This window comes from Paenibacillus sp. NPDC056933 (genome assembly GCF_042674385.1).
In the GTDB taxonomy this organism is placed as follows: Bacteria; Bacillota; Bacilli; order Paenibacillales; family Paenibacillaceae; genus Paenibacillus.
In genome coordinates this window covers 57,672-115,342 of sequence record NZ_JBHUQN010000004.1, presented here as the reverse complement: position 1 = coordinate 115,342, position 57,671 = coordinate 57,672, and the positions used below count along the sequence as shown (strand labels likewise).

The 57,671-nt window shown below is 47.4% G+C and carries 52 protein-coding genes (2 of these 52 cut by a window edge); 21 read left to right on the top strand and 31 right to left on the bottom strand.

What is annotated here, in order from left to right:
* Positions 1-46 carry the 3' portion of a DUF5317 domain-containing protein gene (locus ACFTRD_RS24630; protein WP_062322478.1) on the top strand. The gene continues 545 nt to the left of window position 1, outside the view, so the window shows 46 of its 591 coding nt (coding positions 546-591); its start codon lies beyond the left edge, outside the window; the stop codon is at positions 44-46.
* Between the two features lie 296 nt (positions 47-342).
* Positions 343-2,175, top strand: a complete 1,833-nt coding sequence (locus ACFTRD_RS24625; protein WP_192262624.1) for a bifunctional diguanylate cyclase/phosphohydrolase — start codon at positions 343-345, stop codon at positions 2,173-2,175.
* 133 nt (positions 2,176-2,308) lie between these two features.
* Here ACFTRD_RS24625 and ACFTRD_RS24620 read toward each other — a convergent pair whose 3' ends face one another.
* On the bottom strand, positions 2,309-2,476 hold the full coding sequence (locus ACFTRD_RS24620) for a hypothetical protein (RefSeq protein ID WP_192262622.1): 168 nt from the start codon (positions 2,474-2,476) through the stop codon (positions 2,309-2,311).
* Positions 2,477-2,777: 301 nt separating this feature from the next.
* Between ACFTRD_RS24620 and ACFTRD_RS24615 the strand changes: the two genes are divergently transcribed.
* The 4 genes from ACFTRD_RS24615 to ACFTRD_RS24600 all read left to right on the top strand — a co-directional run bounded on the left by ACFTRD_RS24615 (position 2,778) and on the right by ACFTRD_RS24600 (position 7,188).
* Positions 2,778-3,608, top strand: coding sequence for a sensor histidine kinase (locus ACFTRD_RS24615; RefSeq protein WP_379384635.1), 831 nt, complete (start codon positions 2,778-2,780; stop codon positions 3,606-3,608).
* Position 3,609: 1 nt separating this feature from the next.
* Positions 3,610-4,266 carry a response regulator gene (locus ACFTRD_RS24610; protein WP_379384633.1) on the top strand — a complete coding sequence of 219 codons (657 nt, stop codon included), beginning with the start codon at positions 3,610-3,612 and terminating at the stop codon, positions 4,264-4,266.
* A 160-nt stretch (positions 4,267-4,426) separates the two neighbouring features.
* Complete coding sequence (locus tag ACFTRD_RS24605; RefSeq protein WP_379384631.1) at positions 4,427-6,142, top strand: copper resistance CopC/CopD family protein; 1,716 nt, start codon at positions 4,427-4,429, stop codon at positions 6,140-6,142.
* Positions 6,143-6,417: 275 nt separating this feature from the next.
* Positions 6,418-7,188 carry a YcnI family copper-binding membrane protein gene (locus ACFTRD_RS24600; protein WP_379384629.1) on the top strand — a complete coding sequence of 257 codons (771 nt, stop codon included), beginning with the start codon at positions 6,418-6,420 and terminating at the stop codon, positions 7,186-7,188.
* Between the two features lie 173 nt (positions 7,189-7,361).
* Here ACFTRD_RS24600 and ACFTRD_RS24595 read toward each other — a convergent pair whose 3' ends face one another.
* From ACFTRD_RS24595 to ACFTRD_RS24560, 8 genes are all read right to left on the bottom strand, one after another.
* Positions 7,362-7,634, bottom strand: a complete 273-nt coding sequence (locus ACFTRD_RS24595) for a hypothetical protein (RefSeq protein WP_379384627.1) — start codon at positions 7,632-7,634, stop codon at positions 7,362-7,364.
* A 55-nt stretch (positions 7,635-7,689) separates the two neighbouring features.
* Positions 7,690-8,940, bottom strand: a complete 1,251-nt coding sequence (locus tag ACFTRD_RS24590; RefSeq protein WP_379385234.1) for a Tle-like phospholipase domain-containing protein — start codon at positions 8,938-8,940, stop codon at positions 7,690-7,692.
* A gap of 82 nt (positions 8,941-9,022) precedes the next feature.
* Positions 9,023-9,304: a hypothetical protein gene (locus ACFTRD_RS24585; protein WP_379384625.1), complete on the bottom strand. Its 282-nt coding sequence runs from the start codon at positions 9,302-9,304 to the stop codon at positions 9,023-9,025.
* A gap of 460 nt (positions 9,305-9,764) precedes the next feature.
* Positions 9,765-11,981, bottom strand: a complete 2,217-nt coding sequence (locus tag ACFTRD_RS24580) for a peptidase domain-containing ABC transporter (RefSeq protein WP_379384623.1) — start codon at positions 11,979-11,981, stop codon at positions 9,765-9,767.
* On the bottom strand, positions 11,974-15,384 hold the full coding sequence (locus ACFTRD_RS24575; protein WP_379384621.1) for a type 2 lanthipeptide synthetase LanM family protein: 3,411 nt from the start codon (positions 15,382-15,384) through the stop codon (positions 11,974-11,976). Before ACFTRD_RS24575 ends, ACFTRD_RS24580 begins: the two co-directional genes overlap by 8 nt.
* Before the next feature lie 103 nt (positions 15,385-15,487).
* A complete protein-coding gene (locus tag ACFTRD_RS24570) occupies positions 15,488-15,670 on the bottom strand; it encodes a type A2 lanthipeptide (protein WP_192262605.1) in 183 nt (60 codons plus the stop codon).
* 288 nt (positions 15,671-15,958) lie between these two features.
* Complete coding sequence (locus ACFTRD_RS24565) at positions 15,959-17,344, bottom strand: sensor histidine kinase (protein WP_379384618.1); 1,386 nt, start codon at positions 17,342-17,344, stop codon at positions 15,959-15,961.
* Positions 17,344-18,057, bottom strand: a complete 714-nt coding sequence (locus ACFTRD_RS24560; protein ID WP_192262601.1) for a response regulator transcription factor — start codon at positions 18,055-18,057, stop codon at positions 17,344-17,346. The genes ACFTRD_RS24565 and ACFTRD_RS24560 overlap by 1 nt, the downstream gene beginning before the upstream one ends.
* Before the next feature lie 157 nt (positions 18,058-18,214).
* Here ACFTRD_RS24560 and ACFTRD_RS24555 point away from each other — a divergent pair, with 157 nt between their 5' ends.
* From ACFTRD_RS24555 to ACFTRD_RS24540, 4 genes are read left to right on the top strand one after another with little or no spacing between them, the layout of a single operon-like run.
* Complete coding sequence (locus ACFTRD_RS24555; RefSeq protein WP_379384616.1) at positions 18,215-19,132, top strand: ABC transporter ATP-binding protein; 918 nt, start codon at positions 18,215-18,217, stop codon at positions 19,130-19,132.
* The gene (locus tag ACFTRD_RS24550; RefSeq protein ID WP_379384614.1) at positions 19,132-19,881 is read left to right on the top strand and encodes an ABC transporter permease; all 750 of its coding nucleotides are present in this window, start codon (positions 19,132-19,134) and stop codon (positions 19,879-19,881) included. The genes ACFTRD_RS24555 and ACFTRD_RS24550 overlap by 1 nt, the downstream gene beginning before the upstream one ends.
* Before the next feature lie 12 nt (positions 19,882-19,893).
* On the top strand, positions 19,894-20,625 hold the full coding sequence (locus ACFTRD_RS24545) for an ABC transporter permease (protein ID WP_379384612.1): 732 nt from the start codon (positions 19,894-19,896) through the stop codon (positions 20,623-20,625).
* A 28-nt stretch (positions 20,626-20,653) separates the two neighbouring features.
* Positions 20,654-21,007, top strand: coding sequence for a YxeA family protein (locus ACFTRD_RS24540; protein WP_192262593.1), 354 nt, complete (start codon positions 20,654-20,656; stop codon positions 21,005-21,007).
* A 96-nt stretch (positions 21,008-21,103) separates the two neighbouring features.
* On the opposite strand, the gene ACFTRD_RS24535 is transcribed toward ACFTRD_RS24540, so the two are convergent.
* Positions 21,104-22,360, bottom strand: a complete 1,257-nt coding sequence (locus ACFTRD_RS24535; RefSeq protein WP_379384610.1) for a DUF445 domain-containing protein — start codon at positions 22,358-22,360, stop codon at positions 21,104-21,106.
* A gap of 336 nt (positions 22,361-22,696) precedes the next feature.
* Here ACFTRD_RS24535 and ACFTRD_RS24530 point away from each other — a divergent pair, with 336 nt between their 5' ends.
* Complete coding sequence (locus tag ACFTRD_RS24530; protein WP_192262590.1) at positions 22,697-23,524, top strand: aldo/keto reductase; 828 nt, start codon at positions 22,697-22,699, stop codon at positions 23,522-23,524.
* A 90-nt stretch (positions 23,525-23,614) separates the two neighbouring features.
* Here ACFTRD_RS24530 and ACFTRD_RS24525 read toward each other — a convergent pair whose 3' ends face one another.
* Positions 23,615-24,073: a cupin domain-containing protein gene (locus ACFTRD_RS24525; RefSeq protein WP_192262589.1), complete on the bottom strand. Its 459-nt coding sequence runs from the start codon at positions 24,071-24,073 to the stop codon at positions 23,615-23,617.
* A 259-nt stretch (positions 24,074-24,332) separates the two neighbouring features.
* On the opposite strand from ACFTRD_RS24525, the gene ACFTRD_RS24520 reads away from it, so the two are divergent.
* On the top strand, positions 24,333-25,193 hold the full coding sequence (locus ACFTRD_RS24520; protein ID WP_379384607.1) for an AraC family transcriptional regulator: 861 nt from the start codon (positions 24,333-24,335) through the stop codon (positions 25,191-25,193).
* Between the two features lie 173 nt (positions 25,194-25,366).
* Here ACFTRD_RS24520 and ACFTRD_RS24515 read toward each other — a convergent pair whose 3' ends face one another.
* Entirely contained in the window at positions 25,367-26,980 is a 1,614-nt protein-coding gene (locus ACFTRD_RS24515; protein ID WP_379384605.1) for a glycoside hydrolase family 28 protein, read from the bottom strand.
* Positions 26,981-27,447: 467 nt separating this feature from the next.
* Here ACFTRD_RS24515 and ACFTRD_RS24510 point away from each other — a divergent pair, with 467 nt between their 5' ends.
* The 4 genes from ACFTRD_RS24510 (at position 27,448) to ACFTRD_RS24495 (ending at position 30,678) form a co-directional block, all read left to right on the top strand.
* A complete protein-coding gene (locus ACFTRD_RS24510) occupies positions 27,448-28,176 on the top strand; it encodes an amino acid ABC transporter ATP-binding protein (protein WP_082704083.1) in 729 nt (242 codons plus the stop codon).
* 63 nt (positions 28,177-28,239) lie between these two features.
* Complete coding sequence (locus ACFTRD_RS24505) at positions 28,240-29,073, top strand: transporter substrate-binding domain-containing protein (RefSeq protein WP_379384602.1); 834 nt, start codon at positions 28,240-28,242, stop codon at positions 29,071-29,073.
* Between the two features lie 103 nt (positions 29,074-29,176).
* Positions 29,177-29,899, top strand: a complete 723-nt coding sequence (locus ACFTRD_RS24500) for an amino acid ABC transporter permease (protein WP_192262582.1) — start codon at positions 29,177-29,179, stop codon at positions 29,897-29,899.
* Positions 29,900-30,027: 128 nt separating this feature from the next.
* Complete coding sequence (locus tag ACFTRD_RS24495) at positions 30,028-30,678, top strand: amino acid ABC transporter permease (RefSeq protein WP_379384600.1); 651 nt, start codon at positions 30,028-30,030, stop codon at positions 30,676-30,678.
* Between the two features lie 433 nt (positions 30,679-31,111).
* Here the strand turns inward: ACFTRD_RS24495 and ACFTRD_RS24490 are convergent, their stop codons facing one another.
* From ACFTRD_RS24490 to ACFTRD_RS24435, 12 genes are all read right to left on the bottom strand, one after another.
* The gene (locus ACFTRD_RS24490) at positions 31,112-32,473 is read right to left on the bottom strand and encodes an FAD-dependent oxidoreductase (RefSeq protein ID WP_379384598.1); all 1,362 of its coding nucleotides are present in this window, start codon (positions 32,471-32,473) and stop codon (positions 31,112-31,114) included.
* A 30-nt stretch (positions 32,474-32,503) separates the two neighbouring features.
* Entirely contained in the window at positions 32,504-33,358 is an 855-nt protein-coding gene (locus ACFTRD_RS24485) for a carbohydrate ABC transporter permease (protein WP_379384596.1), read from the bottom strand.
* The gene (locus tag ACFTRD_RS24480; protein ID WP_379384594.1) at positions 33,342-34,256 is read right to left on the bottom strand and encodes a carbohydrate ABC transporter permease; all 915 of its coding nucleotides are present in this window, start codon (positions 34,254-34,256) and stop codon (positions 33,342-33,344) included. Before ACFTRD_RS24480 ends, ACFTRD_RS24485 begins: the two co-directional genes overlap by 17 nt.
* A 257-nt stretch (positions 34,257-34,513) precedes the next feature.
* Positions 34,514-35,227 (bottom strand): hypothetical protein, encoded by a 714-nt coding sequence (locus ACFTRD_RS24475; protein ID WP_379384592.1) that lies wholly within the window; start codon positions 35,225-35,227, stop codon positions 34,514-34,516.
* 27 nt (positions 35,228-35,254) lie between these two features.
* Positions 35,255-36,550, bottom strand: coding sequence for an ABC transporter substrate-binding protein (locus tag ACFTRD_RS24470; protein ID WP_379384590.1), 1,296 nt, complete (start codon positions 36,548-36,550; stop codon positions 35,255-35,257).
* A 104-nt stretch (positions 36,551-36,654) separates the two neighbouring features.
* Entirely contained in the window at positions 36,655-37,422 is a 768-nt protein-coding gene (locus ACFTRD_RS24465; protein WP_379384588.1) for a response regulator transcription factor, read from the bottom strand.
* 5 nt (positions 37,423-37,427) lie between these two features.
* Complete coding sequence (locus ACFTRD_RS24460; protein WP_379384586.1) at positions 37,428-39,251, bottom strand: cache domain-containing sensor histidine kinase; 1,824 nt, start codon at positions 39,249-39,251, stop codon at positions 37,428-37,430.
* A 270-nt stretch (positions 39,252-39,521) separates the two neighbouring features.
* The gene (locus ACFTRD_RS24455; protein ID WP_379384584.1) at positions 39,522-39,710 is read right to left on the bottom strand and encodes a Spo0E family sporulation regulatory protein-aspartic acid phosphatase; all 189 of its coding nucleotides are present in this window, start codon (positions 39,708-39,710) and stop codon (positions 39,522-39,524) included.
* A 246-nt stretch (positions 39,711-39,956) separates the two neighbouring features.
* Positions 39,957-40,466: a hypothetical protein gene (locus tag ACFTRD_RS24450; protein ID WP_379384582.1), complete on the bottom strand. Its 510-nt coding sequence runs from the start codon at positions 40,464-40,466 to the stop codon at positions 39,957-39,959.
* Positions 40,467-40,603: 137 nt separating this feature from the next.
* Positions 40,604-40,735 carry an aspartyl-phosphate phosphatase Spo0E family protein gene (locus ACFTRD_RS24445; RefSeq protein WP_379385232.1) on the bottom strand — a complete coding sequence of 44 codons (132 nt, stop codon included), beginning with the start codon at positions 40,733-40,735 and terminating at the stop codon, positions 40,604-40,606.
* 159 nt (positions 40,736-40,894) lie between these two features.
* Entirely contained in the window at positions 40,895-42,280 is a 1,386-nt protein-coding gene (locus ACFTRD_RS24440; RefSeq protein ID WP_379384580.1) for a helix-turn-helix domain-containing protein, read from the bottom strand.
* A 252-nt stretch (positions 42,281-42,532) separates the two neighbouring features.
* Positions 42,533-43,918 (bottom strand): helix-turn-helix domain-containing protein, encoded by a 1,386-nt coding sequence (locus ACFTRD_RS24435; RefSeq protein WP_379384578.1) that lies wholly within the window; start codon positions 43,916-43,918, stop codon positions 42,533-42,535.
* Between the two features lie 270 nt (positions 43,919-44,188).
* Between ACFTRD_RS24435 and ACFTRD_RS24430 the strand changes: the two genes are divergently transcribed.
* Positions 44,189-45,313: an LLM class flavin-dependent oxidoreductase gene (locus ACFTRD_RS24430; RefSeq protein WP_379384576.1), complete on the top strand. Its 1,125-nt coding sequence runs from the start codon at positions 44,189-44,191 to the stop codon at positions 45,311-45,313.
* A 102-nt stretch (positions 45,314-45,415) separates the two neighbouring features.
* Here ACFTRD_RS24430 and ACFTRD_RS24425 read toward each other — a convergent pair whose 3' ends face one another.
* Complete coding sequence (locus tag ACFTRD_RS24425) at positions 45,416-45,991, bottom strand: TetR/AcrR family transcriptional regulator (RefSeq protein WP_379385230.1); 576 nt, start codon at positions 45,989-45,991, stop codon at positions 45,416-45,418.
* A 306-nt stretch (positions 45,992-46,297) separates the two neighbouring features.
* Here ACFTRD_RS24425 and ACFTRD_RS24420 point away from each other — a divergent pair, with 306 nt between their 5' ends.
* A complete protein-coding gene (locus tag ACFTRD_RS24420) occupies positions 46,298-47,503 on the top strand; it encodes an MFS transporter (RefSeq protein WP_379384574.1) in 1,206 nt (401 codons plus the stop codon).
* A gap of 73 nt (positions 47,504-47,576) precedes the next feature.
* Here ACFTRD_RS24420 and ACFTRD_RS24415 read toward each other — a convergent pair whose 3' ends face one another.
* Both ACFTRD_RS24415 and ACFTRD_RS24410 read right to left on the bottom strand, forming a co-directional pair.
* On the bottom strand, positions 47,577-47,987 hold the full coding sequence (locus tag ACFTRD_RS24415; protein WP_379384572.1) for a DUF2000 family protein: 411 nt from the start codon (positions 47,985-47,987) through the stop codon (positions 47,577-47,579).
* Positions 47,984-48,547: a type 2 periplasmic-binding domain-containing protein gene (locus ACFTRD_RS24410; protein WP_379384570.1), complete on the bottom strand. Its 564-nt coding sequence runs from the start codon at positions 48,545-48,547 to the stop codon at positions 47,984-47,986. The genes ACFTRD_RS24415 and ACFTRD_RS24410 overlap by 4 nt, the downstream gene beginning before the upstream one ends.
* Before the next feature lie 206 nt (positions 48,548-48,753).
* Between ACFTRD_RS24410 and ACFTRD_RS24405 the strand changes: the two genes are divergently transcribed.
* Both ACFTRD_RS24405 and ACFTRD_RS24400 read left to right on the top strand, forming a co-directional pair.
* Complete coding sequence (locus tag ACFTRD_RS24405; protein ID WP_379384569.1) at positions 48,754-49,995, top strand: ATP-grasp domain-containing protein; 1,242 nt, start codon at positions 48,754-48,756, stop codon at positions 49,993-49,995.
* 66 nt (positions 49,996-50,061) lie between these two features.
* Entirely contained in the window at positions 50,062-51,348 is a 1,287-nt protein-coding gene (locus ACFTRD_RS24400) for an MFS transporter (RefSeq protein WP_379384567.1), read from the top strand.
* 218 nt (positions 51,349-51,566) lie between these two features.
* Here ACFTRD_RS24400 and ACFTRD_RS24395 read toward each other — a convergent pair whose 3' ends face one another.
* On the bottom strand, positions 51,567-52,610 hold the full coding sequence (locus ACFTRD_RS24395; RefSeq protein WP_379384565.1) for an oxidoreductase: 1,044 nt from the start codon (positions 52,608-52,610) through the stop codon (positions 51,567-51,569).
* Positions 52,611-52,830: 220 nt separating this feature from the next.
* On the opposite strand from ACFTRD_RS24395, the gene ACFTRD_RS24390 reads away from it, so the two are divergent.
* On the top strand, positions 52,831-53,694 hold the full coding sequence (locus ACFTRD_RS24390; RefSeq protein ID WP_379384563.1) for a LysR family transcriptional regulator: 864 nt from the start codon (positions 52,831-52,833) through the stop codon (positions 53,692-53,694).
* Between the two features lie 405 nt (positions 53,695-54,099).
* Here the strand turns inward: ACFTRD_RS24390 and ACFTRD_RS24385 are convergent, their stop codons facing one another.
* From ACFTRD_RS24385 to ACFTRD_RS24375, 3 genes are all read right to left on the bottom strand, one after another.
* On the bottom strand, positions 54,100-55,206 hold the full coding sequence (locus tag ACFTRD_RS24385; protein WP_379384561.1) for a Glu/Leu/Phe/Val family dehydrogenase: 1,107 nt from the start codon (positions 55,204-55,206) through the stop codon (positions 54,100-54,102).
* A 201-nt stretch (positions 55,207-55,407) separates the two neighbouring features.
* On the bottom strand, positions 55,408-56,037 hold the full coding sequence (cdaS, locus tag ACFTRD_RS24380; RefSeq protein ID WP_379384559.1) for a sporulation-specific diadenylate cyclase CdaS: 630 nt from the start codon (positions 56,035-56,037) through the stop codon (positions 55,408-55,410).
* A gap of 143 nt (positions 56,038-56,180) precedes the next feature.
* Positions 56,181-57,671, bottom strand: partial view of a DUF6359 domain-containing protein gene (locus ACFTRD_RS24375; RefSeq protein WP_379385228.1) — the 3' portion only. It continues 15 nt past the right edge of the window; 1,491 of the gene's 1,506 nt are visible here — the last part of the coding sequence; its start codon lies beyond the right edge, outside the window; its stop codon occupies positions 56,181-56,183.

Sequence of the window (57,671 nt, the reverse complement as noted above, 5' to 3'; positions counted from 1 at the left end):
TCGAAGCAGCAAGGCTGTACAAGCCACTGAAACCCATCAGGCCTGAAGTGAGTAGGACAGACTCCAAGGAAGGGAGGTCTATTCCATGAAAAAATTCGAAGGCATTAAGTATTCTCGCATTGTCATCAACGCGATCATCGTAGCTTCTGTCGTTGTTGCATTGACTTCTGGTTACAAACTGGGAGGCTAGTACATAAACTCGCCATCCAAGACAAACAGGCTGCCAGCGGCCTGTTTTTTCTTTCTGGATTTTTGGGAGGTAACTTGTTATGGTATACATCAATATAGGACAAATCGATATATACACATCAAGAGCAGACTAAACCAAGCAGGAGAATTTTTATGAACTTTATTCGTAACCTGATCCATAAAGCAGATCGTAGCAGCATGTATGTTGTCTTGCTCAGCTGCGCAGGCATCGGAATTTTTTTGTATTTGAACAAGTGGTCTTATTTCCGCCTATCCACTGACGAATGGGTAATGGTCTACACGATGCTCGGGGCTGCGCTGATTTTGGATTATTTCACATTTCAGATTCCGCCCAAGGGAAATCAGCAATCCATGGACTCATCCGTATACCTCGCCTGTATCTTCATGTTCGGCGGTGCGTTCAGTCTGTCTGTTCTGCTGCCTGTTTCCCTCATTCTGTTAATCAAGGATCGCAAGCTGGCCTGGTGGAAACACATCGTCAACTTCAGCATTTACAGCCTCATGATTGCCGGAGCTGCTTCGGTGTTCACATGGACTGGCGGTATACCGGGAGCACTCGACGGATACAACCTGTTGCCTTATTTTGCTGCACTCGCCGCGTATTTCATTATTAATACGATTACCCTCGGTATGTTCTTTCACTTCTCAACGAAGGATGCATTACAGCAGATGAAGCGTGTGTTCGTCACCGAGTCGCTGCTTGTCTATTTATGTACACTGATTTTGGCGCTTGTTCTGACCATTCTTGTCGTGCATAATGGCGTGCTTGGCCTGCTCCTCTATTTGAGTCTCAGCATCCTGCTATCCCACGCGTTCAAACAGCTGTTCGTCATGTATCAGAGTATCGAGGAAAAGGCGAATACCGATCAACGCACAGGTCTGTTCAACCACAGTCATTTCGAAAACATGCTGGAGAGTGAGCTCGCTATCGCTCGTTCCCAGGGAACCCCGCTTTCACTGGGGCTCATCGATATTGATGATTTCAAAAAGTATAATGACCGCTTCGGTCACCTGCAGGGTGACAGTCTGCTCGCCCTTCTTGGGGATTTTCTCAATCGGAAAACCGATGGCTCGAACGTCACCGCTTTTCGTTATGGCGGAGAAGAATTTACCCTACTCATGCCGGGAATGGATCTGGACCAAGCCTATGCGTTCATGAACAAGCTGCGCAAGCAGCTGAACGATACACCTTTTGAAGGAGTTGAAGTCTTTCCGCACGGTTGTCTTTCGTTCTCCGCAGGTGTGGCGCGTTACGAGGTCGATATGTATAACAAGTCCCAACTCGTGGATCAGGCAGATAAGGCGCTGTATTATGCCAAGAAACAGGGGAAAAACAATGTTCATCGCCACGGCAGCAATGACGGTATGGAGCATGAGATCGATCTGGTTCAGGATGTACGGGATATCGAGCAGCAGCTCAACCTGTTTCGATATAAGGATATGGATACATTCAAGCATTCCAAACGTGTATATAAATATGCGCTTGATTTAAGTGAGTTGCTGGAGCTCGACAATGTGGAAAAGCGTAATTTCGTGCTGGGTGCTCTGATTCATGATATCGGAAAGCTCGAGATTCCGTGGTCCATCCTCAATAAGAAAGAGAAGCTTACTGCGGAAGAGTGGGAAACGATTAAGGGCCATGTCACTTGGGGCAAAAAAATGGCCATGACCAACGAACGCTTCGCCGATCTGATTCCCTATATTGAATTGCATCATGAACGTTATGACGGGGCTGGCTACCCTTATGGTCTAAAGGGCTGTGAGATTCCCCGATTGTGCCGTATGCTCACGGTAATTGACTCCTTTGACGCGATGACGACGGAGCGACCGTATCAGGAAACGAAAAATATGGGTGAAGCGATCAAGGAACTCCAGATGTGTTCCGGTTCACAGTTCGATCCCGAGCTTGCCGAGCTGTTCATCCGGTATATTCAGAAACGGACCGTACAGCAGCAAATGGTGTAGCCGTCATGCCCCCTGATAACACTTGGTAAAGCCAAAAGCGCTACCCCCGGTCTGATCGGGGATAGCGCCATTTTCATGTTCATCATGGAATGAATCGTACACCAGACTGTATCATTCTCGTGCAGATTCTACGTTATCGATTGGTATTCAGTTCATGTGAGGTCTGATGCAGCTCTTTGATCATCTGCTGCAAAAACATGTTGTCTTGGCGACTGATTCCGTGCTGATTGTCTTGAACAAGCATCTGATGAATGTTCTTTTTGAGCAATTCACTGCGGCGTTCCAATACTTCTTGACTCATGTTGTTGCGTCACTCCTTAACATGTTTTGTAATGAATTCACGTTCTTTATTAAGTATAGAGGACCTTCTCCATTAGGGAAAATGGATACAGCTTCGCTCATCTGTGCTCACCAAGCCTCATCCTGCGTGACATAATTTCACCCCCTGTTGTTCTTAGATATCCTTCTAAATACTCCCTTATCCACCTCAGGTTCCTCCGAGAAAGACAGACTAGGGCCTGGGGCAAGCATGCGTTATAATGGTGCCATCCCTTGAAACGGATACATAAAAGTGGATCTTATATCAAAGGAGTTCTGTATTCATGTCATACAAACAGATTAAATGGATGATTCTGCTAGTCCCCACATTCACGGTTGGTCTCTGGGAATACATCCGTCACCAATTCCTGATGCCCTACCTTTCCATGGATGTGGGAAACTGGCTTACTCCCATTATCCTTTATCTCATAAGCGTCACCTTGCTGAGCCGTCTATTCAATATGCTGGAAAGTGCCCGGGCTGCTCTGGAACAGGAGCGAGCATCCAAAGCGGCGCTCGAAGCGCGGGACCAACTGGCCCGTGAGCTTCACGACGGCATCTCCCAGTCTCTTTTTCTTCTGTCGGTAAAAACAGATAAGGCCGAGCGCAGTTTGGCCGGCAGCGGTCATGAGAATGATATCCATGAAATACGCAAAACCGTACATGAGGTTAACGCCTATGTACGGCAGGCCATCGCCCAACTCCGCTACGTCCCTGGACAAGCCGCAGTAACGGAAGAAGCATCCTTGCTGTCACAGGTGGAACTGCTTATAGAAGAGACGGTTCCTTCGGCGCGTCTGGAATGGAATCTGGACAGCACCTTCTTCTCAGCTAAGGAACAGGTGGAACTGCTCGCTTGTGTTCGGGAAGCACTGCTCAATGTGCGCAAACATGCCCGGGCTACAGATATTCAGGTGATTGCAGACGGTACTCCTTTTGCCTGGTCGGTACGAATCCGGGATAACGGTGTTGGTGTGAGTGGAGATCCACTTCACCTCAAGGATCGGTACGGCCTGCGAATAACAAAGGAGCGTGCTGTTCAGATGGGTTGGTCATTCGCCCTCGATTCAAGGCCTGGTTACACACAAATGACCATTGGAAAGGGGCTTGCTTAATATGAAACTTGTACGAGTATTGGTCGTCGACGATCACGCGCATGCGCGTGAAGCGATCTGCAGTATTTTATCCGAGGACAGCCTGTTTGAAGTCATTGGTACCGCTTCGAGTGGACTGGAGGCCTTGGAGCTTACCGGGCAATGGATGCCCGATCTTATTCTGATGGACGTGCAGATGCCGGATATGGATGGGCTGGAAGCCACCCGTCAGATCAAACTGCGCTTTCCGTATGTTATCATCGTTATGGTTACGGTATCGGATGATGTTACATACCTGTTCGAAGCACTAAAGCAAGGGGCTCAAGGATATCTGCTCAAAAACCTGGCTCCCTCCACCTGGCTTGAATACCTTCGCGCTATCGTCAGCGATGATGCACCCTTGAGCAAAGAACTCGCCTACCGTATTCTGCAGGAGTTTCCTGCGCCGCGCAGCGAAGATGTACCGGACAACCCTCTAACCGCGCGTGAACTGGAAATCCTGCAATGGGTTTCTGCCGGATACACAAATCGCGAGATTGCGGACCAGCTTGGCATTTCGGACCAAACCGTGAAGAATCACCTGAAAAATATTTTGCAGAAACTCCAGCTCGAAAATCGCGTGCAATTGACCCGCTATGCACTGGAAAGCGGACTGGCGGGTCGAAAGCTTCGTAAATAGGAGAGCATTCATGCTTTTGCCACAATTCTATGGATCATTTCGTTTTTTTATAGCCCAATGTAGTCATACGCCATGATTTTGGACAAAGTTATAATGGTATAGATTGTGCGTGATTAACAAAGAATGACTTACAATTCTAGACCTAAGGGTGATGATTTTTTTGATTTTGGGAAGGCTTACTGTCAAATTAGGCAAACGGCACTGGGCACTGATGGCTGCCCTGATGGTATTGTTTTGCCTTGTTATGCCGCAATGGGCATCTGCCCATGCTTATATCGTACAGGCTTCACCAGGTGAAGATGAACTGGTTGCGACTGCACCTGCACGCCTGACCCTGGAGTTCAACGAATCTTTGCAAACAGCCTTTTTTGATATAAAAATCACTGGACCGGACGGGACACAGGCCGATGACGGGAATGTGCATGTCGATGCAGATCGTCCTCATATTCTGGAGACCGGTCTTCGTACCGGACTTGGAAACGGAACCTACGCCGTGAATTGGAAGGCCGTATCCGCCGATGGTCACCCCATTCAAGGCGCTTATGTGTTTCATATTGGCGCACCTTCCGGCTCCCCTGCTGGTCTTGCGGATTTAACTTCAGGTTCAGGTCAGGTTGGCGGGCCGTTAAAATGGATTCTATCGCTGACAGATTGGATTCAGTATCTTGGATTGTCTGTGATTTTGGGCACACTTGCCTTTCTGCTGTTCCGGATTGCACCTGCGTCCATGGCGAGAGAACCTCTGGAGGTACCTAGAAGCTACAGGTTGTTATGGATCAGTTATGGCGCCACTTCAGTTGCCGCTCTGATCAGCCTGCCTCTGAACACGTTATATGAATCAGGTGTATCCATCGGGGAATTCAGCTGGGCACTGATGGGCAGCGCACTCAAACTGACGTCATTTGGCCAGATCTGGATGGTGCAGATGCTCGTCGTCATGCTGCTGGCGGTTACCATTCTCTCGGGATACGACCGTGACCGCTCGCTGCGTATCCGTATCTGGTCGTCATACGGTTCACTGGTACTCGTTCTCGGGTGGTTATTCACCCATGCCATGACAGGACATCCGGCTGCGGCAGAACACCGCGCGCTCGCGATCGCAATGGACTTTGTGCATCTGATCGGAGCAGCATTCTGGATTGGAGCACTTACTGCCATGGCCGTGTGTCTGCCTCCGCTTGCGGATAAACTGCCCTCTACTGTGCGAGGAGAAGTCTATTGGACGGCCATACGGCGCTTTACAGCCTGGGGCATTGGTGCTGTTGCTGCTCTCGTCGCTACGGGGATATACAGCAGCTTGATCATTTTGCCAGCCCCTGTACTTACGTCACTGTTCACAACGGCATATGGTCTCGTGCTTATTGCCAAAGTTATCTTGCTTGTTGTCATGCTTGTACTGGCCTCGCGCCATGCCAGAATTGCACGGGCAGGCAGTAGCAACCGACTCGCAGGCAGTCTCAAGACTGAACTGATTGCGGGTGCTGTTGTTCTTGCGCTGGCTGCTGTGCTGACACACCTGTCTCCCGGACAACCGGCAGTTGCAGGACCTTATAACGAAACGCAGACCACGGATGATGGCACGACCATTACACTCCAGGTAAGTCCAAACGTTACCGGAGAGAACCAGTTCAAGGTTGACGTGAAGAAAACTGATGGCAGTACAGTTAACGACCTGGAACAGATCACACTGTCACTGACTCATCTGGATATGGATATGGGCATTTACGAGATCACGATTCCGAAAAATGATACTGGCGTATACGAGGCAAAAGAATACATCTCCATGCCAGGACGCTGGAACATCAAGGTGCATCTGCTAACCCGATCCCTGGATTCGCTGGATACCGAATTTGAGATCGACACCGCTAATCCGTAGTTATAACCGATTCAGATTTGAAACGCGACTCGATCTAAAATCAGTGTCTCCACAAGCTGCAATTGTAGTGAAGGGAACGAAATCGATTCTGGAAAAGCAAAGCGTTCGCCTTTATTCCCGGATTTTCACTTATAAAGTGAATCAAAAAAATCTGGGAATAACAGCGATTGAAAGAACGATTCGTAACCGGAACGGTGACTTTGCAGAACAATAGGCACTTATTTTAGAAAATGGGCCGAAACATAAATGATAAGAATTGAGAGGGGTACATTATTTTGAAGAAAACATCATGGACTTCCAAACTGACATCAAGCCTCACTGCAGGCGCTGCTGCACTAATGCTGTTCGCCGGATTCGCCAGTGCGCACGTCACCGTCAACCCAACTGTGGCACAAACGGGAGCATGGCAGACGTATAGCATCAAAATTCCATCCGAAAAAGAGCTGCCTACCACCAAAGTTACACTGAAAGTACCAAAAGGCGTTGCATTCAAGCAATACCAACCGCTGGCTGGCTGGAAAATCTCTACGGAGAAAAATGATTCCAATGAAGTAACATCCATTACATGGGAAGTGGACGGGGATAACGAAGGGATTTTGGCTGGTCAATTCCAGCAGTTCAACTTCGTGGCACAGAATCCGGATGCCGAAACGGAAGTAGCCTGGGATGCGTTCCAGTATTATAGCGATGGCAGTATCGTGGAATGGACAGGCGGACCAAGCGACAGCAACCCGCACAGTATTACGGCAATTAGCCAAGATCCTGCGGCTACAGGTAATGCCACGGCAGGCGGAGGCCACGATAGTGCTGGCACAGCTGGCAATGCGGGTCATGATGATAAAACAGCAGCAGGTAACGACACAAAGACAAACGACGATACCACTCTGGGAGACGCCTTGAACGACACGGCTACGGGTGAGCCAAACAATACGAATTCCGACCCAGGCACATTGAAGCTGCAACAGGCAACACTGATCGTGTCCATTCTGGCATTGATCATGTCCTTCCTGGGGATTGCTCTGGCAACACGCCGCAAAAGACGTTAAGAGATACCCTGTAGTTTAATATGTAGATAGATAAAGAAAGGAGCCTTTGGCAAACGGGGTCTATCCCGATGTGCCGTGGCTCCTTTTTGTTATCTATATGCATACGCTAACCTTGATTTCAAACTCATGCTTACGCTCACTGGTTAAGAGCAGCGTCCTTTACGGCTCTTTCCTTATCGTCCCTCATCCGTCTGGATCATTACTTCAATATATTGCAGTAAACTCTTCTTCTGCTGTTCAATCGACTGAATCCTTCCCGAAAGACCCGCGAAGAACGATTCGATCTGCTCTCTTGTATAGTCAGCGGATTGTCCTTTCCAATCATTAAGCCGGCCATATAACGCCCGGGCTTCCTGCTCATCGGCTTGCAGACGGGCAAGCAACTGTGTCAGTTCTTTTTCCGCAATCCGGAGATCGTTTAATTCCACCAGCAATTGTCCGCTCACTCGTGTTCCCTCCTTATGTACGTGTGATGTGGCAATCTGCCACCACACCTGAGTCTTAATTAAAATGGACCGGACTCTCATCTGCCTGTCTAAAGGCATCCGCTTTCGCATCGATGAAGTCCAGGAACTGGCTGGTGTGTTTCAAGTGCCATGTGCTTAATTCGTTAATAGATGCATCCAAGTGAGTGACGATAGGCTCAAGTCTGCGACTACGGCTGGAATGCAGGTATTGGGCCATCCGACTCCTTACCGTATTCAACTCTGCATTGCACTGTTGTGCATTTTGCTTCCACCGGGCAGCGACACTTTTCAGTTCTTCCGGCGTTACCTGAATAAGTCCAGACGCTCCTGCTGCGGCGGCCATGCTTCTTGCAAGGCTGCCCGCTTGCCCACCCAGGTTCCGCATAAATGATGCGAGATCAGACAAGACATTCGATGGCTGACGTGGTGAATAACTGATTTTCTCGCCTGTAACCGGATCGTATAGATCGTTGGAAACATAGCCGTTCTCGAACTTGTACTGTTTCAGACTGTGGTACTCTTCACCACCAAAGGTGTTACTGATTTTATCCCACATGCTCATGTCGTCATTCATATCCTTGTAGTTGGAATTGATATAATACATGGAACCGACGTGACGATCATATCCACCAAAAAACCCGCTGGTTACAAAATCTCCGGGATGTCCGTAGTTGATGATTTGGCTATCAAACCCACCCTCTTCAGCCTTTCGTTTCGCCTCTGGCGTGAGACTGGAAATCACAGATGGCGCACTGAACGTCACCGCGGTAAGTCCCGTGTATGCGGCTGCATATTGGGCATTCCCCCCTCCAAGCGAATGTCCTGTCAGCGAGAAATCCAAATCCTTGTATTTTTTCTGCATGTCTTTGGCATAGTCTTCCGCTTCATACATTTGGTTGGGGCCCAGTCCAAATGTCTTATCCAGCTTTTTATCCAGATCTCCTACAACATTCTCGACTTTAGTAATCCCGGTCACATCTCTTACCTTCTGAATTCCATTAGCTAACCAATCTGGCGTAAGGTCAGTACTTTGTTCGATCTTTCTGCCAAGCTCAGGCAAGCCGATTTGAGCGTCCGCATAATAGTCAGGGGCGCTGCGATCCAACGATGCACTTCCCTCCGTGCCCCGATAAGCGATAACCGCCTGTTTGGTCTCAGGATTATAGAAGGTCACTGCATCAAAACCGGATTTTTTGTTTCCATGAGTATCCTCAAGAACCTGCCATCCGGGAAGGTCCTCAAACTCAACACCTGATTTCAGGTTCTCATAAGCTAATTCTGACATCTTGTTGTATGTTTCATCATCAATTTTTGGTGATTCGCTCACAACCGCTGCACCTCCAAGAAAATCAATCCTGAATTATGATTTATTTGTTAAACGGATCATATCCCTTAGCTATAATAGCTTCCTTTATTGCTGGACTCATGCCAAAGTTTTTGACTTTTTTATCCTCATAATCGTACGAAATCGTAAATTCCTGCTCTTCATGATCTACCACATGTCCTTCCATGGCAATAGAGTCAAGCGCCATCTCAGGTAACAACTCTTTATTCGTGATGACTACATCCAATTCATATTTATTCTTCAGATATTTTACAGCCTCCGCTTCCGCTTCTTTAAAATAGGCCTGTTTTTCACTTTCCTTCATGTTCTGACACCCTCCCAAAATGAAAGTGGATAGTATGGTCAAAAAAAGTATATATGCGAATTGTCGCTTCAACCTCATATCAATCACCTTTTCTTTTTCGATTCATTAGTAACCCTAATCGAACTTCTCGTCCCACTTCCCCCAAACGCCCAACGCTCCCACTGATGTCATCATGATCTAGCTTATGCGACCTGGCTTCCTCAGTTGTCCACTTTTTCTTCTGTTATCTGCATCATAGTATAAAACTACCATGAACACATCAGCTGTTGGCATCGTTTTTATGTAACTTTGTTCCTAAATGATTCCATTAGTCCATTCCGGTGTACATTACCCACTTTCCTGAATTTTGCATCACTTTAACTTCTCAATTTTTCCACATATAACAAAAAGCTTTCTCTTCGACACGTCATGTGCAGAAAAGAAAGCCGATATTATTCCGTTAACAGGGTTATTTCAAACTCTATCCATATTGTCTGGCCCCGGTTTCAGCCAACTGTTCACATACAAGACTATTGTACCGTTCACACCGTTCAATCAATACATCATGTGTTCCAGCATCAACGAGTTCGCCCTGATCAAGTACATATATGGTGTCCGCGCTTCGGATGGTACTCAGCCTGTGGGCAATGATAATCTGGGTACATTTCAACATATTCAGATTATAAGCAATGGTCGCTTCTGTAACGGTATCCAGCGCACTGGTTGCCTCATCCAACAGAAGAATTTTAGGTCTGCTCACCAATGCTCGCGCGAGAGCTACCCGCTGCTTCTGCCCTCCGGACAGATTCGAACCTGCCTCAGAGATCAGCGTGTTGTACTTCATCGGCATCTTCTCAATATCGGCGTGAATATCCGCCAGCTTCGCTGCGATCATTACATCCTCCGTCGTCGACTCCTCTGCATGCAGCCTGATGTTGTCATACACCGTGTTGTTAAAGACAAAGTTATCCTGAAGCACAATACTGATCTGACTGCGAATATCCCGCTGCTCAAGTTCTTCTATATTTAACCCATCGAAATAGATATTTCCCTGTGTGGGAGTATACAGCCCTACCAGCAATTTCGCCAAGGTACTCTTTCCTGAACCAGATTTACCAACCAGTGCAACCCTTTGACCTGCTTTAATCGTAATATTGATGTTTTTCAGCACATCTTCACCGTAGTCTGTATACCTGAAGCTGACCTGATCGATCGTAATATCCCCATTCAGCTTCACATCTTGAAGGGGTGTCGTTGATTTCTTCTTGAATTTATTACTCTCTTCGGCTTGAATGACATCATAGATTCGATCCAACAGTGCATCTGCCATCACGAACTCGTTCAGCATCAAGGCAAGCGAGTTCAGCGGCCCCAGAAAAAGCGCAGCCAGGGACTGGAATGATACGAGCATGCCAAGGGTCATATTTCCCTGCATAATCTGGTATAGTCCTACAAGCAAAATAAGCATCGGTGTCATAAAATTCATCGTGTTAGTCACGGTATTCACTCTTGTCTGAAAAACCGCCTTCTCCTTGACCGTTGCGAGTTGATGCTTGAACAGCGCTCTCCATTTCTCCCAGGTACGCTCTTCAATTCCGAGTGATTTGATGGTTGAGATGCCTTCCAACACCTCCGTCATGAACGATCCAGCCAGACTCTGGGCGACAATCTGGGTTTGGGTAAGCTTCTTGAATCTGCTCCGAGTGTATACAAAAATAAGAATTTGCATTAATCCTACACCAAGCAGTGTGAACGCGATCAGACGTGATTGGATCACAATATACGTGAATGTAACAACAATCAAAAATAGATTGATCAGCGTAGAAATCATCTTCTGAGACAAAATTTCCCGGATGGTCGTGTTGCTATTAATCCGCAGCATCAGATCTCCACGGGATCGAATCTCAAAATATTGATAAGGCAGTCTGAGCATATGGGAGACAAAACTTGTCGTTAGCTGAGAATCCAGTACTTCCTGAAGCCTTACGATACACATATCCTTCGTATAACTGAAGCCGATCTGGAACAGGGTTAACAGCACAATGCTGGTGATCAGGACAGGAAATAACGAGTATCCTTCACCGCTTGTAGCTGCATCGATTGAAACTTGCATCAGGAACGGAAAGGCCACCGAAACCAGTTGCAGTCCCAGAGCGAGCAGAACAGTCCACACAAAATACTTTTTATTACTGCGAATCAAATCCTTGAAGTACGCCACTTTGCTAATCTTCTTCTCGGACAAGGGCACAAAATCCTCATCCGGATATACGAGCAAGAAAACACCTGAATATTTCTCAGCAAATTCCTGCCTACTGATTACCAGCCTTCCCAAAGCCGGATCAACAATGATGAAGTGCCCACCCGCCTTAACCCGCTCAACCACAACAAAATGTCTGTCCTCCCAGAAACAAATGACCGGCAGGAAATCATTGTTAAGCGATTCTACAGGAGCTTTTTTGGCTATCCCTTTCAAATGATAAGTCTGGGCAACTTCTTTCATTTTGAGCATGGAACTGCCATCCCGACCGTTCCCCAGCATCGCAAAACGTTCCTTCAAATCGGTGAAATCCGCTTCATAGCCATGATACGCAAGTAACATATGCAGGCAGCTGGGACCACAATCATATTGATTCATTTGTAGTTTGACAGGGACTTTGCGTTGTCTCTTCCCGCGACGGAATACAGGCCGTTCAGGCATAGTTACGCCCCAAATGAGATGGCTGTCCGGCAGTGTTCATCTGCTGCTGGGCGGATGCCGTTTCCATAACGTATGTCTGTGCTATATCCCTCATTTCCTTGCGTTCCGGCCCCTCCATCATCAGTACTGAAGGCAGTTTACGGTTATACAGTCGCAGCAATTGATACCCAATGCCGGCAAGTCCGAGCATCAGTCCTGGAATTTGCTGACGACCAGGAATCCCGCATCTCCAATGACCGTTATCACTTCTCACCTGTGCCATAATATAGTTTGCCATCTGAACCGAATACTCCTCCAATGCTTCATCCTGCAAATAATCGGCTGCAAGCAGCATCAGCTCCAAATTGCCCATATCCCCATGGCAGAGCGAATAGCTAACTTCTGTAAAACCGTCTTCCATCGTTTTAGCTATCGCTCTGCGGATGTCTGTTTCTAACATATCGATAGCTCCCAAGGAGTTCAATTGCTGCGCTATCCCTATGCGGGCGATTCCCAGACCGGGTGCACCGTTACACCAGTACATGACATAATGTTCTTCCGGCATGTTGCCATCGGTGAATCGCAGATCTTTCCAATTGTTTACTTCCGGGCTGTAGAGGGATTCCTCATACTTCAGTCCTTCCATACAGGTTTCAAGATAGGCTTTGTTGCCTGTAGCACTGTACAGTCGAGCCAGACTTAGACAGATGCCTGCGTTCCCATGCGCAATGCCGCTAAGTGGTGTTTTATTGATCGCTGATGTCACCCAAGCTATGCCATGATCCATCGGTTGTGCAAGATTCAGTAAGCGGTCTCCGCATCGTACAGCCACGTCCAGCGCTTGTTGCGACTGAAAACTTGTATACATGTCCACACATGCCATCAATGTGCCCGCGCAACCTGAGATCACATCCAGTTGCTGATCATTATCGATCATCTCGTCCAGTATATCGAGCAACTCCAGCATAGCAGGATGGATACCCTGTTCCGAACACACTTTGGCTTTATGCACCAGCAGATAGAGGAGTGATCCGTAGCCAGTGAACAATGAGATGTTCCTGTCTATTTTTTTGCGAATCATTTCCCAGGCTGTCTGGATACACAGATCAACCATCTGTACATATTTAGGGTCACCCGTCTCCTGACTCAGATAAAGGTAGAAATAGGCAATGCCTGTTACCCCGTTATATAATCCCAACTCGGAAGATTTATAGATTAACTTCTCATCTGCATCCATACCCATACTGATCCATGACACCGAGCGGCCGTCATCTCCCATAATAGCAATATCTTTTATGTACTCCCCGATCCTTACGGCTTCATGCAGATATTCTTCTTTAGTCATGGGTATTCGATGTTCATTCAATTTTTCCGGCCGAACGCTTGCTGTACTCTTCTCCATGGCGAATGAGCGTTCCAGCACATACTTGGTCTGGAGTGTCCGCTCAGTAAATTCCCACTGCATCTCCATGTCTTCCTGATTCATTGCCCGCACTTTATCCGCGGTCTGCGTTAAAATATCAGAGGAGAATACGCCGTCAATCACTTTGTTGTCGTGGTGGTGAAACAGCATTTCCTCACCGATGAAGGTCTGGAACATAGGCACATCTCCGCGCAACAGATCATGGCATTCATATTTCACCAGTTTTTCACGATTACGATCCTGCCGCACAATGATCCACATCATGTCGAACAACAGACTTTTATCCAGTCCGTTTCTGAGATATTTCGGATGGGAGCTGGCTTCGATCAGCGTAAAATACGTAATGGTCGGGCGAGCAATAGTCCGCACAGCGCAACCATGGAAATAATTGAAAACTATTGAGATGAATAACTCTTTTTGCTCCATGATGGCACTGTATATACGATAGAAACCCTTTTTTAAACTTTGGATATATCGTTCAGGTTTAATTGGTGTATGCTCATATGAAGGCAGGTGGCTGAATCGGCTTACACTTACCTTGCTTCTTTTTATTCTCATGGTATCTGTGTTTTTATCGTAAATCTCATACGTATTGAGTATCTGATCCACATCTCCTGCGAGTCCGCTCAGATCACTGTGATACAAAGCGTTGGAGTCCAACGTGGGCAGCATGCTTGTTTTTAACACGGAGTCATTCAATATGGAAAGGGTCTTCTCCAGGGCTGTATACTGATCCTTCTCTTCCGTGTACTTGAAGGGTTGATTGTGCAACAGCGATTCCAGATCAACGAAGAATGGATGCTCACCCTGGGCAACGATGTTCTCCATGTGCATGTCTGTTGCGTTAACGGCGTACAGAATAGCCAGGTACTGCCCCTGCCGCTCAAAAAAACGTTCGACTCCCTCCAGACTTGAGACTTCCTCATACGGAATGAACTGCTGCCAGCCATATTCGGAACGATCCAGCGATTTGGCAATGCGGAAAGGCAATCCGATCTTCTGATCGTTAAACCATTGCAGCAGTCCTGCAAAAGCGGTATCAATGGCCATGTCCCTTGGCTTGTACATGACATTGACCCCTTCCGAAAACCTCAGCCGCAATACGCTGGCTCCCCCATTATGGGAATCCCCGAGAAATACGATATCCTCCAGCTTATCCAGCTTGAATTCGAAAAAGGTTTCCAGTTCATACCGATCTCTCGTTAAGCGCTCCAGAACACGCATCATATTCAGGCTGATACGCAGAGTGTGCTCAACAATACCCCGGGCAAGAACAGGATACTCCAACAAAAAGGCCAGAATCTGTTCTCTGGACTTTATTCTCTGACTCACAAAGTGCTGATATCGTTGCCGGGAATCCTCACCTCTCAATTCCTCTTGCAATCTCGCTTTATTTAATTCATAGATTAGTGTTTTGGCAGACATGTGGAATACTTTATCCGAAACCGTCTTCAGAACCAGCCCGGTAACACGCCGTTTGTCCAACCAGTCATATCCATCCGTCAAACCTTCAGTCATGATCTGAATCGATCGTTGCAGAAAGGGTCTGGAAAACTCAAAAAACGGAATTTCTTCCGTATCACCCTCAATAAAATGTTCAATTTCCAAATGGTCATTCTCAAGGAATGTTTTCCGAAGTTCCTGATGCCAAGGCGTCTCTGCAAATTCATACAAGAAGCCCATATCATTAAACAAATCCTGCACCGTATCAACATTCATCGATTCTGCTCTGAAGCGATCCGACAAATGCTCCTGATCCTGAAAAAACTTGTCGAGCCACTGCTGCATCCTTCCAGAATCAGAATTTTGCGCTACAGGCATGTCCACACTCTGATTGTTAGTGATTATATTTTCTTCATTTATTTCAGCAACAGCATCCCCGCTAGACAAGACATCGTCGGGAACTGGGACAGCATATCGCTGCACAAACTGCTTATATTTCTCCGTTAGGTAGAGTGCATCACTCCAGCGGGAGTTATTTAACTGCTCTTGTATGCTCATCGTTTTATCTCCCCTTCTAATTGATGTTTGGTGCTCAAAACCCTCATAAAAAATTCAAGCACATAACTGAAATCAGCTATGTGCTTGAAGATGAGAGTAAAATTTAACAACAAGTCAGCCAGGAAGAAGGTGAAACCGAATTATAATGGCATTCATGACTTACCGTACAGAATACACCACCGCTAGCTTGGGCATCAATTACCGATACCGCCCCTGTAATGACCATAAGTTCGTCATCACTGATGTCCTCGATTGCTCCCAGTGCTTCGAGATTGAATTGTTTCATTGAAAAAACCTCCATTCAATTTTTTTATATGTATAGCTTAAAAAAAGCTAAACACCAAAGTTGAATTTCATACATATAATTTCATACATATAATTACATAAATTTAAAATTATGTAATTATTCCTTGTCCTTACTCTATCATGATTTGCTATTTTTTGTAAATCTCTTTTTTTGTTTTTTCCATCATTTTGACAAAAAAAATGAATTTTACTGCCATCACGACAAGATTGTGTTATTGCGTTGTTAAATGCATAAAATTTTAAATACCTGTCCCAAGACAGGTACTTTCTACGTTGCTGGTAATTTCAATACTGCTCTGAGCCCTTCTCCGCTTCCACTCTCCAGAACAAGCCTGCCCCGGTGGGCCTGCGCAATCCTTGCTACCATGGGAAGTCCCAAACCATGTCCCTGGCGGGAAGGCCGTATACGCCCTGCGGTATAGGGGAGAACCACCACATCGTCCAAGTACTCTTTGGGAATCCCTTCTCCATCATCAGACACCACAAATTCACAAAATAAATCCTCCGCTAAACGCATCGTTTCCAGCTCAATTGCACATCCATCCGGGTTATGCCTAATACTGTTTTGTACCAGATTCGTTACTGCACGATACAATAAGCGCTCATCTCCCATCACATGCAGACTCTCGTCCTGGACATGTAGCGAGATCGGATATCGTTCATCCAGGCCATTGTTCAAAAAATCCGAAACCACTTGCCTTGCCAGAACGGAAAGTCGAATCGACTTCAACTGTAAGGGCTGCATCTCATACTCCAGCATGGATACCAGATTCAGATCACTGACCAGTGATCGCAGACGTTCACCCTGACGACGAATAATGGCTGCCTGCTGTTTCTGCTCGGCTGTCAAATCCGATTGTTCCTCCAATTCACTCGCGTATCCCAAAATCATTGACAATGGTGTCCGTATATCATGAGAAATGCCTGCAATCCAATTGGATCGCGCTTCATCCCTTGCTTTAAGATCGTCATTCTTGTCCTGAAGCATGCGGGATGTTGAATTGATGCTTTGAGACAGATCATTAAATATACCCTTGGTCTCGACATGAACAGGTTCTTCCTTTGCCAGTGCATGAATGCCATGGATCAACGGTCGAATACTACGGATCACCCGCGTTCCAATTAATATGGATACCAGAAGAGCAAGAGCCACATTACACACCAATAATAATATAATCCGAACAGGCAATGACTTGAGCCACTCTGCCAGAAAGTCGAACTGGTATTTTCCGTACGTATTCTTGGGGTAGCCAACTACCAAAAGTCCGTCTTCACGTTCCCACACATATACCGGGTATTCCATAAGATAATATCGAGAGAATTTAGCAACATCCGTCACATTATAGGAGCGTGGTATTTCAGCCGGAAGCCGCTCGCTCCACTGTACCTTGCCCTGAGGATCAAGCAGCATCGCCCAAGCCTGATATGTATCCAGCAGTTGCATTCCATCACTGTCTAGTGCATAGTCCCCCTGTTCTTCTCCCTTGCTCAGGCCACTGGCCATCTGCTTCACAACCGCACCAGGGGAAGGACCCTCATGAATTTCCTTGAAGATCAGCGAACCTAGCAGAATTAGATTGAATAGTAACAGCACCACAGATACCAGAATGGTTGATCCGACGAACCTTCTTAGAATTCGAACAACACCATCCATTACCTGGACTCCTGAGCCATCAGTTTATAACCAAGTCCCCGAACCGTTAGCAGAAATACCGGTTTGGATGGGTCTTCCTCAATCTTCTCCCGAATTCGCCGAACATGCACCATAAGTGTATTTTCATAACCATAACTCTCGTCTCCCCATACGGCTTGACACAAAGCATCACTGGTTACAATCCGGCCCTGATTCTCATACAACTTGATCAGTATGGCGTGCTCCTTGGCTGTCAGTGGAAGCTCCCTATCTCTCCCCTGTACAACAGCGCTTTCCAAATCAATGGTTTGTCCACCCAACCTGAATACAGGCAACCTCTCCACCGTATTAGAGGCATATACCCGTTTCAGAATGGCCATCAGCCGAAGGATTAACTCTCTCGGAAGAAAGGGTTTAACCATGTAATCATCTGCTCCCAGGCCCAGACCAAGCAGTCGATCCTCATCTTCACCACGCGCAGACAGGAACAGAACGGGCATATCCGAGAATGACCGGATCGAAGAGAGCAGAGAGAAGCCATCCCCATCTGGAAGCATCACGTCCAGGATAGCTGCATCCGGCTTTTCAAGCCTGCATACTGCCAAGGCATTCACGAAGTTATCGGCCGTGTATACCCGAAAAAAACCCTCTTTACGTAAAAAACGCTCAATCATTTCCCGGATTTCGGGCTCATCATCAACGATCAATATTTTCTTATTCTTCATTAAGTCCATTCATATCACCCTTTTTATTATACATGATAAAGGTATTCACCCGATATTTTCCATTTTCATTTAAGGTAAATGTAAGGTTATCTTCAGCCACGAGCAAGAAGCCTGATCTATATTTAGAGCAACGGAGACACTAAGTGAAATGGAGTTGAGATCAATAATGAACACTTCCCCCATCGTGGAAACTCATAACCTGTCCAAATCTTATGGCGGTACTAACCGCGTACACCAGGTTAATCTGGCTGTTGAAACGGGGCAGATTTTTGGGTTTCTGGGCCCTAACGGAGCTGGCAAAACAACCACGTTAAAAATGCTGTTGGGTCTGATCAAACCCACCGAAGGCACTGTAAAGGTGTTCGGCAAAGATCTGAATAAACATCGTCCGTCCATTCTGAACCAGACTGGGTCATTGATTGAATCCCCATCCTATTACGGTCACTTGACTGGACTCGAGAATATGAAAGTCATGCAGCGACTGCGGAATGTACCAACTAAAAATATTGACGAAGCCCTCAAAATCGTAAGGCTCGAAAATCAAAAACACAAGCAAGCCGATCAGTATTCTCTGGGCATGAAGCAGCGGCTCGGTATTGCCATGGCCCTGCTCGCCTTCCCCAGCTTGCTGATCCTAGATGAGCCTACAAATGGACTTGATCCGGCTGGTATCGGTGAGATCCGGGAATTGATCAAGTCCCTTCCAGGTCAATATGGCATAACAGTTCTGCTCTCCAGCCATCTGTTGTCAGAGATTGAACAGATTGCTACTTCAGTGGGTATTATCAGCGATGGTAAGTTGCTGTTCCAGGGAACCATGCAGAGCCTTCAGGCCAACAACAAGGCTACCATTCGTTTTCAGACCACAGACCCGGCAAGGGCAGAGAAAATCCTTTTGACTCAAGGCTACATGCCCAAGATACAGGGGAAGCAGCTTGTGTTCGACTATCTTCGTGACGAGGATGTATCACGGATGAACAAAGTGCTGGTGGAACACGATATTCCCGTTATCCGTATTGAAGAACACAAAAAAAGTCTGGAGGATATTTTCCTCGATCTGACCGGAAAGGAGCGGAGTCTGTAATGAAAGCTCTATCCCTGGAGTATTTCAAAATTCGTCGCAAAAAGATCTGGGTCATGCTAACTCTGTTTCTTGCTGCAGAGATGATCTGGGCCTCCATGTCCATGAGCATCTCCATCTCACGGAGTGAGGCCAATGCGAGCTGGGAAGCATTGATCTTCAGCATTGCTTCCATGAACGGTCTGTTTCTGCCGATTATATCGGCTATCGTTGTATCCCGAATCTGTGACATGGAGCATAAGGGGAACACCTGGAAGATGCTAATGACGACCAACACCGGACGCAATCACGTCTACACAGCCAAATACATCTGTGCAAACAGCCTGATCCTGTACGGTATCATTGCTCAGGCTGTCTTCATTGTAGGTTTTGGTCTATCCAAAAATATTCCCGGACCGCTGCCATTCTCCCTGCTTGTGCAATTCGCTGTAGGGACACTGTTAACTACGCTTGCAATAACGGCACTCCAACAATGGTTGTCTCTTACGGTCCGCAATCAGGCCTTTGCATTATGCCTGGGCATGTTGGGCGGATTTATCGGAACAACTTCAGGGTTGTTCCCTGCAGGTATTCGTCACCTCTTCATTTGGTCCTACTACATGGATCTGAATCCGGTCACTTACATTTACAGTGCATCTTCAGGCACCTATGTATCGGGTATGCTGCCCTTCGGTCTGTTCATAGCCGCCTTGTTGATGGCTGCCATCTTCTATTTTGCAGGGAATATTCATGCTTCAAGACAAGAGATTTGAGGAGGGAACCACATGCTGAGGAGTATTTCCGCCGAATGGCTTAAACTTCGGCATTCCCGGATCAGCCTGGTACTGGCCATTCTGCCTATTATCAGCCTGCTCATCGGATGCTTTAACTTTTATTTCAATCAAGCGGCCTTGCAAAACGGGTGGTACAGCTTGTGGACACAGGTCAGTTTATTCTATGGAGAATTCTTCCTTCCCATCCTGATCGCCATCTGTTGTGCCTTTGTATGCCGCCTGGAACACTGCAATCGCAACTGGAACATGATTCTGGCTTCTCCGTTGTCGGTCACCAGTCTGTTTGTCGCCAAGTTGGTCATTGTCGGCATATTGATCTTCTCGGCCCAAGCCTTCTTCATGCTCATGTACTGGGCAGCAGGCCAACTGTTCACCATTCCGGGTCCATTCCCGATGGAAACCGTAGTGTGGAGCCTGCGAGGATGGTTCGCCGCTATATCCATTGCCGCGCTGCAACTGGGATTATCGATACGGATACGAAGCTTCGCGACGCCAATTGGCATCAGCCTTTGTGCGGTCTTTCTCGGACTGGGCATGTATGTGCTGAAAATCGGCATGTTATTCCCTTACTCCCTGTTAACCATAGGCATGGGCGTACTGAGCCAGAAGGGACTGACTTCCACAGAGAATATCGTCTTTCTGTTTATGAACAGTCTCTTTATTCTTCTGTTTGCTATCTGGTCCATCCGCCGCCTGAAATACAAAGACATCGCATCATCCTAAATTCACACAGATCAAAGGAGTACAAAATATGAAAAAAGCACTCACCATTCTCGCTTTGGTACTCGTTATTTTAACTTGCCTGTGGCTCTTCTTCATGGACCCGGCCAAGCTGACTCCCGATAACCCTGCCGGCAAAACAACCTACTATACCATTGTGAATCAGTCTACGGTCAACAAAGATGATAACGGCAGATATGCCTATGAACTGGTCGGATATACGGACGAGGGAAAATCGAAAACACTGAGCTTCTCTACCAGCAAGCTGCTTAAAACTGGCGCTTACTTGAAACTATATGTATCCACGCTGCGTGGTGTAACACACTGGGAAGAGGTTACGGCAGACGATTTGCCCGGGCATGCAAAACAGTTGACCTCCAAATAGAAAGAATATGGGGGACTACAGTCCTCTAACCATCGATAATTGGCATAACAAAAAGAGCCTACCCCATTTTCCACTTCAAGGGTGGCTCTTTGCATGTTATTCCAATACCATCCGCAGCGCGGTCAGTACAATTCCGATTATAAACCCGGTGACGGCTCCGTTAATCCGAATCCACTGCAGATCCTGCCCTACTTTGTCCTCGATCAGCGAGACCAGGGAGGCATTGTCCATTTTGCCCACATTTTCGCGCACGAGGTTACCGATTTTGGAATGGTTCTTCTCCAGTAGCGTTGTTACACCTTCCACAATCTTGGCATTCAATCCTGCTAACAACGCTTCATCGGAACGCAAATCAGACAAAACACGCTCAATGGCAGGTAGCGCATATGTATCCACATACTGTCCATCTTCCATCGCAGCCAGTGCCTTCTCCCTCAGCTCGACCAGTTTGTTCAGCACGGTTTCCTCTGCGTTCCATCCATCCAGCATGCTGTTCTTCCAGCCGTTGACTCCATCCTGCACACTCTCACTCATCGCCAGTCGGATAGCCTGGGTTCGCAACAGATCGAGCACTTTGTAACGGAGAGCACTGCCTTCCCGCTTCATGTCCTCTACCCGGTCAAACAGATATCCTTGCAAAATGCCACCCATACGCTCCTCGTTCAGATAGCCCATGAACGCATTCATCGCAAATTGCATCAATCCGTTCATTTGGATTCCGCTGATCGCCTTCAGACCGCTTTCGCCCAAAAACATAATGGTCTCCGGCTTCACCAGCCACTCCTCTGCCTGCTTCAAAGCGTAGTCCAGCGCTTTGGCATCATATCCACGCTCACTCATCTGGATCGAAGCCCGTTCCAGAATCGGACCCAGATCAAAGGTTCCTGCCTGTGATTTGATCTCACCCGCCACCAGTGGGGCAATCTGCTCCAACGGAAGACCGGCAAGGATACGTTTGCAGAGCGTATCAATCATGGTTTTGATTCCATCGCTATGGAGTTCACGTGTTAACGTATCCAGTACCGTCTCCGCCGCTTTAAATCCTGCGATTTTCTCGGTGATGCTATCCTTGTTCAGCAAGTTATTTTCCACCGCAGAGACCAGACCTTCGGTCATCTTATCCCGATTCTTCGGCAACAGTGCCGTATGTGGAATCGGAATACCCAGCGGATGACGGAACAACGCTGTTACAGCGAACCAGTCCGCAAGTCCGCCTACCAACCCCGCCTCAAATGAGCCTACCAGCATTTTTCCTACAATACCGCCCTGAAACGGCAATGAGGCGGCAAATCCGGCTCCCATAACAACGAGAGACCACGCTGCTGCTTTTTTGGTTTGTTTCGGTTTAGCCATTATATTCTTACTCCTTTATCGTTAATCACACGGGTTGAGTGTTACCCGACTTCCCCGTGCTCATCTGTTCATCTGTGAACCCATCAATAAGGTAAGCCTCTGTTTCCATATTTCGTATACTTCATCTTATCACCCGCACGAGTCAAAACCAAACCTCTGCCTGGCGAAAAAGGATAAATTAAGGATTTTTCCTATCGAAATGGTTGTATTCTTTTCCAATGCCAAAGAGGTTTAGTATAATTAATACAGATGGCTTCCCTTTTTCCGATTGGTGGCCAGACCATAGGGTAATTACATCATGAAATCATTGATGAATCAAAGGAGGAATTTCGGACCATGAAACACGTGCAGGACACAACGACACTCTACAATGGAGTCAAAATGCCTTGGCTGGGTTTTGGCGTATTTAAGGTTAAGGACGGAGAAGAAGTGGTTGAAGCCGTCAAAACGGCGATTCAGGCCGGTTACCGCAGCATCGATACGGCCAAAGCGTATAACAACGAAACGGGTGTAGCCCAGGGTATTCGTGAATCCGGAATCGCCCGCGAGGATCTGTTCATTACCACCAAGGTATGGAACGGGGATCAAGGTTATGAATCCACTTTGGCAGCCTTCGAAGCCAGTATGGAACGACTCGAACTGGAATATCTGGATCTCTACCTCATTCACTGGCCTGTTAAAGGAAAGTATAAAGATACCTGGAGAGCACTGGAGAAGCTACACAAGGAAGGACGCATCCGTGCGATTGGTGTAAGCAACTTCCAGATTCATCACTTGGAAGACCTGATGACCGATGCCACCATTAAGCCTGCTGTGAATCAGGTGGAACTCCACCCGCTCCTGATTCAAACGGAACTTCGGGAGTATTGCAGCAAACATCAGATTCAGATTGAAGCCTGGTCTCCACTTGGTCAGGGACATCTCCTGGAACATCCGCTGCTTCAGGACATTGCTGCCAAGTACGGCAAGTCACCTGCACAGGTTATCCTGCGTTGGGATCTGCAAAATGGCATTGTGACCATACCGAAATCCGTTACACCACAGCGTATTCGCGATAATGCAGACCTCTATGACTTTGAGTTGACAACTGAAGAAGTCGAGCACATTAATCAACTGAACGAGAACAAACGCTTCGGTTCTGATCCGGATAACTTTAACTTTTAACATATCATCAGGATTTCAACCCTCAAAAAAATCCCGCTCCGGATGCAGACGCATCAGGATCGGGATTTTGCTTGTTCATTCATGGTTATATTAGCCCTTGGAAACCAGTTTGAAATCATCAAAATGGAAGCCTGGCGCTACAACGCACGTTACCAGCACAGGCTCATCACCCAGTGGACGTGCCGTTTGCCATACGCCGGCTGGAACGAGCACCTGCGGTGATTGCCCCGCTTCGATATCCATACCCAATACGAGCACTTCTTCATTTTCCGGGTTTTCCCCGTTGCCGCCCAATTTCAGTTCAACCGGACTGCCGCTATGCCACAACCAGAGCTCATCGGACAAAACGGTATGCCATTCCGAGACTTCATGCGAGTGCAGCAGGAAATACGTCGAACTTGCCGAGAATCGAGGGCCCGAGTATGTATCCGGCAGTACGGACTGTGGGATTTGATACGATGCCTTCCATTCTTCCTTATACCAACCGCCTTCAACGTGGGGCTGCATATTCAGTGCAGCAACCAATGGCGATAATTCATGTGTCGTCATAACCTGTTTCCTTCCTTCCAAATTGTATTGGAGGTACTCGATATCCAGAGTGTAGCCTCACTATTCCTACTGTAAAACATGAATAGACTTTTGTCACCTTTCCAGGCTACACAAGCCCAACCACTTTCACCGGCCCAGTGTTCCATTGATTCAGGTTGACCTGAGCTCTCACCCATATGATAGCGTTTACAACAAACTGGATTTTCCGTTATGATGTGGATATAACCGTAAATCAGCTGGCGCAGAGAGGAGCCGTGTTATGAGTGTTATAGAGGATCGGATTGGACCCAAATATCGAATTGGCGAGAGTTCATTCACCATTGAATATATGAGCAGACATGATGGAAACGCCATGCCACAGCCTCACGCCCATCCTTTTTACGAACTGTACTATCTCCTTGAAGGAGAACGCGTTTATTCCATGAATGGCCAGCTTCTTACCGCCTGCAAAGGCGATCTGATCCTGATCAATCCCCATGATATACATACTACGTCCAAAGGAACCACGCCCGGATTCGAGCGGATTCTGATTGGGTTCTCACCTGCTTTTGCCACCGGGATGGAGCTCGGCCTATGCGGTCTGCTGCCCTTTGCTTGTTCAAGGATGCTGCATTTCCCCGAAGCGGACCAGCCCGAAATGGAACGAATGCTGTGGCAAATGCTGCAAGAGTGCAAGGAACGCAAGCTTCATTATGAAATCGCAGTTAGAAGCCTGCTTGCCCAGGTCCTGATTAACATCCACCGGGTTGAAGAGAATACCCGTCAGTCCTCTCCGGGTCCGATTCATCCGATGCAGGATAAGATCAGTGAAATCGCCGCATATGTGAATAATCATTATAGTGACCCCCTTACGTTAGAAGAGGCTGCAGCGCGCTTTTACATCAGTCCATCGTATTTGAGCCGGATGTTCAGCCGTTTTACCGGATTCCGGTTTAGCGAATATTTGCGTGTTGTACGGGTTCGTGAAGCACAGAGACGTTTACTTTCGACTCAGGAGCGGGTGCAATTGATTGCGGAAAAGGTAGGATTCGAGCACACGGCTCATTTTAATAAAACGTTTAAACAGGTGACCGGAACGACACCGCTCCGGTATCGCAAAGAACAAGGTGTTCACTCCTAGAAAGCCAAACGCCAAACGAGTTCCGCCTCCTTCTGAGGCGGACGATTCAACATAAAAAGCGTACCATGGGTCATGAAATGGCCCTGTGGCACGCTCCTTGTAACATGGACATTAGAGATTGTATACGTGATGAAGAACGACAAGCGCTCTCCGTTTCAGCCAAACGGCTTTTTTTATCGGCGAATGATTACACCACTTCGTACTTCAGGACCGACGGAGATCTGTCGCCCCTCTTCATCAGCATCACCCTCCCGGCAAACAATACCTGCTGATTCATGTCCAGTCACCGTCAGAAGCCGTCCATCCGGGCCTGCCCCCTCAATAACTTCCACTTCTGCCCCTTTGCACTGGTGCAGATGAATCAGTGAACCCTCAGTAATATGCGCGTGCAGTTCGGCAATCCGCAGATGTTTCGCATGCGCGCACTGCACCCCTTTTCGTGCACTTACTTTGTACCCTTCAATCACCAGACCGTCCAAAGGCATTTCCGGCAGCCCGCTCACCAACAACGCCGTCTCCGCCCCCGCACAGACTACATCCGAGATTCGAATATCCCGAAACACCGGGGTCTCTTCGCTAATTTCCTGGGACAGATCGCTGCCGCGAGCCGAGCCTTCCTGATTCGCATAGAAAAAGGAAAAAGAGATGGCTTCCATAATGATATCTTTCATATAGATGCGCTCCACCTGAATATCTTCAACCACCCCGCCGCGCCCACGCGCGCTTTTAAAGCGGAGCCCAATATCCGTTCCGATAAACGTACAATCCGAGACCCGCACATGCCGCACGCCGCCGGACATTTCACTGCCAATGACAAAACCCCCATGACCGTGATACACCGTGCAGTTCCGAATTGTGATGTATTCGGATGGCAGACCGAGTTCCCGCCCCTCCGAATCTTTGCCGGATTTCAGACAGATTGCATCATCACCTACATCGAATACACTGTTTTCCACCGCAACATGTCTGCAGGAGTCAATGTCCAGTCCATCCCCATTCTGGGAGAACCACGGATTCCTCACACTCACATTACGAATCGTGACATGCTCCGATGCCCATGGATGCAGATTCCATGCAGGTGAGTTCTGGAACGTTGGGCCGTCCAGCAGCACCCGTTTACATTGACGCAAGCTAACCATGTTAGGACGCAAAAAGTCTCTGGCTCCCTCGTAAGATGCCACATCACGCACTTGCTCCGAATGCAGACGACTCACAATCGCGCCACCTTCAAGGGCCGAAGTCGAAGGCCACCAGATCGCATCATCTCCGCCCGCCTGCTCTACCACACCACCGGATGAAACCAACTGGTTCCACTGCGAAGAAGTCATCTTGGAACGCTTCACCGGGCGCCAGGCCTCGCCACCACCATCCCAAGTGCCCTCGCCCGTAATCGCAATATCCTCCAGGTGTTCACCATCAATGGGCGACTGACACCGTACGGCCTGCCAACCTTCGAAGCTGGAAGCAATCAGGGGATACTGATCAAAATTACGACTGAACGTAACCAGAGCACCTGTCTGAACATGAAGTTCAATTCGACTTCGGAGGACAATCGGACCCGTCAGCCAGATCCCCGCAGGGATAACAACCCGACCGCCGCCGGCTTCTGCGCAAGTCGCTATGGCCAGACGAAACATCTCGGTATTATCTGTAACACCGTCCCCTACAGCTCCAAAATCCGTAATCTGAAATTCCCGGGCCGGAATATCCGGTAAAGTGACCTCATAACCTTGCACATCGGATTCAATACCTTGACCTTTACGAAGTGGGGAGTAATATGTATTCATCGTTCAGAACATCCTCTCTGCTTGTAATGGGATCGGACTCTTATCACTATTGCATAACATTCTTTCGATGAAATGGCATCTCGCTCCATCATATCAATGTCCCAAGGTAGCCAGGTTGATCTTTTTTGCCAATTGCGATTAGAACTTCATGTTATTTGTTTTTATGATCAGAGTCATAAATTGAATATCTCTTCCAGTATACTCTATACATCTATTCCAATGGTTGTAAAACCACTAGGAGAATCGATTCATTTTTCTGTCAGGATTCGTCACAAATAGTTTAATAATATGACAGATATATAACATTATTTTGGGCTATAGCCCTATAAAACCTATTACTTATGTCATGTTTTATAACAAACCAATTGCCTTTGGCAGGATGAGTATGTATGATTAAATAACTAGTTTCAATTTATTCCTTAATATTCCTTCTCAAACAAACGTGGCAGAAAGGATGGGGTGTACTCTTGATTGAATTTAGGGGTGTCCAGAAGCATTTTGGTCATTTTCATGTCCTCAAAGATATTCATCTTCACATTGAAGAAGGAGAGGTCGTTGTGATTATCGGCCCTTCCGGCTCAGGCAAAAGTACCTTGCTCCGCTGCATCAACCGCCTGGAGACGATTACCGAAGGTGAACTTGTCGTCAGTGGTGTCCCTTTACATCAGAAAAAGGTGGACATCAACCTCTTCCGCCGAGACATTGGCATGGTATTTCAACACTTCAATCTCTATCCTCACAAAAAAGTCATCGACAACATTACCCTTGCACCTGTGAAGGTGCGCAAACAACCCAAAGCACAGGCGGCTTCAACGGCGATGAAATATCTGACCCGCGTAGGCATTGCCGACAAAGCAGACAGCTATCCTTCCCAGTTGTCCGGTGGACAACAGCAGCGTGTAGCCATCGCAAGAGGTCTCGCCATGGAGCCCAAAATCATGCTTTTTGACGAACCCACCTCCGCGCTGGACCCCGAAATGATCGGGGAAGTGCTGGATGTCATGCGATCTCTGGCCCATAACGGGATGACGATGGTTGTCGTAACACATGAGATGGGATTTGCCCGCGAGGTCGCAGACCGGGTCATCTTTATGGATGAAGGCCGGATTGTGGAAGAAGCCGCCGCCGCTGAATTTTTCGACAATCCGAAAGAAGAACGGGCCAAGCAATTCCTGAGTCGTCTGATTCACCACTGAAATTCACCACTGAAATTCACAACATCCATACCATAATCCATTTCGAAAAGGGGTCTTTATCCAATGAAGAATAGGTTGAAGTGGTCGTCGTTTATGCTCGTATTGATTCTATCCCTTGTCTTGTCCGGCTGTAGTACCGGAGAGGAAAGCAGCAATAGCGGCGGTTCAGGCGGGGATGCCGAGGCCAAAGGGACGATTGAACAGATTAAAGAGCGCGGCAAGCTCATTGCCGGCGTGAAATATGATACGAAATTGTTCGGTCTGAAAGACCCGGCAAGCGGCGAAGTCGAAGGCTTCGATATTGATATTGCCAAAGCACTCGCCAAGCAGATCCTCGGGGACGAAACCAAGCTGGAACTGAAAGAAGTGACATCCAAAACGCGCATTCCGATGCTGCAAAATGGTGACATTGACATCATCATCGCCACGATGACGATTACGGACGAACGCAAAGAGCAAGTGGACTTCAGCGATGTTTACTTTGAAGCCGGGCAATCCCTTCTTGTGAAAAATGACAGCACCATTACCGGTCTGGATAGTCTGGGCGGCGTGAAAGTGCTGGCCGTCAAAGGCTCCACTTCGGCTCAAAATATTCGCGAGAAAGCCCCGGATGCCGAGGTGCTTGAATACGACAATTACCAAGATGCCTTCACAGCTCTCAAAGCGGGTAAAGGCGAGGCACTGACGACCGATAACATCATCCTGATCGGCATGCAGCAGACGGATAACAACTACAAGCTGGTTGGTGGCAATTTCACGAGCGAGCCTTACGGCATGGCGATTCGCAAAGGCGACACTGCCTTCGTAGAAGAGGTAAACAGCCTGCTCAAAAGCATGAAGGATAGCGGCGAATATGATACGTTGCACGAGAAATGGCTGGGCAGCAAGCCCGAGTAACCTCGATTACTGATGGTCAAGCGGCGACTGCGCCTGTGGTATGCGTTGCATGGGCAGGACGTAATCGCCGTTTCTACATCTGGAGAACGGAGGCTTCGCCTATATGGGCAAATTGGACTTCAGTATACTGATCAAACACTCGGATCGATTCCTGGAAGGCTTCCTCAATACCATCCAGGTGAGCATTATGGCCTTGATCGGCAGCTTTATTCTTGGTGCAATCATGGCCATCTTTCGAATCTCGCCTATCAAGCCGCTCAACTGGATCGGCACGGCTTTTGTCGAGTTTATCCGCAACATCCCCTTGCTGCTCGTCGTGTTTTTCTTCTATCTCGGACTGCCTGCACTCGGCATCTCACTGGATGGATTCATCTCCGGCACACTCGGTTTGACCATCTATACGGCAGCATTTATTGCCGAAGCGATCCGGGCGGGTATTCAGACGGTCCCTCGCGGGCAGCTAGAGGCCGCAAGATCTTCCGGTTTGTCCTATGTACAGGCCATGAACCTGATCATTCTTCCGCAGGCGATCAAAATTGTATTGCCGTCCATCGGCAACCAGTTTATCAATTTGGTCAAAAACTCATCCATCCTGGCGGTCGTGGCAGGCATGGATCTGATGTATTTTGCCGATCTGATCAACTCGGATACGTTCCTGCCGCTGAGCGTCTACACCATTGTTGCGCTGTTCTATCTGGTGTTGACCTTGCCGCTCAGCTTCCTGGTTCACTATATGGAGCGAAGGTTTGGACAAAGTGATGCCGACGCAGGTAGAGCCAAAGGCAAACCGAAAAAGACCAAACCCACAGGTCAGGTCACGATGTAACATTTGAGCTATATTCTCTCTGTGTTCAGCACACCATTTCAAGGTGCACCTCTACTCTACTATGCTATGCAACCGAGGTTCTATCTTCTACATTTTCCTGTCCGCACACAGAAGGAGGCTGATGAATTATGGACTTTAGCGGGGCCTATGCCTGGCCCAACCTTCGTTTCCTGCTGCACGGTTTCCTGATTACCCTGCAAGTCGCAGGGTTGTCGATTGTATTCAGTTTTGTACTCGGCACAGTGCTCGGTACCATTCGGTACACACGAATTCCGGTCTTGTCACAGATTGTGGCCGTCATCGTGGATACGATCCGGAATCTGCCGCTGCTGCTGATCATTTTCTTCATTCATATGGTGTTGCCTCAGCTTGGGATCAAAATGTCGGTCTTCTGGTCCACCGTCGTTGGACTGAGCCTGTTCGAAGGCGCCATGATCGCAGAGATTGTCCGCAGCGGACTCAAATCGATTGAGCGCGGTCAGATAGAGGCCGCCCGTTCCTCCGGTCTGAGTTACATGCAGACATTGGGCGGCATTATTATGCCCCAAGCTTTACGGCGCATGTCGCCGCCGATGGTGAGCCAGTTCATCTCGCTGCTCAAGGATACGTCGCTGGCGATTATTATCTCTCTGCCGGAGTTAATGCACAATGTGCAGATTCTCGGTGGTCAAAGCTTCGATTATGTCATCCCTGCCCTGCTGCTCGCAGCCGTATTGTACTTCGTCATCAACTACACGCTGTCCATTGTGGCACGGCGACTTGAAGCGCGGATGAATTGAGGTAGACCGAGAGGGCATGGCGAAGAAACACGAGCTAACCAAGCGCGGAAAAACGGGGAAACAGGGTATCTCTCCAGATAACTGAAATGAAGCACCCTGGTTGATTAACAAAACCTCCCACACACTACAAAAGACTCCATAATCCACGTATGCAGTGGGTTGTGGAGTTTTTTGTTCCTATCGTTTGTGCCTATCTAAAGAACCCAAGGAACCTTATTTGGCCCTTTTCGAAACCATTTCCAACCTAACGAATCGTAGACGTCTTATTTCCCCGATTTTTCCTCTCTCACCAGCTATTTTATCCGTTTTCAGCGAAATAACTTCACTGAGGTTCGTTACATTTTACATTTTAGTTTAAATGCCCGAATAAGACGTCTCAGGTTCGTTAGAATTTCACATCTCTCCCCGATTGGCTAGCCACTCAGTTCACCCCTCAAATCGCCACTCCGTTGCGACGTAATTCCGCCTGTAGCAGCGCGATCGGCAGCTCCAACGGGTCAAGGCTCATCTTCATAGCTAAAGCAGCGGCTGTCCCCGCTGCCTCTCCCGTAGCCATACAGCTTGGAGTCAGCCTTGTCGTTGCATGCGCCTCATGTGTGGTGGAGATGCAGCGTCCTGCCGCCAGCAGATTGCGGATATTGAGGGAAATCAGAGAGCGGTAAGGAATATCATACGCTCCGTCTCCTTCGATAAAGGCCGCTACGACACCTTGACCCGAGGGATCATGAATATCAATCGGATAACCGCTTCTGGCAATTACATCGCCGAACTTCCGCCCTGCAACCACATCCGCCTGGGTCAACGCATAATGCCCGATGATTCGCCTGGATTCCCGGATACCGATCTGCGGTGCTACCGCTGAGATCGAAGCCCGTTCGAATCCAGGAACGTCGCGCTGCAAAAACTCAGCGATCATCAGCACCTGCTTCCTGCCTTCCTGTTCGGCAGAGGTCAGATCCTCTGCATCCGTAGCATCGAGCCCCTGCACCCGGGTACAGTTAATCAATACTTCATCTTCAGCCGGTCCGGTAAAAAACAATACCTGATCGCGGTTAATCGGCACACCCGCTTTTTTCCACTGGGAATAGAAACCGCTCACCCCGGTTAACGGAATACTGTTCAGCTCGGAGAAAGGCGTCTTGGCATAGAAATCTTCCGGGTGCTCCTGCATATATCGCTTCACTCGTCCAAGGTCCACACCACGCATTCTGAATTTCATGGTCATCGGCTGTGACTGGTGATCGCCATCTCGCCCCTTTGCAACAGAAGCGCCCGCAAGATAAGCCGCATCCGCATCACCGCTGGCATCCACGAAAATGTCCGCATTGAGCTCCATTCGGCCAGACTTGTTCGTCAGACGTACCGCCTCTACCCGATCATCCTCCATAACCACTTCATCCACGAAGCTGTGCAATAACAACCGGACACCGGCCTCCTGCAGCATCTCCGCCGCAACCACTTGATAGATCGCCGGATGGTAAGGCGTAACGGTATGCACAAATCCAACCGTATCACGAAGATGCCCCGGAGAGCCGCCACGCGCCTTCAGTCGGTCAACGATTTCCTGGGCGATCCCCCGAATCACCTGCTCACCACTCTCCGTATGGAAGGTCATCCAGGGGTAGACCATGGCGGCAGTCGACATTCCACCAACGAACCCGTACCGTTCCACCAGTACTACTCGAACACCTTGTCGTCCAGCAGCGATGGCTGCCGCTATGCCCGCCGGACCCCCTCCCACAATAACCACATCCGCTTCTTCCTTTTTCAACCTCAACCTTATCCGTTCACTCAAGTTATCACTCCTTCACTTCTATTGCACGGACTACTCTTTCAGTCCTGTCATGGCAACTCCCTCAATGAAGCGCCGTTGTGCCAGGAAAAAGACAATCAGCAGCGGCAGGGTCGCCATGACGGTGGCACTCATCAGATATTGCCAGGCTGTGCCCACTTCATCCGTGAACAGGGATAACCCCAGCGGCAGCGTCATCAGTTCTCGCGAATTAATGAAAATCAACGGATCGAAAAACTCATTCCAGATCGTCACAAAAGTAAAGATCGTCAGCGTAGCCATACCGGGCTTGGCAATCGGGAGCATAATTCGCGCATAGATCCGGAATCGGTTGCAGCCGTCAATCATCGCCGCTTCTTCCAGCTCAGTGGGTACCGTAATGAAGAACTGCCTCATTACAAAGATGCCAAACACGCCGCCCGCCCCAAAGATCGGCAGTAAAATCAGCGGGAGATGAGTATCAATCCATCCCAATTGCCGCATGAACAGAAACATCGGAATCGCCGTTACTTCATGAGGAATCATCATCGCACTCAGCAGGATGAGAAATACCACATTGCGTCCCCTAAACGGAATTTTGGCAAATGCGTACCCGGCGAGAGATGCAAAGAATACCGTACCCAGCACAACCACAGCAGCAATATATACACTGTTAAAATAAAAACGATGAAACGGGATCAATCGAAAAACATCGATGTAGTTCTGAAATCGGAACGATTCCGGTATCCACTGCGGTGGATAGGTGAATATGCTCTGAGGCTCCTTGAATGACGTCGATAACATCCAGATAAATGGAACAATCATGATCAGCGAGATCAGTGTCAGCAGCAAATACGTCCCAAGGGCACTCCCTGCCTTGCGAATCGAAGGATTAGGCATCGCCTTCATTGAATACCCACCTCTTTCGGAGCTGCCATTGCAGCAGCGTCAGAATTAGCACGATAAAGAACAGCACATACGCAAGCGAAGAGGCGTAGCCGAACTGAAATAATTTGAATGCTTTTTCCCAGATATAATAGACCAATACTTTCGTGCTGTTACTCGGCCCTCCCTGTGTCATGACGTAGATCTGCCCAAACACCTTGAGCGAGCCAATCACGGTCATCACCATGGTTAGAAAGACCGTTGGTGTAATCATGGGCAGCGTAACATGAAAGAAAGTTCCCCTTCTGTCCGCGCCGTCCAGTGTTGCCGCTTCGTACAGTGAACGCGGTACCTGCTGAATCGCTGCAATGAACAGCACCATGTTCAGACCTACATTTTTCAGTACACTCGTCACAATAACCGCAGGCATCGCCAGATCCTGATTGTAGAGCCAGGCCGGACCTTTGATGCCTAGCATCAACAGAAGCTGATTGATCAGCCCCGACTCTGTGGCATACATCAGCTTCCATACGATGGACCATACAATCAGCGAGGTCATGACCGGAACGAAGATGGCTGTTCGGAAAATTCCGATGCCACGCAGGCTTCGGGATAATAGCAGCGCGAGCAGCAGAGCGAGTACAATATTAAGCGGTACGAGCCCCGCAGTGAAATAGATCGTATTGGCGAGCACTTTCCAGAACATGGCGTCTGTCATTACATTCCGGTAATTCTCCAGTCCAATAAAATGATGATCCCCCAGCAGCGGCCAATCAGTCAGGCTCATGTATAACGCCAAACCCATGGGAAACAGCAGCAGCAGGGTAAATCCGAGCACCATCGGTGATACGAACAGCCATCCCGCGATCTGGGCCTCTCTGGCGAGCGGCCCTCTTCCTGTACGCTTGCGTGAATGGGTCACAATCAGGCCCTCCCCCTTTATCAAATTTCTCCCAAGAAGCGAATATTTCCACGCCACTCTGATGACAGAATAACCTTCCGAGCTGGTATCCCCAGATTTTTTGGATTCAATTTTATAAAAAAAGAAAATCCGGGGGCAGCATATGCTTCCGATGCAGCTTTCTTACAGAAAGCTTTTAGGTGAACCTTTGTTACTTCAGATTATTTCTATTTCTGATTTCTATTTCTGGCCTCTACATTCTCTTGTACATGTTTAGTTCAACGTATATGGTCCGATTGGTTCAGACTGTCCATCGCATTACGGAAGCCATTAACCGCCCTACGAAGCTGTTCTTCCGTATTGCCTGTTACGACCGCTCCAAGCATAATTGCCTTGACCCCGGTATGGTGCAGCACCTGCACATCCTCCGGCACCAGCTTTCGCTGGGAAGGAACCAATACCGGAATCTGCGCCTGCAAGACCAGACGGCGATACTTGAGCACATCCGCAAAGCTTAGCGGTGTACCGTATTCTTTTCCGGGCACAATGGATGCCTCCAGGGCGGTGAAGCCATAGTGTGCCGCGTATGTTACAAGGGAAGCATCATATTCGTCATTGATCGCAAACGTTGGGTCCAGCCCCAGGTCATCCAGCATGAAGGACGGAAGGTGATGTGCATAGATCGAATAGAAGTCAAAACCCAACCCCGCAAGGCGCTCCACCTCCTCCCGCCTTGCTCCATCAATACTGCCGGACGGCACGACCCCAAGCGGGCCGCCAAACTCGCTACGGATCGCCTGAAAAACTTCGGCATAGTTGTCCAGTGGACCAAAATGATTCCCGCTGGCGCGATGACCGACATTATAATGCACCTTCAGTGCATCAGCGCCCTCTTCGATTGCTGCCCTGGCCATAGATAGGTCGTTCTCGGGTAGGCTGACCACAAGTGACAGAGATTTCTGATCAAGCAATTCCTTGAATTTGCCCATCATGCTCACCTCCTGTTTCTATATAATTATTTATTGCTGCAGCACGCTTTGGATCTCTTCCTGCATTTGCTTCAGATTATCCTCGGGTGTCGCTGAACGGGCGAACAGGCGGTCAAACCCCTGCAACACCGCATTATCGATATCCTGCCAACGGATATGGCCGGGAATCAAGCGCGCTTTCGGCATTTCATTAATCACCGCCTGTACTATATGCTCCTTGCTCGGATTATTCGGCTGATTAATGAACGCATCAGAGTTCAGCACAGAAGTACGCGGAGGCACGAAGTAGGTGGCCGTCGCCTGAATGCCCTGCTCACTGGCAAAATACTTCAACAGCTTCTTGGTTTCCTCCGGATGTTTGCTGTCGTTGAACATGGCATATCCAGCCTGACCAAGCATTGGTACGCTGCCCTGTGAACCGGAAGGCATGGGAGCAATGCTCCATTCAAAATCCGTAATCTCCCTTGCTTTGGAGACATAGCTGTAGTTATCGAAGAACATGCCCACATTGCCTGCATCGAAGCTGACCTGCTCGCCCGCTTTCGGGTGTGATTCATCGGTGAACATCATGCGCTCCAGCAGTTCAAAGGTCTGTACGCCATAGGCATCATTCCAGGTAAACTTCGTCATGCCTTCATCGAATGGGCCGCTGCCATTGGACCAGGAATACGAGGAGAGCACAGCCCAGGTCTTCCAGTCTCGAAAGAAGTTGGCGCCATAGATTCGGTTGGCAGCCTCCTTGCTGGTAATCACCTTGGCGGACTCCTCGAACTGTTCCCATGTCCATTTCCCTTGAGCGGCGAGCGTATTGGGATCAGTCAGGCCGGCTTTGTCGAACAGCGTTTTATTGTAGAACATGACCACCGGAGGGGTGGAAAAAGGCAGCCCCAGCAGCTGATCCCCATCACGGAACAAATCCAATGTACTTGGTATATAATCATCCAGCTTGAACTGTGCATCATCCTTGAACTCGGATACATCGGCCAGGATGTGATTGGATTTGAATTGTGGTATCATCCGCTCCGATACCCAGGCGATATCCGGGAGAGAGCCGCCAGCGGCAAGCACAGAAATTTTTTGCTGGTATTCCGCAAACGGCACGGATTCCATCGTCACCTTGATGCCTGGATTTTCCTGTGTGAAGCCGTCGATCAGCTTGTTGTATACATCCATATGTGCCTGATTGCCCCATATCATGAATTTCAGCTCCACCTCACCGTTCTCCGCGGCTGCATGCTCAGGATCACTGCTGGTATTGGAGCTTGTGCACCCGATTAAAGCCAAAATCATGAGTACGAGCATAAACATCAGAACTGCTTTTTTCATGAAAATCCCCCCTTAAGGACTTAGTGGTATACATGTGCAACCAAAGTATAACGAAGGCATCAGCCGTCCATAAATCACGTCAATTACAGAAATGGTATGGTTTTTCAAGAAATGCTGAAACGATCTCGATATTCTCCTGCTGTCCATCCCACCTGCTGCTTGAATACCAGCATGAAGTGCTTGGGACTCTGATGCCCGGATAACCTTGCAACATCATAGATTTTGAGACCCGTGTTAATCAGCAGCCACTTGGCCCGTTCCATACGAGCCTCAGCGATATATTCGGAGTAATTGATTCCTGTTTCGTTCTTGAACAGCTGGCTTAGATAGGTTGGATTCAGATTAACCAGAGCTGCTATGGTCTGAAGTCGCAGATCCCCATCCGGATGCTGCTTGATGTGCTCCTTAACATCTCGGATAATCTTCCGCGTATCTCCTCCAGCATGCTCTGCTTTCCCGGATGACTCCGTGTTCGAAAGGGTTGAAATACCGTATCTTCGATCCAGCAGCAATTGAATTTTTTGGATGCATAATGCCAGTTCATGACGTTCAATCGGCTTCAGCAGATAGTTCAACACCCCGTATTCCATCGCACGCCGTGCATATTCAAACTCCCCGTAGCCACTAATGATGATCATCAACAGTTCAGGGTACATATCTCTCGCTTTGGATACCAAAGTCAACCCGTCCATTCCACGCATGCGAATATCCGTGATTAACACATCCGGTACTTCACATCTCAGAAAATCCAGTGCCTCGGCTCCGCTCGAAGCTTCCCCTGTTACCTGAAACTGAGGAGCCGCCTGTATAATCAGTTCTCTCAGCCCCTGACGGATGACTGTCTCATCCTCCACCAGTAATACTTTATACATGCGCTTCATTCCCCTTTCGGTTGAAGTTGAATGGATATCGTGACCGCCAGCCCCTGTCCGGGACTGCCATCGACGCTTAGGCTGGCACTTTCTCCATATATGAGGCTAAGCCTTTGAGCGATATTGTTAAGCCCCAGACTGTCCCCGGCATGGCAGCGTAATGCCTCATTGGCAGGCTGTCTGGATATGACTTCGTTTAATTCGTCCATCTCTGCCTGAGCCATCCCCTTGCCGTTGTCTCGCACACTAATCAGCAGTTCATGATCAAATTTCAAGGCAGATATCCAGATCGTTCCCCCATCCTCCTGTCCATCCATGCCATGGTAGACCGCATTCTCCACCAGCGGTTGCAGCATCAGCTTGGGAATCGAGCATTCTGTTACTTCCTCTTCAATGTCATAGATGACCTCTAGCTTGCCGTTATAACGTACCTGCTGAATCCGCACATAGGATTGTACAAAAGCCAGCTCTTCCCCAAGGGGAACCATCCGGTCCACCTTATCAATCGTGTAGCGCAGCAGCTTGCCAAGGGCCGTCACCATGTCAGACACCTCTGCATGCTTCTGGCGAACGGCCATCATGTTGATGGACTCCAATGTGTTGTATATAAAATGAGGGTTGATTTGGCTCTGTAATGCAGACAGTTCCGCCTCCCGCTCCCGAATACCCAGTAAAAACACCTCATTGAACAGGCGATGGATCTCTTCCATCATTCGGTTAAAGCCCCGGCTAATCTGTCCGAACTCATCATTGCTGAAGTGCGATACGCGCTGACTAAAATCTCCCTGCTCCACCCGGATCATATTGTGCTTCAGTCGAATTAGCGGCTTCGTTATACGATAGGATAAGAGAACCGCGAGAACTGCTACGGCTGCCATACATAGCACAGCGAATCCAAACGTAAACGTAAGCATCTCGCCCGACTCTTTTTGAATAACGGCAATAGGCGTGAGACTGATCACCGAAAGTCCAGAATAACTGGAGAGGTGTTGTACGTAGAGATAGGGATGCCCATCCAGTACAACTTTTTGGTTTTCTGCATAGCCTTGAAGCTGTCCATTCGTTAACAATAGATCGTACGCGGACAACCCTCGCGATGAAGTTCGCTCGAACAGGAGACGCTGCTTGCTATCCACAATCATCAGGCTTGCATCATGCTCAAAATTCAGATTGGACAAGAGTTGACCAAAGGCTTCAAGCCGGATGTCAATTAGAATGTAGCCCAGTCGCTGGAGTGTACCCGGATCACGAATCTCACGGGCAACCGATATATACGGCTCTTCATGACTGCCCGTGTAATAGCTGGGTTCGTGCGGAGGAATCAGACGCCATTCTCCTTCCGAGCCGTTAAGCTCTGCAAACCAATGATCCGGTCTGCTGTCCCATACCGGCTTGACCACTAACGAATCCAGATTGGAGAATAGAATGCCGCTGTTGCTGATCAGATGGATGCCACGAATCTCCTGTCGGTCATACGCTTGACCGGACGTGTAGAGCTTCATTTTCAGATAATCATCGGATCTCGCCCATGTACCCGAACCCATCGGAGCATTGTATTTGCCCAAAATGCCAAGCACCATCTGATCGTAGAGCGGCAAAAGCGACAAACGCTCGAAGTCTTTCAACAGCCGATTCAGATTGGTATTCATCTGGCGGACCATATCAATGGTGAACTGCTCCGTCTTGCGATCAATCGTCTGCGAGAAATGCAAGTAGTTCACCACTCCCTGCAAACTTAGCGGTAGCAAGGTCAACGCCAAGAACAATAGGAGCAGCTTGGTGCGTAGGTTCATGTGTCTTCCGAAATAAGCCTGTACCTTGTCCATCATTCCCGTTAATCCCTCCCTCTCCCGATCATTGTATGAGTCCCCTTCGCAGATCAATCTGGATATAACTGGGGTTCATCATATCCAGTTTTAATCATCCTTGGCTATCCTGCCAACCATGGGATTGGTACGGGATCTCAAGATTGAAACGCAGGTTTTGGGAAAACGCAAAAAAGCCGACTGTATCTCTACAGTCGACATGCCACTTCTATAGGATGAATCCGCTGACTTGATCTATCGAACCAATCTGTTGATCCAGAAAAACCGACTGCATTATGCAATCGGCTGTCTGTTCCTGAAACGGTTTTTATATTTAAAACGATTATATTCATTAATAAGCTCGTCCAGTACCATGGACTGTCGAAGGACTTGTTTGTCTTGCATGCCATGATTCTCCGCCAAACGACTCAACTCATGCCTGTTCCGTTCGATTTGGTCTCTAATCTGCTTCGGTTCTCTCATAGCATACACCCCCTCTTTTTAAAACATTTTAGGATACATTGCCAAAAAATTCATATTTTATTCCTTTGCAAAATAAAATGTTTGTTTACAGAGGAATACTTTCATAATACAGCATTTTGAATTAATCCGTGAAAATCGTCACAACTACAGCATATAGATATATTTAATTCACACTAAACTACATATCGTACTCATGAGAAAATGGAGTCCCTTTACTAAAAACTAAAGACAGAAACACATTATAAATTATGTTTCAATCGTATGCTGTATGTTACTCGCTCTCGAGCGGATTAGAATCCCTGCCACACGCACCAAAACCATCGCAGCAGTCATTAATATAAATGCAGGACCAATATTATGAAGATCCAATTGATGCTCATTTGCGTACTGGTATGCTTGCTGCGGATGATGCGTAATCCATTCCACCGGCACAATGCGTAGCAGGAATGCCGCCGCCCAGACGACCACACTGCCTATCCCCACTCGGGTATACCACTTGCCTGCCGTAGCATCGAATTCCATACGCGTTATTCCCAGCACAATCATTCCGAACAATGCCCCTACACTCACGGCCACCAACAAAAACAGCACGTTGTTGCCCGTAAAAGTCATGTCTTTAAGAAATCTGGCTGCATAATAACCCATAATAACGAAAGGCAGCAATAATCGATAATAACGTACTGGCTTTCGTCCAATTGAAGTGAATACTAAAACCGCAAACATGATAATCATCTGAACCCACATGCTCGTCGTCATACGTTTGTTCCCCCTGTAATTTGCTTGATTTAATGCTTTAAGCATAGCAAGGAGAACATCGCTCTAGCGTCCACAAACGGGTGGATAAAGAGGTCCACCTGTAGATGGATTTTAGAAGAGAATACTAGCTATAATAATTAGTATTTCTCTATTAGTCGAATATATTTATTAATTAGTTCATCCAGCACCATAGACTGCTTGAGAACCTTATTATCATGCATGCCATGCTTCTCCACCAACCGACGAAAATGTTGCCTATTCTGCTCGATTTGATCTTTGATCTACTTGATTTCTCTCACAGCATGCACCCCTTTTTCAACCTATTTTAGGGTACTTTTATCTAAAAATTCATAATGGAATGCTTTGCAAAATTTTTGTATTGTCTTTTAGAAAAGGTGTTTATGTTGAGCAAGATTAGCTCCCTGTACTTATACACTTTTAATTCTAATTCCAAAGTTTTGTGAGCTCAGGCCCTCTATTAACCTAGTGTACTGCTCGTCCTGCTGGTTCGTTACATACATTCTGAATTTCCCATATAAATCAATAGATTTAATAGACATTAGGTCATCGTTACTTGATGATGAGAGTTCCAGGCTCGTGAGTAACGTGTCAATCCCCGTTGCGTATCTTTGTTGGTTGAGCCTATACTTCGCTAACTCATAATAAAAACGTATATATCTATGATTCAACATTTGCATATTATACGTTCCTTTTAAATGCATATTCGTGTTGAATTGTTTAATATAAGGATCGAATCTATACAATGCAGAATCAATATCCAGTGAGTGTTGGTTAGCTGCCTGAACAATATTCACGAATGCTGTTAAAATCTCATGAGGATTAGCGTCAAGGTAATTCAGATAAGGTTCAATAACCTCATGGTTCCCATTCATCAAATGGTACAAATACCGATTCCCCTGTGCCCATCCTTTGAAACGTTCTATTAATTCTTGCTCTTCTTCTGTTGGATTAGAGATTTCAATAACATTCACGTAAACATCTGTATATTCCAGAGCTTTTTCATATTGCTTACGTGCCTCACAAACACTTGCCTTCAATAGATTCGCATATGCTTTGTATGTAAATATTGGGTAAAAGGCAATTCTTTCTTTATTTTTGCGTCTTCGAGATTGAAGTTCAAGTTGAAAGTCAACTTTACGTTCCAGTTCTTCGGCCAATTCATAAACCTTATCCCAATGATGTATTGTATTATAAACATTCGCCAAATCTTTAACAGCATCCAGTTGTATTTCTTCATCCAATTTCGCAACATAGGGTTCCAATTGGACCGCAGCTGCTAAATTATCGAATTTGCTCATTGTTTTATGAAGCAAAAAAATACGGTACTGGCATAACGCCAACCGTTCTGAGTGCTGATATTTCTCACTGTCTGCAACACATTCATACAAAATAAGAGCTGCTTCTTTTAATCCTCTAGCAAAAAAACTTTCAGCCACATCAAATAACTCTTCTATATAAGATCGATCGTCCGTCACATGAGTAATAACTTGTTGTATACAATCCAGCTTACCAAGTTCAGCACACCCGTATAGGTAGGGTTCCAAACGTCTCCAGTGGGGCGCAGATTCAATGAAGGATTCCACCCCGTAACTTTCATAAAAATAACCTTTCTCTAATCCCATTACAGAAGTGATCTGATTCAGTTGGTTCATAGACATTGGTCTGCTACCCTTAAGAATAGCACTTAATGTCCCAACATTAATTCCTGTAATATCGGAAAAATGCTGCAACTTGAGATTTTGTTCTCTCATATATTTCTCAATATGTGCTCTTATTGTAGGTACCAATTCCATTATCACACCTCCGCCACACAAACCACTTATATTTCAATTGGATATAATAAATGTTATTTTAATCCTGTATTTACATTGGTCAATCTATGAAAATACAAAAAAGCTTACTCTCAATACTTGAAAGTAAACCTCATTGACTCTTTAAAATATCTCCACCGTTATATTTTCCCAACACCATGCGAAGTACCCATTATTTGTATGATTTCATTACTATTAAAATTAGCTAATTGAATTACATTAATAATCATAATACTAAGCAAGATTATATAGTATATTTTCTTTTTTCTCATAAGCTTTCTGAACCTCCATCATTATAATTTTGTACTGATGCTCGATTTCAGTGGTGCCCATGTTTTTGTACTTCTCATACAAGGAAATACAGTGAATGATATCTGTTTGATTGTTAAATCGTACAGACTCTCTCAGACAGTGTATAAGTTGCTTCAAACCCTCTTGATATTCATAACGATTTAAGTGATAGAGAGAACGTTCTAACAAGAATGCAGCATAAACTTCATTTTTCATCTGTTCAGTGTATCCTTTTAAACAGTTAATTTCCGAATTAATTCTATCGCTGAACTTATACAAAATATCATCAATATTTCTATCAAATTTATTAGCTGCCTCCAAAATATTAATGATTGCAGGTAAAATTTCCTCTTCATTCTTTTCAATAAATTCTATATAAGCAGGTAAAACAGTGTGGTCACCCATCATTAATTTATATAAATAAGTATTGGCTTCCGCCCATCCAGCAAATTTATCAATAAATAATTGATCTTCTTCATCCAGTCCAGAGACTTTAGGAAGTTTGGCATAGAGCTCTGTATAGACTAAAGCCTCTTCATACCGCCCCTGCTTCTCACATGCCGATGATTTTAGTAAATTTGAATAAGCTCTATATACAAACAAAGGATAGGCGGTAAGTCTATCACTTTTTTCTATTTTTTTCTTTGTATATGACTGCAAGATTTTCGTTTTCTGATCTAATTCTTCAGCCAAATTAAATACCTTTTCCCAATATCGAAGTGAAGCATACGTATTCGCCAAATCCTTAATCGCATCCAGCTGCCTCTCCTCATCCAGCCGATTAATAAACGGTTCGAAGTGTACGGCGGCCCGGAGATTGTCATGTTGATTCTGACCGAGCGAGAGGGTGAAGATGCGATATTGGCAGAGGGCCAGGCGCTCGGAATGCTGGTATTTCTCGCACTCGGCTACGCATTCATATAACATGCGGGCTGCTTTTTGCTGACCGCGCTCCAGCATACCTTCGGCCATTTCGAACAGTTCCGAGATATAGGAGCGATCGTCCGTTACCTGCTGAATGACCCGCTGGATGCAGTCCAGCTTGTCCAATTCTGCACAGCGCTGCAGGAAAGGCTCAAGCCTTCGCCAGTGGGGAGCCGATTCCACGAAGCACTCCGCACCGTACGTCTCGTAGAAATAGCCTTCCTCAAGATTCATGCCCTGGGTAATGAGATCAAGCTGAGCCATGGCGATTGGCCTTGTCCCTTTGATGATCGCACTTAACGTTCCAGCGTTAACGCCCGATAGATCAGCAAAATATTGAAGGGTATACCCTTGTTTCCTGATGTAGTCCTCAATAAATGAGCGTATCGTAGTTGTAGGTTCCATGTCTCCCACCTCCACAATGAAAATCCATAAATTTGAATTTATATGATATACACAAGTTTAATCCTAAATTTTACAGCGGTCAATAAAAATCGTGGCAACTTCCTGCCCATTATGTACGGGGTTTACTCCCTTAATTTCGCCTTATAGAAAAAATCCATTAGAAGAATGCCTGGCAACATGGTAAAGTTAATTCCAACTTAAATATCCTACTATTTCCATGGGATTAAGCAACACAGATGCTTTTCCATTCCAGTCCGAGGAGTAGGTTGTATGAAATTTGCCTTGTTTAGTCTCATGATGAATCTGCCTAATGCGGTAACCGGAGAAGCTTTAACAACACAACAGAAGTTCCACAATATTCTGGAACAAGCCAAGCTGGCCGAACGGCTGGGATTCGATGCATACGGGATTGGTGAGCGGCATGGTGCCCCTTTTCTGTCTTCCTCTCCACCCGTTGTGCTGACCGCCGTCGCTGCTGCGACTTCACGTATCCGGTTGCTAACAACCGTTACTGTTCTCAGTATACTTGATCCGGTACGGGTTGCCGAGGATTATGCCACGCTGGATCAATTATCGGGCGGACGGCTGGAGATGATCATCGGGAAAGGCAATGATCCTCGGCACTATCCCCTGTTTGGCATTAACGAAGAGGAACAATGGGATTCACTCGGTGAACGCTACGAACTGCTGAAACGGCTGTGGACTGAAGAGAATGTAACCTGGCAGGGAACGTATCGCCCTCCCCTTCAAGAGGTTACCACTCAGCCGAGACCGCTCCAGCAATCCATTCCGATCTGGCATGGCAGCGCATCGAGCACCCGCTCTACCGAGCTTGCAGCTAAGTATGGCGAACCGATATTCAGCTCGAATTCCTTCCACCCTCAGGCAAAATACAAAGCGTTAATTGACCATTACCGGGAGCGCCTCGATTATTATGGTCATGATGCGAACCGAGCGGTGGTCGGCTCCGGGGCAGGCAGCCTGTACCTCGCGAATACACGTGAAGAGGCGATCCGTCGTTATTCGCCTTATTATGAGGCGTTCCATGCTACGGCCGCTGCGCAGCACAACCAGTCACCTTTTAGGGACCTGGAAGATAACATTGCCAATGGGCCTGTACTGATTGGTAGTCCGGAGCAGGTCATTGAGAAGATCATGAATTACCATGCCGCATATGGACATCAGGTGCTAAGCATCAGCGTCGATGGACTCAGCCATGCGGAGCAGTTGGAGCAGGTAGAACGCTTTGCCCAAGATGTAGCGCCTGTGTTACGACGTGAACTCCCCAGTTTCATATGGAACGAGCCCCCGCTCTTGAACCAGTCTCTTCCCACTTCCACATCGCATTCTCCTGATTCATGGCCCCCAGCCATCTCACCGATCTTCCAGGTGTAGTTCTCAATTCTCCACACATTCCCCATTCATCCACAAGCCTTTTGCACCCAGGGTGATTCTTGCGAATCGCCCTCTCCCTCCCCCAAGATTCCTTCTCTATGATCAAGATTTAATACCTTCAAACAAGGAAATCAACGAACGCCGCACGAATTCAGTATCTAACGGTTCGCCAGTTACCAACATGCGATAGAACATCGCTCCATAGACGAGGTCTATGCACAGTCCGATGTCACAATCCTTCTTCAACTCTCCCCGTTCTACACCTTTTTCAAAAATTCCCCACGCTTCGCGCCGACGAGGCTGAATGTATCTGGTTCGGTATTCTTCTGCAAGCCCTGGATCAGACTGTCCCTCTCCGACAATCTGTGTGATCACTTTTCCTTCCCGGCTAATCAAAAAATCAACCAGATTGCTCGCATGAATGCGCACATCCTCAAATACTGATCCTGTATCCGGTACAGGCAATCTTGCCGTTGCCGCAGACATGTACCCATCCATAATGACAGCACCTTTATTAGGCCACCATTTATATATCGTTGCTTTGCTCACCTTAGCACGTTCAGCAATTTTTTCGATCGTAATCGCTCCAAAGCCGTGTTCCAGTAATAATTCATAGGAAGCTGCAAGAATCGCATTCTGGGTTTCCACATTGCGGGGACGCCCTCTTTTGGCTGTCATCATAAGCCCTCCTTGGTGTAACAACTGCATCTGTAATTCATAAAAACTGTACGTTCATTATACTAAAAGACCGATACATTAACCAATTTCAATCTTACCTCTCTTTGATACTCAAAAAAAATGCCTATGCCTATTTACAATACTAAACGTTTAGTTTATTATATGTTTGTAATTACTAAACGAACCGTTTAGTAATTAGTGAATCCACAAAAGTGTCACGAAGGTTTGGACGACGACTGGTCATGGTGATGAGTGGCCATTACGGCACTAAGGATCAATAACATAAAATATTGGAGGATGATAATCATGCATTTGCAAAACGATGTGAAGACAAACCCGGTTCCAAGCTGGTTGATTTTACTTTTGGCCGCGGCATGCGGGCTACTTGCGGCAAACCTGTATTATGCTCAGACGGTTATAGGGCCGATCAGCATTACAACAGGGCTTTCCTCTGCTGCTGCCGGACTGATTGTGACGTTAACACAGATCGGTTATGTTATTGGCTTGCTGTTCATCGTACCGCTCAGTGACATTCTGGAGAATAAACGGCTGGTCACTTTTTTCCTCATCATTCTGGTCGTTGCATTGATTGCCGCCGCCTTCTCTTCTCATGCCGTATTATTTCTGGGTGCGTCCCTCGTCATCGGGATCGGTTCCGTCGTTGCGCAAATTCTGGTCCCCTATGCCACCTACCTCACTTCTGAGGAGCAGCGCGGACGGGTGGTCGGCAATGTGATGAGTGGTCTGCTGCTGGGCATCATGCTGGCTCGGCCTGTCGCAAGTTTTATAACAGACGCATTCAGTTGGCAGGCTGTTTTCATTTTCTCTGCGGTTGTGATTGCGTTGCTCGCACTGCTTCTGTCCCGCGCACTTCCTGAGCGTCGGCCACAACCTGCGATGAAGTACGGACAATTAATCCTGTCATTAGGTTCCCTGTTGAAAACATTTCCCATGCTCCGCCGCCGAGCCCTCTATCAGGCCAGTCTGTTTGGTGCCTTTAGCCTCTTCTGGACCACCGTTCCCATGCAGCTCGCCAATGAGTATGGCATGTCCCAGCAAGGAATTGCCTGGTTTGCACTGGCTGGTGTCGGAGGCGCCGTTGCAGCACCGATTGCCGGAAGATGGGCGGATAAAGGCCTAACCCGCATATTGACCGGACTCGCTATGGTGATTGCCGCTGCATCCTTTGGGCTCGCATATCTGTTCCAGGGTCACTCTACCGCCACTCTTATTCTGCTTGTGATCGTCGCCATCACGCTGGATATGGCGGTATCGGGCAATCTGGTACTGGGACAGCGCATCATTTATTCCTTAAGTGAAGCAAGAGGACGGGTAAACGGGATTTTCATGTCGATCTTCTTTATCGGGGGCGCGATTGGATCATCTCTCGGCAGCTGGTCTTATGCGCATGGGGGTTGGAGTCTCACCACACTGATTGGTCTGGTGATGCCCCTGCTGGCACTCGTATATTACTTAACAGAAAAGAAAGCTGCCGTCGTCAGCAACCCATAACCATCCTTTCATATGTAAAAAAGGGCAGAATGATCTCTAGGATCAGCTTCTGCCCTTTTTGTTATTTTCGCACCTACTTCATGACACTGAACTTCTTGGTTATTGCCCGAACCGCTTCATCTTCTCCCCACACAATGACCCCTACCACTTTGGTGGCTTCCAATTCCATCGAAGCAATCTCACTCGCATATTGTTCAAAGGCATTGTTGAGCGATTGGCCTGTCTGTGAAAAAACAACATGGCTCACTCCCCTGCTGTCATCCGAGCAGGATTTGACCAGGTTAATCAGTTGATTCTCTCCTGCCTTCAGAATGACCGTACTGTACTGGATACCTGCATGCTGAACGCCGCTGCGATCCAGTACAGGTTGATCAGAGTATAAGCCCGGCTCATTCAGGGCTGCTTGTCCCATCAACAGGGCAGCCACATTCGCTGCGGCGCCAGGTTCCAGATTTTTGTCCAGTATAATAGCTATTCTTTTCATATGACTGCATTCACCCTCTGTGTATTTTTGGTAAAACATACCCAAGGCATGTTGATCCCCTCGCGCAATACCTTATAGGTCACGAGCCCGTAATGTTCAGCGCAGAGCTGATTCGTGAGCGCAATCGACTTTTCCTTGTTGTGCATGACCTTTCTGCAGGCTTCAGGGTTGGACGATACGGTTCTGCTCTCTCTATAGATTGTATCAAGTTCAGATAACAAGTATGTAGTCGCTGGATGATGATAAATGATGTCGATCTGCTCGGGACATACAGCATCGAAGCCGGATAGAACCAGCGCAGGAATCTTCTCTACAAAGCTCTCGGACACCACTAATTCAGAATCCATGATGAAGCTGTTGAGCTTGGGATACGCCCCGGGGACCAGCAGGCAGGAAATTACCCCTGATTTCAAATCTTCCGCAGCTGCTTCAAATTCGGGGTATGGCTTGATTCGTTCAGAGTTGCCCAGCTTCTTCGCGATATGCATGCTGCAAGTCAGGAATCCTTCATCGTCTCCCAATGTTCCCAGTACGGCATATTTCTCTTTGGTAATCTCCATTTATTTCTATTTCCTCCTTTTTATTTCTAATCCGCTAAAGATCGTATACCAAAAAATCCCTATTGTCAATTAACACTTTAACGTAACACAAATATGTATTTCCGTTCATATTTCTCGCCAAAAAGTATATTGAAAATGGAAAATATTGAGCTATAATGTTAGGAAATGAATTTTTTCTATTTTTAGTATTTCATTGAGGAGGATATATGAAAACGATTGTATACATATCTGATTTCAGGCTGCCTACTGGATTAAACTTCGTTAAACCTTTGCAGAAATTGGCTGATTACAAGAAAATTCTGATTATTGAACGGCATAATTTGCATCATGATGAGGTGCTCAAGGACTTCTTTGATGAAATTAGATATGTCGATCATCTGGAATCCGTGGATGCCATCCGGGAGCATCTGATTCAAATCCGTGAATCCCATTTCATCTCAGCTTTGTTAACTCCGGGCGAAAATGCCATTGAGATTGGCGGGCAGCTCCGCTCCGAATTCGGCATCCCCGGTATGCAGCGCAATCAGGCTGAAGCTGTCCGCAACAAATGGATCATGAAACAAATGCTGCATCAACGCGGTATTCGGACATCCGAAATTGCAATTGCTCTACATGAACAAGATTACATTCGTTTTACTGCTGTACACGGATTCCCCATTATCGTGAAGCCCCTCAGCGGGTATGGAAGTATCAATACGTTCAAATTGTCCAGCATGGATGAGCTGGTACATTATCTCCGCCATACAAGACAAGCACAGCAAAGGGACTTGCTGGAGGAATTTATCCATGGTACGGAATTTCACTGTGATTCCATAGTGTCCAAGGGCAAGGTTGTATTTTCATCCGTTTCCCAATACCTGTATAACTGCCTGGATATTGCGACCAATCAGAAGCCTCCGGCCAGCATTACGTTCCCTGAAAGCACGGAAGCCGATTTTATCCATCACATCAAAGCACTCAATGAACAGGTCATTGCTGCCCTGGGTATCAATCATTCCGTAACACATGCCGAGCTATTTCTAACTCCAGAAGGAGAAGTGGTCTTTGGAGAAATCGGGGCAAGAATCGGGGGATCGCATGTTATGCCTCCTTGTATCAAGAACACGCATGGCGTTGATTTCTTCGAAGCAGTTACCGATCTGGAAGTCGGAAGATATGAATTTCACCAACAGGAGACGAGCCATAAATTCACAGGCATGATCTGCTTCCCTTCACGCGCAGGAGTGATTCAACGCATATCCGGGATAGAGGATTATGAGGATATCCCTGGCATCATTGAATTCAATGTATCCTATCAAGTGGGGCAACGTGCCGGGGACGTAAACGATACCATGACCCGATCAGGGTATGCCATCGTGGAGGGGGATTCGTTCGAGGGATTGCGTCAAACTCTGCTGGATATGTACGATCGCTTCAAGATTGAAGTGACGGTTGCCGAAACCGTATAAGATGTACGGAAGAGCCTTACCGCTTTTTTGTCCGGAGTGACGGTTATCTGGGGAGGGTTGAAATTATTGTCTTTATTCAAAACATACGCGGGTTTAAGCCGCGATATCTATTACCTCTGTCTAGCCAGGACGATTAACAGCATGGGGGATTTTGTATTCTCCCTTATTACCTTGGTACTTACTTTACAGATGGGAATGAATGTGGTCAGTGCAGGGATCTTTGTATCCATGGCAGCCCTGATTAGCGGGCCCGGTGTACTTCTTGGCGGCTATTTAAGCGATCTTATGGGCAAAAAAACAATTATTATCATCGGGCAATCATTGTCTGCCCTCATGATTATAAGCTGCTCCTTTTGGTCAGACACGATTACCGTTGGTTATTTTCTGATTGCAGTCATGTTCTTCATCAGTATTACCCGCCCTGCTTATAATGCATTAATTATTCAACTGTGCCCGGAGGAAAAAGAGCGAAAATCCGCCTTCTCCCTTATGTATCTGGGGGCTAATCTGGGTATAGCCATCGGACCACTGATCGCCGGTTTTTTCATCAAGGACCACGTCAACATCGTCTTTGTGAGTATCGGCACCGTGTTTCTGATATCCACCTTCATCATCATCAACCAGGTCAGGGTCAGCACTCGTAAGGAATTGGCATCAACAGGCAGTCTACATTCTGTACAACAACAGCAGCAACCCCTATCGAGCCAACCGACTTCACCGTTATTCAAACTGCTGATGAAAAATCCGCTCGTTGCCTTCTTCATCGTCGTGTCATTCCTTAACTATTTTATCTATATGCAGTACTCATTTAGCCTGCCGCTCCAGATGAATCAATCGTATGGGGAGAATGGAGCAGCTTATTACGGCTCAGTCATGACCATTAATGCCATCAGCGTCATCATTCTAACCACCTTGATCCTGTCCGCTACACGCAAATTGACTGCCCTGAATTCCATTGCCATAGGCGCTCTTTTCTATGGAATCGGATTCGGTGTCTTGAACCTGTTGGGTTACTCCTCCCTATTCATCATCGTAGCTATCTCAACGGTACTCTGGACGATTGGAGAGATCCTGGTGCAGACCAATATCAATCTGTATATTGCTTCGCGTGTACCCGACACACATCAGGGACGGTTTAACGGCTTACTGCTATTCGTAGGTTGTCTGGGTTATACACTTAGTCCATATTTGACTGGCATTTTCATCAAAAACATGGATATGAAGAGTGTATGGATCATTATTCTGGCCTTCAGTCTGGTCTATGCATTGTGCATGATTCTTCTCGGGTATATCGAAAAAAGCTCAACCAGGAAAAGCGAAATGGAGCTGCTGGATCACTCAAAGAGCGTCTGAACATCAGTACCGAAAAACAGACAGCTTTGTATACCATCCTTTTCGTAGGCAAACAAAAAGCAGAGGGATGTCCCATAAGTCATGAACATGACGGGGCTTTCCCTTTTTTAGCGTTATTACTATCTTGTGAACTGAGCACACGCTATTCGCTCCATTCTCCACAGGTCTACCCCCCTAACGAACTTCCGGGACAACCTCCTCGCCTTTCTTCTTCATGTTCACACTAAAACAGACAGATGTGCTTTCGCATCATACTCAACCAGCCGCTGACCCGTATGCAATTTTTGCACCAGATCGGGATTGGCGATAAACGGTCTGCCGAACGCAGCCAAATCAATGATCCGATCCGTCACAGCCAGCTTCGCGGTCTGAACATCCAGATTACCCACACCAATGATGATTCCATCCCATTGGCTCCGAATACTCTGGTGAAAAGTTTGTTCTCCTTCCCACGTTCTGGTGTATCTCTCTGTGGAAGGGTGTAGAATGCTTATGCCTGTCTCACGGAACAGGTTCAGGTATGCATCAATCATGCCAGCCTTGTCTGCCCAGACATAGGACGGGTCATCATCTTTTTTCTCGGAAAAGCGTACCGATATGCGATCCACACTGATTTCTTTTTTCACTGCAACGATGATCTCCCGAAGAAAACGCAATCTCCCCTGGATATCGCCTCCGTATTCATCCGTTCTGTGATTCGTCTTCTCATTAATAAATTGATCCATCAGATAACCATGCGCGGCATGAAGCTCAATCCCATCGAATCCGGCCAATACTGCATTACGGGCAGCCGTTTGAAATTGTTCAATGGTAGCCTGGATATCCCGCACACTCATCGCTTGAGGCATCTGATATGGCTTATGCAATTTGTGGACTCTTCCTTGGGCCTGAATACTTGAAGGGGCCAATGGCGGGATACCGATCAGATCAGAGTGAGACAGTCTGCCCACATGCCACAGCTGGGCGATAATGGTACCTCCGTGTTTATGGACGGCATTCGTTACCTTTTTCCATGATTCAGTCTGTTCTGATGTATATAATCCGGGGATACCATAGGTTCCTTTGCCCGCCAGCGAAGGGATGATACCTTCTGTAATGATCAGTCCCACGCCATCTCGGGCACGTCGCTCATAATAAGCCACCATCTCCTCGGTCACTGTTCCATCCCGATCATTGGCAAACCCTCTGGTAAGAGGTGCCATCACCACCCTGTTTCTCAAATGCCATTCGTTGATCGTCACTGGACTCAATAATGTAGACATGTTATTCATCACAACTCCTTCTCCTTGTCGGCATTTTGCATCATTCCATTGCTCTGTAAAATGCGCTGTTGATAACGATATTGTAAGCTGGCATCTGTATATCGTAAAATGATTGAAATATATAGATGTATCTCCCACAGAGATACCTCAAACTCCAATACTTCATTATCTCATTGCAACTCTTGTATAGAGCTAACCATACAATCAGGAGGTCAGAGCCATGGAACTCTCGGATATCGATATTATTCTCGCAGTAGCACGGTCAGGCAAAATCTCGCAGGCCGCCAAAGAACTGAATTACGCACAATCCAATGTCACCACACGCATCAAAAAGCTGGAACAGGAATATCAGGTGCAGCTGTTCAACCGTTTTCCCAAAGGGGTGGTGCTAACTTCCAAGGGAGAACGATTTGTCCAGTATGCGACACGTATTCGTGACCTGTTAAACGATTTGCACCAGGATATGACGGATCCGGGGGAGCCTTCCGGCGCACTGAAAATCGGAATTGTGGAGACGGCGGCTTCCAGCCGTTTCATGGAGATTCTCAATGAATACCAGGTGACCTATCCCGAGGTTTCTATCTCACTTGTTAATGCCACTTCACCCAAAGTACTGCGCAAGAAAATACAGGAATATGAGATTGATGGTGCCTTTATTAGTGGCGCCTGTGTGAAAGAGGGACTGAAAGTGGAATATGAAATGCAGGACACAGTGCATATCATCTCCAAACAAATGGACACACCACCCGAAAGCCTGTGTCAGGTATCGTGGGTTGTGTTCCCGCAGGGCTGTCCATACCGTGAAATTACGGAGGAATTTTTGCAAGAAGAGGGATTGTCCGCTCGCAACATGATTGAAGTCAGCACAATGGAAAACCTGCTTAGCTGTGTTGAATCGGGGATTGCTTTTACCATTATGCCGTGCAGCGTGATTCACAAGAAACCAGATGCGTTTTCCGTGCATGATCTGGCTGAACGATTCACACATACCACAACGACCTTTGTCCGGGGGGAAGATCGATATGTCAGCAGCGCGCTGGACCGATTTGTGAAGCTGCTGAATCAGAAGTGCATTACATTTTGAAATAACATTGCGTTTATCCCATAGATGCTTGTATGAGCTCAGTTGATCGAACATTTCCCAAAAAATCAATTTGATTTATTTTTCTTATACTTCACTAAAATGAACAGTAGGGACAGGAAAAATAGCAGTTCTGAGATGTTGACCAATAGCCTCATGCCTTCCCCTAAATCCCTTAACCCGGCTAGAATATGGAACATGGAGATGATTCCTGTAATTACAGCAACAACTGTCGCTAGTACAAGCATGCATTTCATTCCTCTCTGGTTGTAATTCATTTTTAATATTAGCAGAGCCACATGATAAATGCCTTGAAATAAACTCGTAAACCAAAGAAAAGAAGGCAGGTATCCACTATGGATGCCCGCCTTCGAACTGTGTGATATTTTCTTAATAAATCCTCACCGTTTACCCGCGCAATCTCCGGGAACTCAGCGCGTGATGACCATTCTGAAGAAATGTACTGCGCGTATTCTTCATCCGTTCAATTCGGCGTTCAGCCAGCCGATCTGCGGCAATATAGGTTGCGATACCTTCGGTCCGAGACGTTTTGAAGATGTTCTCCAGATTATTATAGATCTCCCCGACCTTACTCCAAGCACGATCCGCATTGTAGCCGTTCAGCTCATCCGCGATATTGATTACGCCACCGGCATTAATAACATAGTCGGGTGCGTATACGATCCCCATCTCATGCAGCTTGTCACCATGACGAGGCTCCAGCAGCTGGTTGTTGGCACAACCTGCCACGACCTTGGATTTGAGCTGTTTCAGCGTATCGTCATTAATCGTACCACCCAGGGCACACGGGGCATAAACATCACAATCTACTCCAGTAATGTCGGCAGGGTCTACAGCCTTTGCACCGAATTGATCTACAGCCTGCTTCACAGAATCCTTGTGAATATCGGTAACGATTAGATGCGCACCTTCCTCGTACAGATATTTGCATAGACGCATCGCCACGTTACCCACACCCTGAACAGCCACGGTTTTGCCTTCCAGCAAGTCCGTACCGAATGCTTCCTTTGCAGCGGCCTTCATTCCTCGAAATACACCCCACGCTGTTGCAGGAGATGGATTACCGGATGATCCGTAGCTTGGTGATATGCCTGTGACATAGTCGGTCTCCTGATAGATCAGATTCATGTCTTCTTCCGTTGTTCCCACATCCTCTGCGGTCACATAACGCCCGTTCAGTCCCTGGATATATCGCCCGAAAGCCCGGAACATTGCTTCACTTTTGTCACGGCGCGGATCGCCGATAATAACCGCTTTGCCTCCGCCCAGGTTCAGTCCGGATACAGCATGTTTATATGTCATTCCCCGGGCAAGGCGTAATGCATCTTTAATGGCTGCTTCCTCCGAAGCATAGGTCCACATCCGTGTGCCTCCCAACGCAGGGCCGAGTGTTGTATCGTGAATAGCAATAATAGCTTTTAGTCCAGAAGCCTTATCCTGGCACAGTACCAGTTGCTCATAATCATGATGCTCCATTGCTTCAAACCAACTCATGTGTTAACCGTCTCCTCCAACCATTTTTACAATCGATTCGCATAATTCTGCTGATCTTCCATCCTCTATTGTACCCATGAATATCAAGTTTGTGCTAAATCACCTCTATGATGTGACAAAAAGACCTTTCTCTCCTCACAGAGAAAAAGGTTCAATTACTCCATCATGGAATCCGTGTATACGCGACGGTCGGCATGTATTCTATGGCAAGGTTTCAACCACGTTAATCGGATGCAGCTCCCCACCCACGGCGAATGAAGCCTGACCGGACTCTTCCGAGACGACCAGCACAACGGCATCTGTTAGTTCACTCAATCCCAGCGCAGCCCTGTGCCGTGTGCCGATCTTCCGCTCTTGTGCAACCGCCTGCGACAAGGGCAGTACATTGCCCGCGGATACAATCTGATTGCCACGGATCAGCACAGCCCCGTCATGCAATGGTGCCCCTGGAATAAACAGTGATTCCAGCAGCGCATGCGTGACCTTGGCATCAACCGCAACCCCGGAATGAATCATCTGGTCAAGCGGCACTTCCCGTTCGATCACGATGAGGGCACCATATCTGCGATCAGACAAATGCTGAACACTGGCAGTCAGCTCGGCAAATTTCTCGGTAAAGGGAGACAGGTAACAATCCAGATAAAAGGAGGAAGCAAGGACTTCGATCTGCTTGATCTCAGCCCGAATCTCCGCGAATTGGCCCAGCAGACACACACTGTCATTGTCAAAGCGGGACAGCGTCAGATTCATTCGGTCTGCCACACGATGAAGATCCCCTTTGAGTTTCTGTCTCATGGATGAACTGTCGCAATCTGCTTGCCGATTCATCATGACTTCCTCCCTTCCTGTGCATCTCGCTTAACATTCATAATTACCCATACGTTTCCCTCTGTTCCAGGCATTTATGCAAAATAAGGCCTGTCCGCAATTGCTGCAGACAGGCCGGTTATCCGTATATTCACTTTATGCTTATCTTATTGTGCTTTGCCGTACGAACCTGGCTTGAACGTTGTAGGATCATACCATTTGTATCCGGCAGCCGGTACAGCCCATGGCTCCGTTTTTGGCTCAGTGGAAGAAGCAGGAGCTTCCGTAGCAAGCAGACTGGTCGGCGTATCCAATGTCAGTCCAGACACCTGCGCCAGACTGGTGTAGCTCTCCTTCACAGCCAGCCACTTCACGGTATTCACAAGAAATACACCATCGTTCACTTCTTTAAATCCATCATACGTTGTTTTGGAAGCGCCTGTCTCTTCGCGGAGATATTTCGGAGTGGCATCCTCTACAGGTGAGGAATCACCGATAAATGCCGCTTTACCCGCTCCTACCTTGGCGATTGCTGCGTAGGCACCTTCAGCCCGTCCGCCGCCATTGTATACGCCCTGATCGACCGCGTTGCCCCATTTGGATACCCCGCTAGGCACGTACACCAGACCTTTGGCTTTGTTCGGATCAATGATGGCAAGCGTGGAACCTGCGTGCATGGCTACAGCGCTCACACCCGTTGTAATGCCAAACGACTGCGAAGGTGCAACGATATCCGTTGCATTCACGTCACCGAGTGCATTATAGCGAAATCGAATGCCGAAATTGGATGCCAGCCAGTCGGAACTGGTTACGCTTTGCATGGCTGGAGATTCGGCTTCTGCCGACGACATGCCTTTGGCTGGATTCAGGAATGCACCACGACGATAGCCGTTGAACACTTCGGAGGAATCCCAGCGGTTTTTGTTCCGGTCTGCGTTATAGTGGTCGGAGATGAAGAAGACACTGCCGCCATTCTGTACATATTGCAGCAGCGCAGCCTGCTCTGTCGCTTTGAAAGGTACGTTGGCTTCGCCAATAACGAAGACATCATAATCTTTCAATTTATTAAAGGTGATCGCTTGCTCACCGAATGTATACGGGATGCTGCGTTCCAGCTGATCCACGGTAAAGCCTGCGTTCCGCAGACCATTGGCAAAGTCCGAAAATGCCCCATCAATGATCCAGTCCGCAGCCCCTGCTGTCTGAGCGTGCGTGTTGTCGAACAATACTTTCTTCCCTGTACCATCCGGCAGCGTCGTGCCTGGATCAGGATCAGGATTGGTTGTTCCAGAGGAGAGTGCAATTGAGGTAGGATTCTTAACCCCGGCATAACTGTTGTATGCACCAAGTGTTCCGGTTACGATAATCTTCTGCCCCACGAGATTCGGATTGGAAGCCAGTCCGTATTGTGAACGGTACGACGCAGGGATCTGAACATCCAGCAGTTTCGCGTTGGTCTTCTCTGTCGCAGAATCTGCAATCAGGACGTTGAAGTCATTGGCATAAGGAGATGTAAACTTGGCTGTAAGCGAACCGGTAGCATGTCCAACAATATATCCCTCTACCGTTGCCGTTCCGCCACCACTCTGGGCAGCAATGGCCTGCGATACCGTAAGTGGTGCAGCCGCCTGTACCGGACTTTGTGAACCAGGCCCCAG

Coding starts and splice junctions, on each gene's coding strand:
- ACFTRD_RS24625 (WP_192262624.1), top strand. CDS start 343: ATGAACTTTATTCGTAACCTGATCCATAAAGCAGATCGTAGCAGCATG.
- ACFTRD_RS24620 (WP_192262622.1), bottom strand. CDS start 2,476: ATGAGTCAAGAAGTATTGGAACGCCGCAGTGAATTGCTCAAAAAGAAC.
- ACFTRD_RS24615 (WP_379384635.1), top strand. CDS start 2,778: ATGTCATACAAACAGATTAAATGGATGATTCTGCTAGTCCCCACATTC.
- ACFTRD_RS24610 (WP_379384633.1), top strand. CDS start 3,610: ATGAAACTTGTACGAGTATTGGTCGTCGACGATCACGCGCATGCGCGT.
- ACFTRD_RS24590 (WP_379385234.1), bottom strand. CDS start 8,940: ATGTCAGAATTAGCTTATGAGAACCTGAAATCAGGTGTTGAGTTTGAG.
- ACFTRD_RS24585 (WP_379384625.1), bottom strand. CDS start 9,304: ATGAAGGAAAGTGAAAAACAGGCCTATTTTAAAGAAGCGGAAGCGGAG.
- ACFTRD_RS24580 (WP_379384623.1), bottom strand. CDS start 11,981: ATGCCTGAACGGCCTGTATTCCGTCGCGGGAAGAGACAACGCAAAGTC.
- ACFTRD_RS24575 (WP_379384621.1), bottom strand. CDS start 15,384: ATGAGCATACAAGAGCAGTTAAATAACTCCCGCTGGAGTGATGCACTC.
- ACFTRD_RS24570 (WP_192262605.1), bottom strand. CDS start 15,670: ATGAAACAATTCAATCTCGAAGCACTGGGAGCAATCGAGGACATCAGT.
- ACFTRD_RS24565 (WP_379384618.1), bottom strand. CDS start 17,344: ATGGATGGTGTTGTTCGAATTCTAAGAAGGTTCGTCGGATCAACCATT.
- ACFTRD_RS24560 (WP_192262601.1), bottom strand. CDS start 18,057: ATGGACTTAATGAAGAATAAGAAAATATTGATCGTTGATGATGAGCCC.
- ACFTRD_RS24555 (WP_379384616.1), top strand. CDS start 18,215: ATGAACACTTCCCCCATCGTGGAAACTCATAACCTGTCCAAATCTTAT.
- ACFTRD_RS24550 (WP_379384614.1), top strand. CDS start 19,132: ATGAAAGCTCTATCCCTGGAGTATTTCAAAATTCGTCGCAAAAAGATC.
- ACFTRD_RS24545 (WP_379384612.1), top strand. CDS start 19,894: ATGCTGAGGAGTATTTCCGCCGAATGGCTTAAACTTCGGCATTCCCGG.
- ACFTRD_RS24540 (WP_192262593.1), top strand. CDS start 20,654: ATGAAAAAAGCACTCACCATTCTCGCTTTGGTACTCGTTATTTTAACT.
- ACFTRD_RS24535 (WP_379384610.1), bottom strand. CDS start 22,360: ATGGCTAAACCGAAACAAACCAAAAAAGCAGCAGCGTGGTCTCTCGTT.
- ACFTRD_RS24530 (WP_192262590.1), top strand. CDS start 22,697: ATGAAACACGTGCAGGACACAACGACACTCTACAATGGAGTCAAAATG.
- ACFTRD_RS24525 (WP_192262589.1), bottom strand. CDS start 24,073: ATGACGACACATGAATTATCGCCATTGGTTGCTGCACTGAATATGCAG.
- ACFTRD_RS24520 (WP_379384607.1), top strand. CDS start 24,333: ATGAGTGTTATAGAGGATCGGATTGGACCCAAATATCGAATTGGCGAG.
- ACFTRD_RS24515 (WP_379384605.1), bottom strand. CDS start 26,980: ATGAATACATATTACTCCCCACTTCGTAAAGGTCAAGGTATTGAATCC.
- ACFTRD_RS24505 (WP_379384602.1), top strand. CDS start 28,240: ATGAAGAATAGGTTGAAGTGGTCGTCGTTTATGCTCGTATTGATTCTA.
- ACFTRD_RS24500 (WP_192262582.1), top strand. CDS start 29,177: ATGGGCAAATTGGACTTCAGTATACTGATCAAACACTCGGATCGATTC.
- ACFTRD_RS24495 (WP_379384600.1), top strand. CDS start 30,028: ATGGACTTTAGCGGGGCCTATGCCTGGCCCAACCTTCGTTTCCTGCTG.
- ACFTRD_RS24485 (WP_379384596.1), bottom strand. CDS start 33,358: ATGAAGGCGATGCCTAATCCTTCGATTCGCAAGGCAGGGAGTGCCCTT.
- ACFTRD_RS24475 (WP_379384592.1), bottom strand. CDS start 35,227: ATGATGGGCAAATTCAAGGAATTGCTTGATCAGAAATCTCTGTCACTT.
- ACFTRD_RS24470 (WP_379384590.1), bottom strand. CDS start 36,550: ATGAAAAAAGCAGTTCTGATGTTTATGCTCGTACTCATGATTTTGGCT.
- ACFTRD_RS24465 (WP_379384588.1), bottom strand. CDS start 37,422: ATGTATAAAGTATTACTGGTGGAGGATGAGACAGTCATCCGTCAGGGG.
- ACFTRD_RS24460 (WP_379384586.1), bottom strand. CDS start 39,251: ATGATGGACAAGGTACAGGCTTATTTCGGAAGACACATGAACCTACGC.
- ACFTRD_RS24455 (WP_379384584.1), bottom strand. CDS start 39,710: ATGAGAGAACCGAAGCAGATTAGAGACCAAATCGAACGGAACAGGCAT.
- ACFTRD_RS24450 (WP_379384582.1), bottom strand. CDS start 40,466: ATGACGACGAGCATGTGGGTTCAGATGATTATCATGTTTGCGGTTTTA.
- ACFTRD_RS24440 (WP_379384580.1), bottom strand. CDS start 42,280: ATGGAATTGGTACCTACAATAAGAGCACATATTGAGAAATATATGAGA.
- ACFTRD_RS24435 (WP_379384578.1), bottom strand. CDS start 43,918: ATGGAACCTACAACTACGATACGCTCATTTATTGAGGACTACATCAGG.
- ACFTRD_RS24430 (WP_379384576.1), top strand. CDS start 44,189: ATGAAATTTGCCTTGTTTAGTCTCATGATGAATCTGCCTAATGCGGTA.
- ACFTRD_RS24425 (WP_379385230.1), bottom strand. CDS start 45,991: ATGACAGCCAAAAGAGGGCGTCCCCGCAATGTGGAAACCCAGAATGCG.
- ACFTRD_RS24420 (WP_379384574.1), top strand. CDS start 46,298: ATGCATTTGCAAAACGATGTGAAGACAAACCCGGTTCCAAGCTGGTTG.
- ACFTRD_RS24415 (WP_379384572.1), bottom strand. CDS start 47,987: ATGAAAAGAATAGCTATTATACTGGACAAAAATCTGGAACCTGGCGCC.
- ACFTRD_RS24410 (WP_379384570.1), bottom strand. CDS start 48,547: ATGGAGATTACCAAAGAGAAATATGCCGTACTGGGAACATTGGGAGAC.
- ACFTRD_RS24405 (WP_379384569.1), top strand. CDS start 48,754: ATGAAAACGATTGTATACATATCTGATTTCAGGCTGCCTACTGGATTA.
- ACFTRD_RS24395 (WP_379384565.1), bottom strand. CDS start 52,610: ATGTCTACATTATTGAGTCCAGTGACGATCAACGAATGGCATTTGAGA.
- ACFTRD_RS24390 (WP_379384563.1), top strand. CDS start 52,831: ATGGAACTCTCGGATATCGATATTATTCTCGCAGTAGCACGGTCAGGC.
- ACFTRD_RS24385 (WP_379384561.1), bottom strand. CDS start 55,206: ATGAGTTGGTTTGAAGCAATGGAGCATCATGATTATGAGCAACTGGTA.
- cdaS (WP_379384559.1), bottom strand. CDS start 56,037: ATGATGAATCGGCAAGCAGATTGCGACAGTTCATCCATGAGACAGAAA.